Below are 57671 nucleotides of genomic sequence, written 5' to 3'. Positions count from 1 at the left end.
TATCCCGATGTAACTCTCAGCAAACGAGTCAGCGAGCTAGACATTGAGCGCCGTGCCCTGTGGGCCGGCCTGTTCTGTTCCCTATTCGGGTTGGTTGTGGGGCTCATTATCTTCGCCGGCGAGCGTCCGCCGCTCTTTGGCGATCTGTCCGTGGGCATCGTCTCCGCCGTTTGCGGTGCTGTCTCGGCCGGAACCAGCAGCGCCTATGCTTTCCGTTCGATGCTGAGAGCACGGGAACCGTGGCTGAAGAAGATTCCCAAATGGCGCCAGATCGTCACGGCCCTGGGTCTCGTATTGGTGCACGTAGCCAGTTCGGTCATGATCCTGCTGGTGGTCTTCCATTTGTTCCAGCAGGCCTTCTACGGGCTGCATCTGGATGTGCTTGCAGGCGCGCTGGCAGTCAGCGTCGCCACGGGCATCTCCGCCTACCTGTCCCTGGAAGCAACCGCGCGCATCAACGCGGAATCACTTTCCGTGGTGCTGGGCATCTTCATGAGCGCCGGGGTGCTGATCAGCATGCTGCTGGCCGAAGACCAGGGCTGGTGGCAGAGCATGTTCTCTTCGCTGGGAACCACGCAGGCCGGCATGGGCTCGTTCTGGACCTTCAACCTCACGCTGGTGATTTCCGGCTTGGTGCTGGCGGCCTTCACCGAATTCCTGACCCGCGACCTGGTCCGCCTGGCCCAGTCCTACCGTTGCCGCCCGGCGCTGGAAAGGTACAGGATTGCACGAATGGTGCGTCCCCGGCCGCGGCTCGTGCGCTGGTGCCTGCTGATTGTCTCGGTCGGCATTATCGGCATTGGCCTGGTCCCCTTCGATCTGTCGATGGAAGTGCATTCGGCATTCGTGCAACTGGTCTCGGCGGCCATGATCTTCTTGCTGCTGGGCACCATCGTGCTGCTGCCTGGCTACCCTGCGGTATTCCATATGCTCTCCTACGCAGCCATTGGCGCGATCTGGGCGGCCTTCCAGCTGTGGACCGAATGGTCGTACTACAACCTGACCGGTTTCGAGCTTTCGGTCGTGGCCATCATGTTCAGCTGGATCTCGGTATTCATCCGCACGACGTCGGCGATGACCCAGGACCGTTCCGAACCCCGCACCACCCATTCGCCTTCCGAAGTAGCCAAGGCGAAGAAGTCCGCGGCCTAGGGCGGCCGAGCCTGAATATCCGTCGGAAGGCTGAAGAATTTCGCCTCTGCGGGCCGGTAGCCTGAAAATATGTTGATTGCAGAAAAGCTCTACTTGCTAATGGCCGATGACTCCGAAAAGCCGGAGACAGTTGTATCAGCTACGGGATACGGCATGAATGCTGCCATCATCACCGACTTGATGATCGCTGGGCGTGTGGCGCTGAGCGAGGATCAGCAGCGGCAGATCCAACTCATCGGTGCCGGCCCTTGCCCGGATCCAGTTCTCGCCGCGCCATTGGAAAAGCTGGAAAAGAGAGGCAATCTGAGCCTCGACGAAGCGGTGAAGATCAATTCCTTGTGCGATGCCCGCTCGCTGACCGATTCCTTGGCCAAGGGCGGGATCATCGAATACGGTGAACGCACACTGCTGGGCTTGGGCAAACAGCGGGTCCGCATCATCAACCAACAGATCCAGCGCCAGATCCGGACCGATTTGCAGGGCGCCCTGCACGGGCAGAAGATCCCGGGAACCAGCGACACCACCGTGCTCGCGATCTTGCAGGCGATAGGCCTGGTGAACGATGTGCTGGAAGAAGAGCTCGCACCCATGACGGGAAGCCAAGCGCAGTCCCGGATTGCGGAACTCGCACAGGATTCACCAGCAGCCGACTCCGCGCAACGGGCAGTAGCAGCGATGAACGCCGCCATCGTTACCCAGCGCGTCATTCCGCCCGCGCCTGGCAAAAAATAGCTGGACGGCGCTCGAAAGGAAAGACTACTGCGCGATGATTCAGCGCAGGGTGCTCAATCCCGCATCCATGACCACCTGGATAGTGGAACGGTAATGGCTATTGAGCAGTTCACCGAGCAGGGCTGCATTACGATCCAAGGCGGCATCCAGGATTTCCTGGTGCTCCTTTTCAACGTTGCGCTTGCCTGCGGCCTTCGACGGGGCAGCCCAGCGGCGGTACAGCTCGGTGAAGTTCGAAAGGTCGGCAGAGAGCTTGAGCATCGGCTGGCAATCGCACGGTACCAGCAATGCATGGTGGAATTCGCGGTGCGCCTCGGACCATGCGGGGTTGACGGTGCCAGGTTCCTCCGGCAAACGCCGCGGAGTGCGCGAAAGCTTGTGGTGGGCTGCGATCAAGTTCGATTCCCACGCGACATCTCCGCGCTCCACCGCCAAGCGGGCGGCCAGTGCCTCGGTGGAACACCGCAGTTCGGTGATATCCGCCAGTTCGCGCAGGTTCAGATCCGGCACGAAGAAACCGCGGTTTGGGCGGATGACCACCAGGTTTTCCCCCGCTAGCCGTGTCAGCGATTCGCGGATCACGGTGGTGCTGGTCTCGAACTGTTCTGCCAAAGTGGTCGGCTGAAGGCGGTCACCGGGGGACCAGAAGCCATCAAGGATGGTTCGGCGGATACCCTCCAGGGAATGAACTGATGCCTTTGCCAAGCTGACCTCTTCATGCGTGATCGATTGAATCTGATGTTAATAACAATAATCATATTCTTCGCAGGGGATAGATAATCCACGCGCACGGCGGAACAGAATACCCGGGCTATTGCTGGTAATTCGCCAAAGCTGTTTACCTTCCCCCGCATCGGTCCTAGGCTCGGGTCATGTCAGTGAAGATCCGCACGATTCAAACCGCAGTTCCCGCGACGACCCTGGCCCAGGAAGAGATCCGCGATGTCTTTGCCAGCCAGCCGAACCTGAGCCGGCTGGGTGAACGGCTCATCGCCACCTCGTTCAACTCCGCCGCGATCAGCACCAGGTACAGCTGTGTCGATGAATTCGACCTCTCCCTGCCCGAACCCGAAACTCCGCTGTTCTACGACCGGGTTGAAGGCCGGCTGCTCTCCCCGAGCACCGCCGAACGCAACGGCATCTATGCGAAACAGGCCAGCGCGCTGTTCACGAACGCCGCGAAAAAGGCTCTCGACGCCTGCCCGGACCTTGCCCCGGAAGATATCACCCACGTCATTACCGTCTCCTGCACCGGGTTCTACAACCCGGGTCCGGACTACCAGATCGTACGGGCACTGGGGCTGGCGCCGAGCACGGTGCGCCACCACCTTGGTTTCATGGGATGCTACGCGGCGTTCCCAGCCCTGCGCGCGGCCCGCGACTTCTGCCTGGCCGATCCGCAAGCCACCGTGCTGGTGGTCTGCGCCGAGCTGTGCACCTTGCATGTGCACAGCTCCAATGACCCGGACACCATCATGGGCTCGGCCATCTTCGCCGACGGGGCCGCTGCGGTGATCGTCTCGGCGCAGGGCAGCGGGCTGCTGGAAATGGACGGCTTCGAAACCGTGCTCACCCCGGTGGGCGAGGAGGCCATGGCCTGGAATATCGGCGACCACGGATTCGAGATGGTGCTGGGCACCTACGTTCCGCACATCATCGACGAGCACATCGCCGGGGCGCTGCAGCCGCTCTTGGCCAAGGATGCCGACCCGGAACTCTCCGTGGACCGGATTAGGCACTGGGGTCTGCATCCCGGGGGCCGGGCCATCCTGGACCGGGTGCAAAACCGGCTGGGCCTGGATGACCAGCAGCTGGTGCCAGCCCGCGCGATCCTGGATCGCTACGGGAACATGTCCAGCGCCACGGTGCTATTCGTGCTCAAGGAAATCCTGGAAGCGGCCGCTACGGACGAGGGCGAAAGGGTCTGCTCCATGGCATTCGGTCCGGGGCTGACGGTGGAATCCGGGCTGTTCACCATATGCCGGCAAGGATAATGCTCCGGCTGGCCCGGGCAGCGGAAGCCATCGAGGAAATGGACCGCCCGGATTGCGACCCGGCGCTGCTGCGCCGCACCTACGCCCAGTTCCCTCTGGTCAACCGGGTAGTAGCCGGCTGGCGGGGCAATTACGTGCAGTACATCCGCCCGTTGCTGGCGCGCCGGGTCCGGGCCAGGATTCTGGACGTAGGTAGCGGGGGAGGAGACATTGCGGCGAATCTGGCGCGCTGGGCGCTCGCCGACGGGTTCGAGGTGGCAGTGTGCGGTATCGACCCGGATCCCCGGGCCATCTCCTACGCCCGGCAAGCGCTGCAACGCTGCACGTTGCCGCGCGGGGTACTCGAATTCCGGGAAACAACCAGCACCCGGCTAGCGGCCGACGGCGAGCAGTTCGACTTGGTGCTCTCCAATCACCTGCTGCACCACCTGGGTACGGACCAGCTGCGCCAGTTGCAGGACGAGACCGAGCAATTGTGCACCGGGATCGGGTTGCACAGCGATATCCGGCGTTCCCCGGTGGCGCTGGGCCTGTTCGGGCTGGCGACCCTGCCGCTGGCAGGCAGTTCGCTGATCCGGCGCGATGGCCTGACCTCCATTCGGCGCAGCTTCGTGCCGGGGGAACTGGGGCCATTGCTCCGCTCTGGTTGGGAGGTGCGCACGCAGCGGCCCTACCGCAACCTGCTGCTCTGGGAAGCTGGCGGCCATGGATGACGCCGCGATCATCGGCGCCGGGCCGGTGGGCCTGGCCCTGGCCATAGAGCTCGCCCAAAGTGGGCATGCCGTTCGGGTTTTCGAGCAGCGCAGCGAACCGGTAGCCCACTCGCGCGCTATCGGCCTGCATCCTCCAGCGCAAGAGGTTCTGGCGCGGCTCGGCGTGGGACCGGCGGTGCAGCGCAGCGGTGTGCAAATCCGCGGCGGACTGGGGATCTCGCGCGGGCGGAGCATCGCTTCGATGGATTTCTCCACTATTGGCGGCCGATACCCCTATGTGCTGTCCTTGCCGCAGCAGGACACCGAGCAATTGCTGCGCGAGCGCTTGGAACAGCTGGCACCGGGGTCATTGATGATGGACTGCGCTTTCGAGCAGGTACTCGGGCAATCGGAGCAAGCCGTGGAATTTGCCGCTGGCGGCGTGGTGCACCGGGCCCGGTGGCTGGCCGGAGCTGACGGGGTCCGCTCCGCGGTCCGCACGGATCTCGGGGTGGGCTTTGCCGGAAGAGAACATCGCGACCGCTACCTGATGGGGGACTTCCCGGAGACCACTGGGCTGGCGCACACTGCCGCGCTTTTCCTGCATCAGCAGGGGATTGTCGAGTCCTTCCCGCTGCCCGGTGCGCGGCGGCGCTGGGTGGTGCGCATCGAGCAAATGCAGGTCGATGATTCGCCGGGCATGCTGGCCCAGACCATCTTGGATCGCACCGGATACCTTCTTGACGCCGAGGCCTGCACGATGACCAGCAACTTCGGCACTGCCACCCGGATGGTGCCCTCGATGGTCCATGGGCGCGTGGTGCTGCTGGGCGATGCGGCCCACCAGATCAGCCCGATCGGCGGGCAGGGGCTGAGCTTGGGGCTGGCTGATGCGCAGGCGGTGGCGCACCTCATCGCTGCCAGGGCGCCCATGGGAGCACTGGATAATCGCCGGCTCGGGGCAGCGCGCAGTGCGGCCCGTCGTGCGCAGGTGAACATTCTGTTGGGTCGTGCCCTGCCGCGCTGGGCTGTCCCGCTGCGGGATTCGGCGATGTCCCGGCTGGCCTCCAGTGCCTGGTTGCAGGGGAAGGTGGCGCGAGACTTCACGATGACCGGTCGCGGGCAGCGTTCGGTTCCCGTTGCGTGACGAAAGGGCAACGTTTCGATGACTGGTTGCGAACGGAGCATCTATCCGGATGGCGCCCAGATGCGGTGAGAGTGCATATGAGGGCCGGAGCGCAACAGCACGGCCAGACCCGCTGCCGGCCAGCGTGCATTGCGTCCGGATAACTCTTATGTCTATCTATTGAATTAACCGGAGTGGTGGTCGCACACTGGACGGCATCACTTGCGCGTGCATCGAGGCATGCGAAGCGGAAAGGACCCATCATCATGAAGAAAAAGACTGGTGCAGTGCTGTGCGCCGCAGGCACCGCGATTTTGGCGCTGAACGCGCTTGTCCCCGCTTCGGCGGCACCCCCGGAAAAGACCGACACCACCTGGCTCATGGGCGAGGTAGCCCATGTCGGAACCCTCGACGGTTTTGCCGGCAACTCGCACCTGATCAGCTTCTTCGCACGCACAACCGGCTCAGGGGATGCGACAGTGGTGAACTTCGACTGCCCAGCAGGAGAAATGCCGTCATGGGATCCGGACAGCGGTTGCGAGACGCTGGGCGCTGTGGGAATGTACGGCGATGCGCTGGAAGTGCACATCGAGAAGCAGCTCGCCAACGGCTCGGTCAGCGGAGAAGTCAGGGTTTACCTGGGTGAAACCGACCATGGCGAGCCCCTCTGGGGCGAAACCTTCCAGCTGGAGGCGGTCATGGCCGGCACCGGTGATGCGGTGGTCACCCGCGAGCACCAGGATGGATTCCGGCACTGGAGCAAAGACCGACCGGCCTCTGCCACCAGCGGGCATCTGGGGGACATGGACCTTGCCGGTGCCGTGGGCAACCTCGGCCACCTGAAGGAATCCTTCAAGTACTGAACACCCGAATGCAGCTGTGCCGCGCCGCCGGTAGATTGGCGGTGCGGCACTGTTTTTGCGTGCCCAAACTCACCGCCAAATACTCGCGGATACATGAAACAATAGGTAGCAATGACTTCCATCGATTCCACCCCACTTTCCGCCGAAGAACGCAAGGCACTGCGCAATGAGCAGGCCGCGGCCCAGCGCGCCCAGCAGATGCGCATCTCCAAGTCCCGAGCCGAAGCCGAAGGCCGCGCCCAGGTCGTTCCAACCGCCGAAGGCTGGAAGCAGGAGATGGGTGCCGATGGTCGTCCAGAGCTGCAGTTCGCCACCAAGCGCCGTGTCTCCCAGCCGCCAACGCACCTGGCTGACCTGTCCCTGGCCGAGCGCCAGGCCAAGCTGAAGGAACTGGGACTGCCGGCCTTCCGCGCCAAGCAGCTCTCCGTGCACTACTTCCAGCACTACACCACCGACCCGGAGAAGATGAGCGATCTTCCCAAGGAGCGCCGTGCGGAACTGGCCGAGGCCATGTTCCCGAAGCTGCTCACCGAGGTCAAGCGCCTGGAAACCGATGATGGCAAGACCATCAAGTTCCTCTGGCGCCTGTTCGACGGCTCGCTGGTCGAGTCCGTGCTGATGCGCTATCCGGGCCGCATCACCCTGTGCATTTCCTCGCAGTGCGGCTGTGGCATGAACTGCCCGTTCTGCGCCACCGGCCAGGCGGGCTTGACCCGCAACATGTCCACCGCTGAAATCCTGGACCAGATCGTCCAGGCCAACCGCGTGATCGCCGAAGGCGGACTGGGCGGACGCCAGCACCCCGAGGAGCGCGTGGGCAACATCGTGTTCATGGGCATGGGCGAGCCGCTGGCCAACTACAAGCGCGTGATGAACGCCGTGCACCGCATGGTCGCCGATGCCCCCGAGGGCTTGGGCATGGCCGCCCGCGGCATCACCGTCTCCACCGTTGGCCTGGTTCCGGCGATCCGCAAGCTGACCGAGGAGAATGTCCAGGTCACCTTCGCGCTGTCGCTGCATGCGCCGGATGACGAGCTGCGCGACGAGCTGATCCCGGTCAACTCGCGCTGGAAGGTCGACGAGGCACTGGATGCCGCGTACGACTACTACGTGAAGACCGGTCGCCGTGTCTCCATCGAGTACGCGCTGATCAAGGACATGAACGACCACGAATGGCGTGCAGAAATGCTGGCCAAGAAGCTGAACGCGCGCGGCCGCGGCTGGGTGCACGTGAACCCGATTCCGCTGAACCCGGTGCCGGGCTCCATTTGGACCCGCAGCGAACCGGATATCACATCCAAGTTCGTTCGCCGCCTCGATGAGCTCGGCGTGCCAACCACGCTGCGTGATACCCGAGGCAAGGAAATCGACGGCGCCTGCGGCCAGCTCGCAGCCGACGGCGACAAGTAGCATTTACCGTGGAGACCAGCTTTCGCTGGTCTCCACGATGCGTTAACGAGCCCTCTTCGTGCAGGAGAGCTACGACTGCATGTATGGTTCTGATATGGCCGTTTCAGACCCGCTTTTCCTTGATAAGACCAATCCAGAGCTATGGAACTCGATTGGCAGATTTTCCAAAGATGTCGCCAAGTCCTACCGCGCAGCCGGAATCAGCGACCGCACCGCCGAGCTGGTCAACCTGCGCGTCTCGCAGATCAATGGATGTGCCTACTGCCTGGACCTGCATGCCCGCAATGCACTGGACGCAGGGGAGAGCCTCCAACGCATCAACCTGCTGAGCACATGGGATGAATGCGGCGGCCTGTTTAGCGAAGAAGAATGCGCAGCACTAGCCATCGCTGAAGCCGCTACCGACCTGCCCAAGCCAGAAGAGCGTATCGCCGCGGTGGCATCGGCCCGTCTGGTGCTCAGCGATGAGCAAGTGGCAGCCATCCAATGGATCGCTGTGGCCATGAACGCCTTCAACCGGATTTCGATCCTTTCCCGTCACCCGGTCAAGGAACGCGAACTGGAAAAGACGGGCAAATAGCCAACGGCCGCCGCTTCATACTTTGAATTCGTTTCGCTGGTGCCCGCCACGTGATGACCAACGAATTCCTCCACAGAGTGCCCGGCATAAAGTTTCTATCTTTGACTAGTGCTTTGGCACGATCTCCTGCGCCGACGTATCCTTTATCCGCTCAAGTAGGCAGACCCCATGCCGGGCTGTGCCACACAATGCAGGCAACCTCTGTTCTCAGGCAGTAGTGAGTTAGTGGGTTGCCCTGAACCCTACCGGTGAAACATGAGCCGGGTAGTCCTGAGGGGCATGGGACAGCTGAAAATTGAAGCGTGTTTATCGGTCATGCGGATAAATGCGGGTTAAAAATACATTGCAAGCGTGCAGGTCACAAAATACCCGACCCTCATCTCCTGAGGGGACTTTTGGACAGGAGATTCAGGCCTATCAGGTACTGCAGTCGTCCTGAACTGATGTCCTAGACGGAAAGTTTGATGCGTTACATTTGCAATACTGGATCTGAAGAAATTTCTTGAAAACTATAGTAAACCCATGGTGAGTACAGTGTTTTTGGAAAGATTGTGAAGTTAACGGTAATCTTTTCCAGCAAGTCATTGTTCGGCTGTTGGTTTTACTTTCGTGGGACGCTTCTCGACGAGGCTTGCGGTTAGTCATTCACTACATCTTCAGATTAGGAATCTTCTGCGTGAAAGTTCGCTTTAGAAAGTTGATCGTCAAATTTTCGTTGATCGCCCTTGTTGCGGCAATGTTCACTCCGGCCGCTGCCGCGTCTGCTGTTGCCTCGACAGAGTGGTATTACGGAACCACGTCAAAATCTTGGACTCAAACATACGTGTGGTCGAGATGGGATTATCCATTCAAAAAACATGGAGTATCTGCTGAGGGCGATGTAGGCGGGCTCAAACGCTCTGCTTGCAAAGCGCCTGGGGTTCGCGCTTATGCAGAATCGGTCTATTCGACTTGGGGTGGCTCTCACCGCGCCTACCATAGATACTGCTAGGGAGTTTGATTGGTCGGGAAGGGTATTCTTGCTCTTCCCGATTTCAACGTGATACCAATATGAAGCATTCTGGTTTCCGCTTTGCTGTAGTTGTAATTTCCCTTTATGCAGCATTCGCAAGTTTTATGTTTAGCATTCTTGCTGACGAATCGGCATACCCAGGTTCTGTTGCCGTGCAGGTTTCTGGCGAAAAAGCCTCTGTTGGCAGTGATTCTCTTTCGGAATTGCTCAATGGTGCAGCGCAGGAGGCCGACGCCGTAATCCTAAGAGAAGTTAGAGATCTTCATGATCCAAAGGTTCGTCATGCCTATCTCAGTGAGGCTGGTTCGTCACGTCCTGAGCAATCGTGGTTGAACGAGGGGTATCCAACCTTTAGTAATTCGGTTTCGACCATTGTTCATTCGGCTTCAGAACTTACGGGGGTTGATCCACGCGGAAGGTATTTCGTATTTGGTGACGATGGGGCCCCCGGGGAGCTAATCGCTCAATTCGAAAGAATCGGGCTTGATGTCAAAGTCAGCGAGATCGGTTTTCACCTTGGGGAGGCGTTCACGTGGTTCCTAACAGGAATGATCGGTTCAGCTTCCTACGTGGTAATTCTTCTCGTGATCCTTTTGGTGACCGTTACGACGATTAATAATATTAAGATGTATTCCATTAGGCAGCTTAATGGCATGTCTAAGAACCAAGCCATTATGGATGATCTGCGTAGATTGATTCCGTTTGCCGTTTGGGTAATGGTTGCGAGCATCGTTTCTGGAACACTTGGCCTATTTCTATATAATGGCTTGAATCAATTTAGCTCCGTACTTAAAGTCTGGTTCTGCATAGAGCTGATTGGGGTACTTCTTGCAATCATCGTTCATATGCTAGCTGTGCACGTTGTTTGGTCAGTCGACGTACTTGCTGGTATCAAGGGCAAATTGGGATTCTCGGCCGCATCCGCACTTGCATACCTGATCCGTATTCCTGGCCTAATCGTGGCAATTTCATTAGTGACTTCGTCGTTTGCCTCGGCGCAAGTTGCCTTGGAATCCCATGAGGCGAGGCAGCAACTTTCGAAGGCAGGAAATGCGGCAACCATTTTGTTCGGAGGTAGCGCTGCTTTGGAAGAAGAAGATGAACTCGCATATTCGTCCGGAAAATGGCTCAAGGAACAAGACTCCTTAGGGAATCTTCTGGTAGCAGTTCCTCTAGAAGTTGAAGGTGCTACAGGTCAATTGTCCACGGCGTTACTGGTCAATAATTCATACATAAAAGAGAGTGGACTTGTTTCGAGCGATGGCAAGCAGATCTCCTACGTGCCACCTGAAAGCGTAAAAGTTTTACTCCCAGATGGTCTTCAGCTGTCACAGCAGGAGATTGCTGACCTTCTTGAAATCGGAGGGTCATTTGACCCTGATTATGCGGATAATCTAATAGTCGAAACGATTCCGGACGAGCAGGATTTTTCCCTGTATGAACCAGAACCTGACGGTGAAAGTAGGCCGCAGTCATTGTCTGATGTTCCGCTGATCTTGTACGGAGCTCAGTCTGATCTTGTTAGAGATGATGACTTCATGGCTTTTGCAAGCCAAGGGCGAGTTCTGTTCAAGGACTTCCAAACGGCAGTTGCTGTGACTCCCTCGCAGTATTTAAGGTCATGGATTGCCGCATACATTCCCATTGCACAAAAAGCTGCAGATGAATATTCAACCAGAGTCATGGAGCTGCGGATTCGCTCTGTCACAGCGTTGCTCTCTTTGGTCGTGCTTTTGGCGACAGCAGTCGGAATGGCTCAAATTCATGTTCGAGGAAACGCGCGTCTCATTCTTGTGAAGTACCTTCATGGGTGGGATTTCTTCAATACTCACAAGAAACTTTTCTCGTTCGAGGTGGTACTTGCTGGACTAGTTGTATTCGGAATTATTTTAAATGAGACGATCCACTACATAGGATTGGCCCCAGCGGATCAGAGCGGTCGAGTTCATGGACAAGCTACTGCAATTGATATTTGGCAACCATGGGCAGTGTTGCTGGTATGTCTGATAAATATTGTGGTTCTAGTAATCTCCTTGCGCAGTAGAACGAACATATTGATCCGTAACCGATCGGAGGAGACTGCGTGACCGGCGTAGTAGTTTCAAAGGCAAGCAAATTATTCGGAAATCGTTGGCTTTTTAGTGATCTAGACATAAATGTATCTGCGGGACAGCTGACTGCAATCACCGGTCCATCGGGAAGTGGGAAATCGACCCTGCTAAATTGCATCGGTCTGCTGGATAAGTTGGACCGTGGCCAGATTCTTGTCGGAGGCAGGGATATCTCAAGATTGTCCGCAGAGCGTCAACGCAAGTTCCGACGCGACATTGTTGGATACATGTTTCAAGACTATGCATTAGTGGAAAATGCGACTGTCCAAGAAAACCTTGAGATTGCCCTCGTGGCAAAAGGTCGTTCGATGGTTAGATCCGCTGATTTCGATGGTGCGTTGGAGCGAGTTGGGTTACCTCGGCGTCAGCGTGAACCGGTTTATCAGTTATCAGGAGGAGAACAACAACGAGTTGCATTGGCTCGTTTGATCCTTAAGGCTCCCTCCGTTGTTATCGCTGATGAACCAACAGGCGCCCTTGACTCAGAAAATGAGCAGATGGTGCTCAACGAGTTGGAACGTATCGCTTCTGAAGGAGCTTCGGTGCTGATTGCTACCCATTCAAGTACGGTGGCGAATGCATGCTCAGAGATTATTTCACTGGAGTAAAACACGGTATGCCCTGTTCAAGCGACAACTGCATGGACTGGTCATCGGGACGTAGAAAACTGTTTATTGAACTTATTCAGCAGACTGAGTTTGGAATTACTCTCAGGGGCCTCGACCGCTGAATAGACAGTATCGCGCATAGTGCTTCAGTACAGAAGCCTGTCTCCGGCGCATAAGTAGCACGCACCTTCGAAAAGAAGAACAATTAACAATCGGCCTCCGCTTCCTAGAAGGAAACGGAGGCCGATTGATTTCTTAGGCGTTAGCCTGGCGTACAGCTTCGGTGTAGCGGCGTTCAAATTCAGGTGCGGAAACCAGTTCGCGCTCAACCCGGAATGAGGTCTCATCCACGCCGAGCACTGCAGCGATCAGGGTCCGGGTGTAAGGCGCGATCTTGCGGGACTTGCGAGTAGAAGTGACGCGATCCAACTCAGGAACCCAAACGTTCCACCAGCCAGCTTCCTTGCCCACTACTGCCTTGAAAACGCGCTGTTCGCTCATCTGATGCCCTATCTTTCTACGCCGTGATAACTGGCGGCTTGCCGTCTGCTTCCATGATCCACTAGCTACCTGAACACGACAAGTCACCAGCAATGCTCTTGAGCACTGGCCACCACCAGAACCGGTCACGAACGGCCGATGATGTGGCCTTCGGGAGCTGAGCCGATAGCCTTGAAAAAGATAGCTTCAGCGCACCAGTGAAAAGAAGGACGACAGTGCAAGCCTCGAAACGTTCCCAGGTAGCCCCATTTGAAGTGATGCAGATTGTTGATCAGGTAGCCACCATGCGCGCTGCCGGAGACGACGTCATCTCACTGTGCGTGGGGGAGCCCGGTGGAGGAGCACCGGCTGCCGTGAATGACCTGGCCGCGAAGCTGCATGCCGAGCATGCCGACTTCGGGTACACCTCAACCGCGGGCCTGCTCGAAACCCGACAGGCCTTATCGAAGCACTACCAAGACACCTACGGGGTGCAGATCCCCGCAAAGAACTTCGTGATGACCACCGGTTCCTCCGGTGCATTCCAGCTTTCGTTCTTGGCAGCCTTCGATGCCGGAGACGTGGTGGCGCTGGCCCGTCCCGGCTACCCGGCCTACGCCAATATTCTGGGTGCCCTGGGGTTGGAAGTTATTGACTTGCCCACCGGTGCAGCGCAGCGTTACCAGCCCACCGTGCAGCTGCTTGAGGCGGCCAAGAAGGAGCATGGACGCCTCGATGGGCTGGTTGTTGCGTCGCCGAATAATCCCACCGGAACCATGTTCAGCGCCGGCGAGCTCTCAGACTTGGCCATCTGGTGCGAAGCCAATGATGTTCGGCTGATTAGCGATGAAATCTATCACGGCATTGAATTCGTCCCAGACCGCAAGGGACACACCTCGTGGGAGTTCTCCCGCTCGTCCATCGTTGTCTCATCCTTCTCCAAATACTGGGGGATGACCGGCTGGCGCCTGGGCTGGATGATCGTGCCCGATGAGCTAGTGCCAACGGTGGACGCACTGGCTTCGAACCTCGCCTTATGCGCTCCAGCGCCAGCACAGCGCGCGGTGGTAGCTGCCTTTGAACAGCAGAGCCTCGATGAAGCCAATGAGCGCGTGGCCGAGTTCGCCCGCACCCGAGCCCACGTGTTGGAGCACTTCAGCAGCCTGGGCATCAGCGAGGCAGCTCCCGCCGATGGGGCTTTCTACCTCTACGGCCGGTTGGCCCCCGAAGTCTTGGAGCATTTCGGTTCTGCGGGCAAATACTGCCAAGCGGTTTTGGAGCATGCGCATGTGGCACTAACCCCTGGAGGCGACTTTGATCCGTTCGAAGGCCACCTGTATATCCGCTTGTCCTTCGCAGCCGGATATGAGCGTGTGGCAGAAGCCCTGGAACGCGTTGCGGCTTTCCTCCGGCAGAGCTTGGCATGAAGCTAGTTTTCCACATTAGGTGAGCAATGCGCTGCGCGTGGCGCTTCAAAATGGACAGTGGATGGCAGTAACGCTTCGTTACTGCCATCCACTGTTTCAAGGAGCCACCAATGCCTGCAGTACTCGAACCTGTCGAACATGAATGCCTTGCGTGCTATTTGTATCGTGCGGTCTGCGCGCAAGGATGCGACGGGACCCATCTCTCCCTCCTGTCTTATCGCGATGCGAGCGCTCCGCGAGCTACCGCGATTGACCGGAAAATGCAGCTGCTGGGCGGATTCTGCGACTGCGAAGTGCTGGCCAATGCCATCCGCCCGATCACGCGTGAAGCGATTCAAGCCGTGGACAATGACGAAAATCTTGTCTGCAAAGGAGTACGCCGCGGCACAATCCAACCATGTGAACATTGGTTGATGCGCCGCGGCGTACAGTGGGGCGGCGGTCAGTTCCGCCGCCGAAGTGCTTGAAGATCAGTTTTCGGGGGTCTTGCTCTTCGGCTTGCGGGCCTTGAGCAGCTCAACACCAATAGGGATCACCGAGATGAGGACGATCAGGATGAAGATCAGGTCGATGTTCTCTTCGATCCAGGTGAATTGGCCCAGCCAATAACCCAGCAATGTGACGCCGATTCCCCACAGGGCGGCACCGATCAGGTTGTAGAGGATGAAGGTCTTGTGGTTCATCTTCGCTACGCCAGCGATTACCGGGACGAAGGTGCGGACCACTGGAACGAAGCGTGCCAGGATCACCGCGCGGCCGCCGAACTTCTCGAAGAACTCGTGGGCCCGCTCAACGTTCTTCTGCGAGAAGAAGCGGGAATCCGGTTTCTTGAAGATGGCAGGTCCGGATTTCTTGCCAATGATGTAGCCGGTCTGGTCACCTGCGAAGGCGCAGACAAAGATCGCGGCGGCGAAGAGCCACAACGGAATCTGGATGGTGCCGGTGGCAATGAGCATGCCAACGGTGAAGAGCATCGAGTCGCCTGGCAGGAAGAAGCCCACCAGCAAGCCGGTCTCGGCGAAGACAATGGCGCAAACCAGCAGCAAGACCCATGGGCCAAGCGCGGGGTTGTTCAGGAAGACGACTGGGTTCAACCAGTCGGGCAGGAAAGCCGCGCCCATGGTTGGAGCCGCATAATCGGTCACAAGGGAAAGAAACGAAGAATGATCTAGCACAGCAAAAATCCTACGTGAGTACGCTGTGAGTTTCCCAGAGTGCCATCCGTAATCTCTGATGGGGGACAACCCGGCCACAAGGGCGAAAATCTCCAAGTTGTTCGTTGACCCGTAGTGATCATGGCTTTTCACGGGGCCAGCAACGAGAGCCGGGGGAACAATGGGAAGCGGCAAGTTGCCAAGCTCACAGCGGGATTCGACGTAAAAGTCGGCGAGGTTGCATCGAGCCACTTGGAATCGGTCCATGACAACGGTCATGGGCAACGCATGACTTTCTGCTCTTCTGCACACCCGGCAAAGGGTGAAGACTATGAAGCATGGAAACGCTGATTAGAACGAATGCAGTTTCGCTCAGCGGCTTGAAGAAGACCTTCTCAACGCCGCGCAGCAAAGTTGAAGCAGTCAAGGGCATTGACCTGCAGATCCAGACCGGACAGATCGTGGCCTTCCTGGGTCCCAATGGAGCTGGCAAGACGACAACCGTGGACATGATCCTGGGCCTGACCCAACCCACCGGAGGGTCGGTGGAGATCCTCGGCTTGGATCCGCGCCAAGCCATCTCCGCTGGGCGGGTCTCTGCCGTCTTGCAAACCGGCGGGTTGCTGCGCGATATGACCGTCAAGGAGACAGTGTCAGTCATCGCCCACATGCATGAGCAAGCAGATCGCGTTGGGCCGGTCATGGAACGCACGGGGCTGGATAAGATCGCCAAGCGGCGCGTGGGCAAATGCTCTGGCGGCGAGCAGCAGCGCATCAAGTTCGCTCTGGCTCTGCTGCCCGACCCGGATGTACTGATCCTCGATGAGCCAACTGCCGGAATGGACGTGATGGCCCGCCGGGATTTCTGGGCCACGATGCGAGAAGAAGCCACCGAAGGGCGCACCGTCATTTTCGCCACGCACTATCTGGAAGAAGCCCAGAACTTCGCAGAACGCACTGTGCTGATGAGCCAAGGCCGCATTGTCGCCGATGGAGCCACCGAAGAGCTGCGCAAGCTCATCTCCGGACGCACCGTCAGCGCTTCCTTCCCCTCGGCGGAGCATGCCGAACGAGCCGGAGCTTTTGATAATTCGGTGCAGGTAGCCGAACGCAACGGATTGCGCTTCGCTTTCCACAGCGCCGATTCGGATCGCTTCGCGGCCGCCCTGCTCGCCGACTACCAGGGCTACGACCTGGAAATTTCCTCGCCGAGCCTGGAAGAGGCCTTCATCCAGCTGACCAAGGACGCATCATGATGAGCACCTACATCCGCGTGGAATTCGCACGGCACTTCCGCGATGGGTACAACCTGATCTTCGCCCTGCTGCTGCCCGCAGCCATGTACATCCTGTTCGGCAACATCCCCAGTTACACCGAGTTCGAGCTGGGCGCAGGCAACGTGAAGTTCTATCTGATGATTTCCATGGCAGCCTACGGGGCGGCGGTCAGCACTGTGGCAATCGCCGGGACCGTGGCCACCGAAACCATGCAGGGATGGGGCAGGCAAATTGCCTTGACCAAAATGCCGCCGGCCATGTTCGTCAGCAGCAAGATGATCGTCGCGGCCACGGTAGCCGGTGCCTCGGCAGCAGTAGTCTTCGCCCTGGGCGCCGCGACTGGAGCCGAAGTGCAAGAAGGGTGGATCTGGGGAGCGAGCTACCTGATCATCCTGCTCGGCGCCATGGTCTTCGCCTGCTACGGCATCGGGGTGGGCATGGTGTTCAAATCCGAATCGGCCCTGGGCCTGGCCTCAGGCTTGATGGTGTTCTTCGCCTTCTTCGGCAATGTCTTCATGCCCCTGGAAGGAGGCATGCTCGACGCGGCCCGCTTCACCCCGATGTACGGCTACGTAGCACTGGCCCGCTACCCATTGCTCAAGGACATGCCCGCCGGAGTCGAAATGGCCCCGGACGCATTGTGGATCCCAACCGCTAACCTAGTGGCATGGGCACTCATCTTCGTTCTCTTCGCGGTACTCGCCACCAGGAAGGCCAAGGCACGCCAGTGAGCCGCAACCTGCCCGGCGCCGCGCCAGCGGACGATCCGCTCTGCGAGATCGACGAGGACCAGAAATTCTGGGATCGCCGAGGCTGGCTGATCGCCGGCGTCTGGGTGATCTTCCTGGTCTTCCCGGTGCTGGACCTTCTCGTGGAAGACTACACGCTGCCCACCCGGATCATCGGCCTGGCGCTGATCGCCCTCTTCGCCGCCGTCTACCTGCAGTCGTACGCCAAATTCTCCCAGAACATCGGGCAAGGCGGAACCAGCGCTCGCAGGGCGCATGCGAACTTCCTGGTCCTCTGCGCGATTATCGCCCTGGGCATCCCGGTCATCGGGCTGACCACCATGGGGCTCTTCCCCTTCATCACCTCCTTCGCGATCTTCTTGCTCAGCAGGAAGTGGGCCATCGCGGCCTACGCCGCGGTGCTGGTGCTCAGTTTCGCGCTGCCGATCGTCTACGGGCAGTTCATGGACGCGATCTTCCTGATCGGCCTGAACCTCGTGCTGATGGTGGTGTACGCGATTACCGTGGCCGCCATTCGGCGCTCGGCCGCAGCAGAAAAGATCCGCAGCGACTACCTGCTGGTCGCCGAGCAGGAACGCGTGGCCAGGGACGTGCATGACGGCATCGGGCATTCGCTGACCGCATTGAATTTGAAGGCGCAGCTGGCCCTGCGCCTGATGGACCAGGAACAGTACGCCCAGGCCCGCGGGGAACTGGAACAACTCAGCGCCCTGGCCGTGGACGCGCTGGACTCCGTGCGCACGACGGTGCAGGGGCTCAGCCGCCAGGACCTGGCCGGGGAACTGGCCGAGCTGCAGCAGGCGTGCGACGACAACAACCTCGAGTTCACCGTGGCAGGAACCGCCGAGCAAGTCCCGATGCAGCTGCGTTCGCATGTGGCATGGATCCTGCGCGAAGCGGTCACCAATGTGCTGCGCCACGCGCACGCCAGCACCATCGTGCTGCATCTGGAACCCGGAAAAGTCAGCGTCGATGACGACGGGGATGGCCTGCAAGCCAGCACGCCAGGCCACGGCATCCGGGGAATGCAGGAACGCGCCAAGCAATTCGGTGCCAGTTGTACAGTAGGGGCATCGCGGCTGGGCGGAACCAGCGTGCAAGTGGCCTTCGAGGCAGAGGGGAGTGCAGCGTGATCCGGATTCTCATCGCCGATGACCAGCACCTGGTCCGGGGCGCGCTGGCAGCCTTGCTGAACCTCGAAGAAGACATCCACGTCGTTGCGCAATGCGCCGACGGTGACGAGGTCGCCGCCGCACTGGATGCGCACCCCGCCGACATCGCGTTGCTGGATGTGCAGATGCCGCGGCACGACGGGCTGCGCACCGCAGCAGAACTCAAGGCCAGCCACGCCGGGGTGAAGGTGCTGATCCTGACCACCTTTGACCGTCCCGGATATTTCCGCCAGGCCTTCGAAGCCGGAGCGCACGGCTTCCTGGTCAAGGATTCTCCGCCGGCCGAGCTGATTGCCGCCATCCGCAGGGTCTATTGCGGGGACAAGGTAGTGGATCCGCAGCGTGCCATGCTTAGCGTGGAGAGCCGCAGCAACCCGCTAACCGGGCGTGAGCGCGAGATCCTTTCACTGGCCGCCTCCGGCTCGCCGGTATCGCAGATTGCCTCGGCGGTGCACCTGTCGGTGGGAACTGTGCGCAACCACCTGTCCAATGCGATCGGCAAAACCAGCACTGCCAATCGCATCGAGGCCGCGCGCTACGCCCGCGAGATGGGCTGGATCTAGCGCGTTACGAAGTGGGTAATCAGGCCGATGACCCAAATGGAGGAGGCCAGCAGCACGCAGCCGAATTCCACGACGATGCCCAGGCCCATGGCCTTCAACGCAGCCCAGGAGGAGCCGAGTGCGCCGGAGACTTCGCGCCGGCGCACGCTTTCACCGGCGAATAGGCCCACTGCGAAACCGACGAACATGCCGATCACGGGAATGAGGAAAGCACCGGCGATGGCACCCACGACCGCAAAGAGAATGGAACCCTTGGGGATTTGATGTTCCTTGAGTTTCTTGCCGGTCAGGATCGCAGAGGCGGACCAGCCCAGCAGGGCGATCGCCATGCCCAGGCCGGCCGCCCACCAGGAAGCGCCGGAACCCAGCAGCCAGCCCCAGCCCAAGAGCGTGCCGATCGTCAGCAACGAGCCGGGCAGCACCGGGAAGATGGTGCCTAATGCCGATACGACTAGCAGCAGCCCGGCGATGATCGTGTAAATAATTTGTGCATCCACATGCCCAGTTTCGCACACTGCATCCTTACATGAGGCGAACTGCCAAGCAGGACGAGAATTCAGGGGTATTTGTTCCGAATTGCCGAGCTGACGAACAAATAATTGATTAATTACGGATAATTCCCCTTCTCTCATTGATTCCTTTTTGCCTAGTCGGATATCGATTTAGATTGAAAACCGTCGCCCGTTGGCAATGGAAAAAGAAATCAAAAGCCGGAAGGCTCTTCACACCCTAAATTGTTAGCGCTAACATTGTGACCATCGACACATTGTTCTGGTGCCGGAGACCATTCACTCCACCATTTTCCGGCGGGGACCTACGAGGAGGAACTCACGATGAAACGACAGACCTTTTTGCGCACTGGCTTGGCCACGCTCAGCATCGCAGCTATGGCAGCCATGAGCGCATGCGCCGGCTCGGATTCCAGTGGCAGCGAAGGCGGAGGTTCCGGTTCTGAGACCATTACCATCGGTTTCTCGCAGGTTGGCGCCGAGTCCGGGTGGCGCGCGGCGAATACCAAGGACATCCAAGACACCCTGACCGAAGAAAACGGCTTCAAGCTCAGCTTCTCTGATGCCCAGCAGAAGCAGGAGAACCAGATCCAGGCTCTGCGCTCGTACATCGCGCAGGGCGTTGACGTCCTGGCGTTTTCCCCAGTGGTAGAAACGGGCTGGGATGCTGTGCTGCAAGAAGCCAAGAGCGCCAACATCCCGGTGATCCTCACGGACCGCGCCGTTGACACCACCGATGACACGCTCTTTGCCTCGTTCATCGGCTCCGACTTCATTGAAGAAGGACAGCGGGCCGGGGACTGGGTTGTAGAGAATCTGGACAAGGACCTGAAGGTTGTCGAACTGCAGGGAACTACCGGCTCGGCACCGGCCATCGACCGCAAGGAAGGCTTCGGAAAGGCCATTGAGGGAACGGACATCGAGATTATCGACTCGCAGACCGGTGACTTCACCCGCGCAGGCGGCAAGCAGGTCATGGAAGGTTTCCTGAACTCCCATGACGATATCGATCTGGTCTTCGCCCATAACGATGACATGGGCTTGGGCGCCATTGAAGCCATCGAGGCAGCAGGCAAGAAGCCAGGCGAGGACATCAAGATTGTCACCATTGACGCGGTCAAGGACGGCATGCAGGCATTGGTTGACGGCAAGATCAACTACATCGTCGAATGCAACCCGCTGCTGGGCGAGGATTTGGCAGAAATCGCCAAGAAGGTTGTAGCCGGCGAATCTGTGGAGAAGCGCATCGTCGTTGAAGACGCCGCCTTCAGCCAGGATGAAGCGGCCGAGGTCCTGGCCGATCGCACCTACTAGAAACGCAGGCAAGAGCACGAACCGGCGGGCCACAAGCTGGCCCGCCGGTTCACCACCAGGTGGCAGGACAAGCAACTCGCAGAGGCAAGTTAATGATTGATTCAACACCCATGTCACGGACTGAGGAAATCACCGTGCAGCATTCCCCTACAACGAAGCCCATCGTTCAAATGGCTGGAATTTCCGTGGAGTTCCCCGGGGTCAAAGCACTGGACAACGTTGGCTTCCGGCTTTTTCCCGGTGAAGTCCACGCCTTGATGGGGGAGAACGGCGCTGGAAAGTCGACCCTGATCAAAGCCCTGACTGGCGTGAATCCGATCGCTTCCGGAACCATCACGGTTAACGGCAACGACACCCGCTTCACCGGCCCCGCCGATGCCCGCGAACGCGGCATCTCCACGGTGTACCAAGAGGTGAATCTCTGCACCAATCTCACCGTGGCCGAAAACATCATGCTCGGCAGCGAGCCTCGCCGTTTCGGTGGTCTTGACTGGCGAACCATGCGGCGCCAGGCCAAAACCTATCTGGAGCGGATGGGGCTGAAGATAGACCCGGCCAGCTCGCTGGGGTCCCATTCACTGGCAGTCCAGCAGCTGGTGGCCATCAGCCGCGCCATGGTGGTCGACGCCAAGGTACTGATTCTCGATGAACCGACCTCGAGCCTGGATACCGACGAGGTGGCCCAGCTCTTCGAGGTCATGCGGAAGTTGCGTGATGACGGTGTGGCGATCCTCTTCGTGTCGCACTTCCTGGACCAGATCTACGCCATTGCCGACCGCATCACCGTGCTGCGCAACGGGCAATTGGTAGAAGAACGAAAGAAGGACCAGCTGCCGCAACGCGAACTGGTCTCGCTGATGATCGCTGGCACCTCCGATGCCCACGTGGGCGGCGCCAACGAACGCACCGCCGCAACCGAACGCGCGGCCGACGCTGAACCGTTGCTGCAGGCAGTGGGACTCGGGCGCAAGGGAGCGGTGCAGCCTTTCGATCTGGACCTCTATCCCGGGGAAGTCATCGGCTTGGCCGGCCTGCTGGGCTCAGGCCGTACCGAACTCGCGCGCCTGCTTTACGGAGCGGACAAGGCAGATGAAGGGGTGATCAAGCTGGGCGGGAAACCGGTGAAGCTGCGAACTCCCCGGCAGGCCCTGGGCCGAAAAATCGCCTACACATCCGAAGATCGCAAGGGCGAAGGGGTTGTGGGCGAGCTGACCGTGGCCGAGAACATCATCCTCGGCCTGCAGGCAGCGCGCGGATGGATCCGCCCGCTGCCCAAGACCAAAGCCACGCAAATCGTGGACGCCTATATCAAGGCACTGGGCGTCCGTCCGGCCAATCCGAACGCCCTGCTCAAGAACCTCTCGGGCGGGAATCAGCAGAAAGTTCTGCTGGCCCGCTGGCTCGCCACCGCTCCGAAGCTGTTGCTCCTCGATGAGCCCACCCGCGGAATCGACATCGGCGCGAAGACCGAAATCATGAACCTGGTCTCCGAACTAGCTGAACAGGGCATGTCGGTGGTCTTCATCTCCGCTGAGCTAGAAGAAGTCCTGCGCCTCTCGGATCGCATCGTTGTGATGCGCGATCACGCCAAGGTTGCCGAAATTCCAAGCACTCCAGATGTGGATGTGCCACGCCTGATCGAAATCATCGCCACCGGGGAAGAAAACAAATGACCCGTATTTACAAGCATCGCCTGTTTTGGCCAGCGATTGCGCTGCTCGCGCTGCTGCTAGCCTGCACCATCAAGCGCCCGGACATCCTGGGCATCAGCGTGCTGGACGGGCACCTGTTCGGCGCCCCCATAGACATCCTGCGCAATAGCTCGCCGCTGCTGCTGGTCGCCCTGGGCATGACTCTGGTGATCGCCACCCGCGGCATCGACCTGTCAGTGGGTGCCACCGTCGCGATCTCCGGAGCCGTGGCGCTGACGTTCATCGCCAGCTCGGCAAATCCGGGATCCGCAGGTACAGCCGTCGGCGCCGTCATCGTGGCATTGGGGTTGTGCCTGATCCTCGGCGCATTCAACGGCGTGCTGGTGGCGAACTTCGGCATCCAGCCGATCGTCGCCACGCTGATCCTGATGACCGCCGGCCGCGGTGTGGCCATGCTGATCACCAACGGCCAGATCACCACGGTCAATAGCGCACCTTTCAGCAAACTGGCCTCGGGCTATGTGCTGGGCCTGCCGGTGGCCGCGCTCATCGCTTACGGCGTGTTTGCGGTGGTGGCCCTCGTGGTACGGCGTACTGCACTGGGCATGCTGCTCGAAGCGGTAGGCATCAACCCGGAAGCCAGCCGGCTCTCAGGGGTGAAATCAAAAACTCTGGTATTCACCGTCTATGTGTTGTGCGGCCTGCTATCGGGCCTGGCTGGACTGATCTTCGCCGGCAACACCATGGCCGCTGATGCCAACAATGCAGGACTGTTCATAGAGCTGGATGCCATTCTCGCCGTGGTTATTGGCGGCACGTCCCTGGCCGGCGGCAAGTTCAACCTCGCGGGCACCATGATTGGCGTGCTGATCATTACCACCCTGAGCCTGGCCGTGACCGTCCTGGGCGTTTCACCGCTGGTCACTTCGCTATTCAAAGCCATCGTGGTCATTGCCGTGACCTTGATGATGTCAACCCGGCTGCGCGCCATGCTCGGTTCCTTGCGCGAACGCCGCCGCTACCAGGAGGTGGGAGCATGAGCATCCTCAGTGTTCCGCGCAAGTCCATATCCAAATTGAATGTGGACCGGCGCTACCTGCCGGTTCTGGGCACTGTGGTCGTCTTCGGGCTGATGCTCGTCATCGGCGGAGTGCGCTACGAGAATTTCCTTTCGCCCGCTGTACTGTCCAACCTGTTCATCAACAATGCCCACCTGATCGTGCTGGCAGCAGGAATGACGTTCGTGATTCTCACCGGCGGCATCGACCTGTCCGTCGGTGCGGTGCTGGCGCTGTCCTCGGTCATCACCGCAACCATGCTCAATGCAGGGATCCCGTTGTCCCTGGTGCTGCCTATCGCGATTCTCAGCGGATCGATCATCGGCCTGGGCATGGGAGTGATGATCCAGTACTTCGAGGTGCAGCCCTTCGTGGCTACCCTGGCCGGCATGTTCTTGGCCCGCGGCCTGTGCTTCATCTTCGCCCCGGAATCCGTGCCGATCCGCAATGAGGGTTTCGTGGCGCTGTCGAGCTGGGGCGTTTCTGCGGGGCGCTGGCGGTTGACCGCCGCCGTGGTCATCGCCGTGCTGGTGATTGCCGGGTCCTGGTGGGTGCTGCACCGCACCCGTTTCGGCCGCACCGTTTACGCGGTGGGCGGCGGAGAGCAATCAGCCACCTTGATGGGATTGCGTGTGGCACGCACCAAGGTGGTTGTCTACGTCATCTCCGGCACCTGTGCGGCGCTGGGCGGAATCCTCTTCGCCATGTTCTCGCGCTCGGGCTATGCGCTGACCGGTGTGGGCATGGAACTCGACGCGATCGCCGCAGTGGTTATCGGTGGAACACTGCTTGTCGGCGGCATGGGCTTCATTCTCGGCTCGGTGGTTGGCGTGATGGTGCTGGGACTGATCCAAACCATCATCACTTTCGAGGGAACCTTGAGTTCCTGGTGGACCAAGATCGTGATCGGCGGTTTGCTGCTGATCTTCGTGGTCTTGCAACGAATTCTTACCTTGCGGCGAAATTAAGCCCGGAAGGGAAGGGCCCAGGTCCCGGTATTAGCGTACCGGGCCCTGGGCCGTATCCAGCCACCCAAAGGTGGTTTTTGTTCAACGCAGACATTGTCTTTTGCAGGATCCTGTCTACGTCATCACGACGGTAGCACGTCGACTTACCTCACGGAGGTTCAAGCAAGTGATGCATGCCCAAAAACGATGGGCCGTGCCTTTGGCGCTGCTCGTTTCCATGTCCATACCAAGCTCGGCATTGGCTGCCGGGCCCGCAATGAGCTGGCAGCAACCAGCGGCCACCACAGAATTTGGCGAGGCCGCCAGCGAAGACTATGCGGCCTATGTTTTCCCCTATTTCACCGGCGAGAGCACCGATGACGGAGAGAAAATCCATCTCGCCGTCTCCCGGGAATCTGATCCCGGCAGCTGGTATACGCTCAATGGCGGCGAACCGGTCCTGGAGTCCGAGCTTGGTACCAAGGGGCTTCGGGATCCCTTCCTCATCCGGTCCCATGACGGCTCCAAGTACTATCTCCTGGCTACCGATCTGAAGATGCACGGGGGCGGAAGCTTCGGCGACGCCCAAGAAACGGGCAGCCACTCGCTGATGATTTGGGAATCGGCGGACTTGGTCAACTGGTCTGAGCAGCGCGAGGTCGAATTGGCACCGGAGAACTCCGGTAACTTGTGGGCACCCGAAGCCCACTGGGATGAAGCCACCGGGCAGTATGTTGTGTACTGGGCATCGGCGCTGTATCCGGAGGATGTGCCTGAAGCCGAACGCAACATCCAGGACTCGTATCAGCGGATGATGTATTCGACGACGACGAATTTTGCCGATTTTTCCGAGCCTGAAGTATGGATTGATGAACGGCAAGGTCCTGGGCTGGGCATGATCGACTCCACGGTCGCTGAAGTTGACGGCTCCTTCTATCGCCTGACCAAAGATGAAGGCGATATGAGCGTGCGCATGGAATCCTCGCCGGAGCTCCTGCGCACCCAAGGTGTCACTGAAGGTGATGGCTGGGACATGATTGCCGAGAAGATCGGTATTGGACAACCCAACCCATGGGGAGGAACTTTCAACTCTGGCGAAGGGCCAACCATGTTCCCCTCGCTCACCGACGATAATTGGTACCTGATGATCGACCAGCCGTCCTATCACGGTGGCCAAGGCTATATGCTCTTCGAGAGCGAGAACCTTGCTGGCGGCGACTGGACCAGCGTTCCCGAAGCCAAACTGCCAAGCAGTCCGCGTCACGGAACAGTTTTGCCGATTACAGCTGAAGAGCAGCAAGCGCTCATCGCGGCGTATCCTCCAAGCGAAGGGTCCGAAGTCCCTGAACCGGTTGTTCCTGGTCCCGATCCCCAGCTGCCCGAAGGGACCTTCGAGGAGGGATTTGAAGGGTCCGAGCTGGATGGCCGTTTCAGGATACTCAACGAACAAGCGGATGCTTGGAAATTGGAAGATTCCGCGCTGCGCCTGGAGTCCCAGCGAGGCGACACCTGGCAAGACTCCAATGATGCCAAGAACTTGTTCTTAGTCGATGTGCCCGCCGGAGACTTCTCAGTTGCTACCCACCTGACTGCACCGGTTTCCCAAGACTTCCAAGGAGCGGGACTACTAGCGTGGAGTGATTTCGATAATTATGTGAGGGCAGGGCTTGCCCACGTATCGAGCGCACCGGGTGGGCCGGTAGTCATCGAAAGCGCAGTGGAATCCGAGGGAACCTATAGCGCGAGCTATACACCGCGCCCCGAATCGAAAACCGAATGGTTGCGATTGGACCGCAAAGGCAAAGAGCTGACTGTTTATTACGGGGACTCGGAAGGGCAATGGGCAGAAGCTGCGAGTTTCACTGTGCAGTGGAACGCGACCCAGGTCGGTCTTTATGCCTTGGCGGCCCAGAACGGCACTAGCCATACTGCGGTGTTCGATAGTTTCTGGCTCAACGAATCCGGGCCAACAGATCTGGTTCCTGAAGGGAAATTCACGCTGACCGGGCAGGGGGACCATGGGTATCTCGTCGCTGACAAAAAGCAGCGGCTATCCCTGGAGGAAACCCGGCCGGCATCTGCGCTGCGATTCTCCGCCGCTGCTGCATCTGGCGGTGATGCTGCTGGGCAGCACTCGCTCATCCTGTCATCGGAGGCCGGAAACCTCGGCATCAAGGGCCAGAAGCTTCAGCTGATTCCAGGGGAGCAGACGGCTTGGCGAATGGTCGGTGCCGGCGGTGGCAAGCTGAAGATCCGACTGGCGCAGAGCGTTGACGAGAATTCGGCATGGGTCGTGCGCCATAAGAATGGATCGTTGCGGCTGGGCAGCGAAACCGATGCGGTGAACTTCAAGCTGGGCTCGGGAGAACTGGGAAACCAGGTCCTGAACATCGATGGAGACGGCACCTTGCATGAGATTAGCGAAACCATGTACGGGGCATTCTACGAGGACATTAACTATGCAGCCGATGGAGGCCTCTATGCCGAGCTGATCCGGAACCGTTCTTTTGAATTCAATGATTCGGACAATAAGGACTTCACCCCGCTAACCGGTTGGAAGGCATTAGGCGGAGCAAGCCTCAACGTGAAATCCGAGCGTGGCCAGTGGCTCAATGAGGCGAACCGCTCCTACCTGGAACTGGACGCTGCAGCCAAGGGCGATGGAGTGGAAAACGCCTCGTACAACAACGGAGTCGCCGTGAAGCGGGGGAGCAGCTACGACTTCAGCGTCTTCGCCCGGGCAGAAAAGGGCCAGGATCTGGAAGTGAAGCTCACCAGCGCTGACGGATCCAAGGTCATCGGCAACGCCACCGTGCACGTGGATGGCGGCAACGAATGGAAGAAGTACGAAGCGTCGCTCAAGGCCAATGCAACTTCCGATGCGGCTCGGCTATCCCTGGCCGCCACCGCGGCCGGCTCGATCAAGCTGGATATGGTTTCCTTGTTTCCCCAAGACACATGGGTGGGACCGGTGAATGGCAAATCTGTATTGCGCAAGGATCTGGCCGAAAAAGTTGCTGAATTGAACCCGAGCTTCCTGCGTTTCCCTGGCGGCTGCGTCACCAATGTTGGAACCTTCGACACCTACGTACAGTCCGATGGGCAGGACCGGCAGCGGACTTTCCAGTGGAAGGAAACGATCGGTCCCGTTGAATCGCGTCCGGCAAACTGGAACTTCTGGGGCTACAACCAGTCCTACGGAATCGGGTATTTGGAGTACCTGAAATGGGCCGAAGATCTGGGCGCCACCGCGCTGCCGGTGGTTTCGGTCGGAGCCAATGGCTGCGGGTCCAAGATCCCGGAGATGACCGATGCGCAGCGTATCCAGCGTTGGGTGCAGGACACCGTGGACCTGATCGAGTTCGCCAATGGCAGCACCGAGACAACCTGGGGCGCCAAACGAGCTGAATTGGGCCACCCAGAGCCGTTCGGGATCAAGTACATCGGCCTGGGCAATGAGGAAGTTACCAAGACTTTCGAAGCGAATTTCCCAAAGTTCCGCGTTGCGCTCGCAGAGCAGCATCCGGAGATCACCATCATTTCCAATAGCGGTCCCGACGACTCCGGAACCCGCTTCGAGGAATTGTGGAAATTCAACAAGGAACAAAACGTGGACATGGTCGACGAGCACTACTATAACGATCCGTCCTGGTTCCTGGGGAACGACGAACGCTACGATTCCTACGATCGCACGGGTCCTGAAGTGTTTCTCGGCGAGTACGCATCGAGGGGCAACAGCTTCGCCAACGCGCTATCAGAAGCTGCCTACATGACCGGTCTGGAACGCAATGCCGACGTCGTCAAAATGGCATCCTATGCTCCCATGTTCGCCAATGAAGACTATGTCCAGTGGGCGCCGGACATGATGTGGTTCGACAATGACGAATCCTGGGGATCGGTGAACTACTACAACCAGAAACTATGGATGAACAACGTCGGACAGCAGGTAGTGCCTTCCACCCTGAGCGGCCAGGGAGCTGCCTCGGCAGATCTTTCAGGTGGGGTGTTCCTGAGCAGCTGGCTCACCGAGACGGCCTATGACGACCTTCGAGTCACTTCCAATGGCACCGGCGAAACCCTATTCTCCGATGACTTCGCGGATGCGTCTTCGTGGGAAGCCCAAGGAGGCTCATGGGCAGTTGAAGACGGCAAATACGTGCAATCAGACGAGAGCACCGAGGATGGCAGGAGCCTTATTAAAGGGGCCTACGGCAAAGACTGGAACAACTACACAGTTGAACTGACCGCGCGCAAGGAAGCTGGCCAGGAAGGCTTCCTGATCGGGTTTGCCGCTGGAGCCGCTGATGAATTCTATTGGTGGAACCTTGGAGGCTGGGGCAATACCCGTTCGGTCCTGGAACGCGCTGATGGCGCTCGGCAAGGCGAAGTCGCAGCCGGTCCCAATGTGAGTCTCGAAACCGGAAGAGACTATCAAGTCAAGATCGTTCTCGACGGGGACACCATCAAGCTGTACCTGGATGGGCAATTCCAATTCGAGTACACCGAACCGGCGGCCAAGGCCCTGTACCAGGTGGTCACCCGCGATACGGAGAGCAACGAGCTGATCGTCAAGCTGGTCAATCCCACCGGCCACGCATCGGCGGCACGGATCGAGGTTGATGATCTTGAGGTGGGTTCGAAGGTCGAAGGCACCGAATTGGTGGCTGAGCCGGAAGCGCAGAACACCAAAGAAGACCCGGCAAATGTAGTACCGAGGGACTTTGAACTGCAGTCTGGCGAGCATGGCCTGACCTATGAGGTCCCGGCCTATTCGGTAACCTTCCTCAGGATGGCCGGGAAGTAATAATTTCCAGCCTGGACAACAGCTTGCCCCCATTTCGCGATAGATTGCGAAGTGGGGGCATTGCTATTGCCTCTAAAACTTCTGCGGCTTGCACGCGACTGGGAGGAACCTGATGGGCAAGGACAATGAAGCACGGGTCAGCGTAGAAATAGCCGGGTCCACTGCCGTGGTGCTGCTGGATAACCCGGGCCAACTCAACGCGCTCACCAAGGACATGTGCCTGCAGCTGGTGGGCGCCTTTGCCGGCCTTTCGACCGACGACGAGGTCAGTTCCATTGTGGTTCGCGGCGCGGCGGGGAACTTCTGCGCTGGAATTGCCATCGAGGAGATGGACCAGGTGCTCTTCGACCGGGACGCCGACGGGGAGCTGATCAACCATTTCGACCTGATCGACAAGATCATCGTGGGCTGCCCGAAAACCACCATCGCGGTGGTGGAAGGCAATTGCTTTGGCGGGGCCTGGCAGCTGGCCTCGGCCTGCGATATCCAGTTGGCCTCGGATAACGTGCGCCTGGCGATCACCCCAGCAAGAATCGGATTGGTTTTCCCGCGCCCGGGCATCGAACGGCTGGTGCGTACCGTGGGGGAGCACCGGGCCAAGTACCTGCTGTTTTCCGGCGCGGAGATTTCCATTGCCGAGGCGGAGCGCTGGGGCATGTTCACCCGGGTGATTGCCCAGGGGCAGCTCGAAGAAGAGCTGGCCGCATTGCTGGGCAAGCTGGCGGCGAACTCGCCGTATTCCATTGCGCGCACCAATGAGGCAATCAACTTGGTGCGCCAGGGGGAAGCCACCGAGGGCTGGTGGGAAGCGATGTGGGAAGAAAACGGGGCGAACGCGGACCTGGCCGAAGGCAGATCCGCGTTCTTGTCACGCCGCACACCGGACTACGGTGGACTGCCTGAATAGTTTTCGCTAGTCCTGCTCGGCAGTGAACTGCGCAACCAGTTCGCGCTTGAGGATTTTCCCGCTGGGACCCAGCGGGAATTCCTGCACGATCTCGATCAGCCGCGGATACTTGTACGCGGCCATCTGCCCGCTGGCCCACGCCACCAAATCCTGCGCGCCCAGCGTGGAACCGGCCTCCAAGGTCACCGAGGCGACGATCTCCTGTCCGTGGGTTTCGTGCGGCACCCCGTATACGGCGGCATTGGAAATCTCCGGATGGGAAACCAGCACCTCTTCGATTTCGCGCGGGTACACGTTGTAGCCGTTGCGCAGGATCATGTCCTTGGTCCGGTCCAGGATGCGCAGGTAGCCGTCCTCGTCCTTGGTGCCCAGGTCCCCGGTGCGGAACCAGCCATCGACCACCGCTTCGGCCGTGGCCTCGGGCCGGTTCAGGTAGCCGGAGAACAAGTTGTGCCCTCGCACCACCAGCTCGCCCAGCTCACCGCGCGGCAGCAGCCGGATCTCATCCGCATAGGCAGGATCGGCAATTTCCACATCCACGCCCCAGACCGGGGTGCCCACGGTCCCGGGCCGCGGGTCGACGCCCACATGGTTGAAGCAAGCCACCGGCGAGGTCTCGGTCAGCCCGTAGCCCTCGTGGATGCGCGCGCCGAAGCGCTGCTCGAAGGCGGTGAGGATGGATACCGGAAGCGAGGCCCCTCCGGAAATGGCGTAGCGCAGTTTTTCCGGCATCCCTTCGCGCTGCTTGCCTGCTTCGAGCAGGGCCACATACATCGTGGGCACCCCGAAGAAGACGTCGATGCCAGCCTCCAGCAACAGTTCCAGGGCCCCTTCGGCGGTGAATTTGGGCAGCAGCATGACCTCGGCCCCCACCCGCAGCCCGGTATTGAGCACGCAGGTCTGGCCGAAGGTGTGGAACAGCGGCAACCCGCCGAAGAGCTTGTCGCCGCGGCGCAATTCCATGGTGTTCAGCAATGTGGTGTGGGTCTGCTCGATTAACGCCAGGTGCGTGCCCAGCGCACCCTTGGGCTTGCCGGTGGTGCCCGAGGTGTACAGGATCGTGGCCAGGTCTTCGGTGCGGCGCGGCAGGTAGGTGCCAATCGGCGCGGCGTTCCGGGCCAGGTCTTCCAACCGGATTGCGCCCGATTCCGCCGGAGCCAGCACGCTGAGCACCGGCACCCCGGAAGCGGCGGCCCCCGCTGCTCCTTCTGCGAGCAGCGGTGCGGCGCAGATCATCAGCTTGGCTTCGGAATCCTCCAGGATGTAGGAGATCTCGCGCGCCTTGAGCAGCGCGTGGACCGGTACCGCTACGGCGCCCAGGGCCAGAACCGCGTAGTAGGCGCGGGCGAAGTCCGTGACGTTGGGAATGAGCAAGGCCACCCGGTCGCCCGCCTCGATGCCTTGGGCTTGCAGGGCTCCGGCGTATTGCCGGGCCTGCTCCCACAGCTGCTCATAGGTGGTGCTGCGGCCATCGACGGTGATGGCGTTCAGCTCGCCGTAGCGGGCAGCCCCTTCTGCGAGGATGGCCGCCACTGAAACAGTGAGATTGGATGTGGAAACGCTCATGGTGAACTCCTCGGGTCGCCCAGCAGTGCATTGTGTGTTGTGTGTTGTGTGTTGTGTCACATTAAACCATATTGGAACTGCGGTTCAGTACGAGGTATTGAGTTTCGAAATATCTTGAACAATGGAAAATTTCCGTTGCTGATCTGGGTAAAAAGGACATAGACTCAGCCCAAACGAGCTGGATGAATTGTGGAATGGGGAAGCGATGCCGGCACCAAAGGATCCTCGAGCCGAGCCGTGCTGGGTCGATTTGCTCACCAGCGACATGGAGGGCTCCACGCAGTTCTACGGGCAGCTTTTCGGTTGGGAAGTCCGCCATGACGAGGAAACCCGCGACGAGGGATATGCCGAGGTCTACCTCAACGGCGAAATGGCCACCGGCTTCATTGCCAATGACCCGGATTCCGAGGTGCAAGATGCCTGGACCACCTACCTGAATGTGACCGATGTGCACGCCGCCGCCTATGCCACCAAAATGCACGGCGGCAAGGTCTATCTCAAGCCCATCGACATTCCCGGCCAGGGAACCATGGCCATCATCGGGGACCCAGCGGGAACCGGCGTTGGACTCTTCCAGGCATTCCAATCAGCAGACACAACCGCCAGCCGCGCACCGGGCACCCGCATCTGGAACGAGCTGCACACCAGGCACTTCGAGGCGGTGGCCCGCTTCTACCGTGTAGCACTGGGCTGGTGCCTGTCCCCGGTCTCGGACACGGACGAATTCCGCTACCACACCTACGGCCAAGGTTCCGAGGCGGTGGCCGGAATCTTCGACATCTCCAGCTATCCGGATTCCAAGGCCGGTTGGCGCGCCTACTTCGCGGTGGCGGATGCCGAACAGACCGTGGCGCTCGCCGAGAAGCTCGGCGGCACGATCATCCATGAGCCCCATGATTCCTACTTTGGCCGCATGGCCGTGCTCAGCGACGTCACCGGCGCAGAGTTCGCGATCATCGCTCCGTCGCGCAAACAGGAATCTGAAGCCTGACGGCAAAGGCCGCCGGCACCGAAAAATCGGATGCACGGCGGCCTCGGTTCGGGCTGGTCCTTCGCAGCCTACTTCACGAAATTCGGCACAACTTCGTCAATGAACAACTTCAGCGAGCGTTTCTTTTCCTCGTGGCTCAGGGCGTTGTCGCTCCAGAAGCTGTATTCGCTGACGCCCAGGTCTTCGTAGCGGCGCAGGCGCTCAACAACCACGTCCGGCGTGCCGATCATTGCGGTGCGGTGCAGGGACTCAGGCGTGAACTCCTCGCGTTCAGAGAACTTCTCCTCCGGGCTGGGATCGATGAATCCGTTGACCGGCTCCACCTTGTTGCCGAAGACCGCATCGAAGGTGCGGTAGAACTTGTTGATGCCTTCGGCAGCAGGGCGCCAGGCCTCTGGCTCGTTGGCGGAGTGCAGATAAGTGTGGCGAAGCACCATGATGTCAGGGCGCTGTTTCACCTCCGGGTGGGCAGCGATGGCGGCTTCGTACTTCTGGACTAATGATTCGACTTCTTCGTCGCCCTTCATCAGCGGAGTCACCATGACATGGCACCCGTTGGCCACAGCATACTCGTGCGACTCGGGGCTGCGGGCGGCAACCCAGACAGGGATCTGCTTTTGTGTTGGCTTGGGCACCGAGGTGGACGTCGGGAACTGCCAGACTTCACCGTCGTGGGCGTAATCTCCCTCCCACAGCTTCTTGACTGCGGGGATGAGCTCCTGCATGGAGGCACCGCCGTCGGTGGCCTTCATGCCATCGGTCATGCGATCGAATTCGAATTGGTAGGCACCGCGTGCCACGCCTAATTCGGCACGGCCATTGCTGATGACATCGAGCAGCGCGAGTTCGCCGGCTGCTCGGATCGGGTTCCAGAATGGTGCGATGATGGTGCCGGCTCCGAGCCGGATCGTGGAGGTCCGAGCCGCGAGGTAAGCAAGCTGCGGGATCGGGTTCGGGGAGACGGTGTATTCCATCGAGTGGTGTTCGCCGATCCAGACTGTGGAGAAGCCACCGGCTTCGGCCATTTGAGTCAGTTCGACGAGGTTCTCGAAATGCTGTGCGTGGCTGATCGAGTCGTCATAGCGTTCCATGTGGATGAACAGTGAAAAGCGCATATCTGTCCTTCTTTCGTTGCTCTGCTGCCCTTAGGCAGTTGCCTGGGTGCTGTTGCGTTCGGCGATGGTTTGATTGGTCCGGGACCAATGCTCATGATCGACTTCGCGCACGATGACCGTGATGTTTTCGGGGGCCGCATCAACGGTTTCTTCGGCGGCCCGGTGCAAGGCGTCGATCAGGGCGCGCAGCTGCTGGGAACTGCGGCCCTTGGCAATGGATACATCGATCAGTGGCATGGGGCTCCCTTTCCTTAGCCGCGCATCACAAACGGATCTGCGACGGGGGACTCGTCCGTGTTGATCCATACGCTCTTGAGGCGGGTGTATTCGTTCATGGATTCGAGGCCGTGCTCGATGCCGACGCCCGAGTTCTTGAAGCCTTGGCGAGGGGACATCGGGGACATCGCGCGGTAGGTGTTCACCCAGATCGTGCCGGCCTCCAGCCTCCGGGCCATGCGATGGGCGCGGGCAAGGTTCTGCGTCCACACGCCGGCGGCCAGCCCGTACTCGGTGTCATTGGCCATGGACAGCAGCTCGTCTTCGTGCTCGAAGGGCATGATCGCAGCCACCGGGCCGAAGATCTCCTCGCGGACCACGCGCATGTCGTTATTGACGTCGGTGAGCACAGTGGGGGAGAAATAGTAGCCCGGCAGGTCCAGGCCTTCGGGGCGGGTGCCGCCGGCCAGTACTTTGGCGCCCTCGTCTGCGCCGATCTTCACATAGGAAGCGACCTTTTCCAATTGGTCGGCGAACGCCAGCGGGCCTAGCTCGGTGGCATCCAAGAGCGGGTCTCCGATGACAATGGACTTGGCACGTTCGGTAACCCGTTCCAGCAGCTCGTCGTAGACAGACTTGTGGGCGAAGACCCGGCTGCCGGCAATGCAGGTCTGGCCGGCCGCGGCGTAGATGCCGGCCACCACGCCCATAGCCGCGTTGGCGACGTTGGCGTCGTCGAAGACGATGTTCGGGCTCTTGCCACCCAGCTCCAAGGTGCAGCCGATGAAGCGGCCGGCCGCCTCGGCGGCGATCTTCGAGCCGGTGGCCGTAGAACCAGTGAAGGAGATCTTGGCCAGCAGTGGGTGGCTGACTAGCGCCGCGCCGGCCTCGGCCCCGAACCCGGTGACCACGTTGATGACGCCCGGAGGGAATCCGGCCTGCTCAGCCAGCTCAGCCAGCAGCAGCACCGTGCGCGAGGTGTATTCGCTGGGCTTGATCACCACAGTGTTCCCGGCAGCCAGCGCAGGGGCGATCTTCGAAGTGGTCAAAGTCAGAGGCGAGTTCCACGGGGTGATAGCCCCGACCACGCCGAGCGCTTCGCGCTGGGTGTAGTTTAGAATCACCGGATTCATGCTTGGGATCTGGGAACCCTGCACTTTGTCGGCCAGCCCGGCATAGTAGTAGAGGTACTCCGGCAGGGTGGCCAGCTGGCCCCGCATTTCGCGCAGCAGCTTGCCGTTGTCCAAGGATTCGTAGCGGGCCAACTTCTCGGCATTCTCACCGATTAGATCGCCTAGGCGGCGCAGCAGATGTCCACGGGCGGTGGCGCTCAGGGCGCTCCACGAGGGCGCGGAGAATGCCTTATGGGCGGCTTTGACAGCACGGTCCACATCTTCAGCATTGCCGCGCGCGGCCTCGTAAAGATCTTCGAGGGTTGCCGGGTTGGAGCTGGTGAAGAAACGGTCTTCGCTGGGAGCGATGTGCTCTCCGTTGATGAAATGCATGTAACGCTCGCTCATGCCTGTTTCCCTTCGTTATCGCTGAAAAAACTGTTCAATTCCGCGGCCAAGGCCAGCGGATTCTCGACCGGAAGCATATGCCGTGCTCCGGGGATGATGCGCAGCCGCCCCTGCGGCACAGCGGCAACCAGCCGGCGGGACATTTCCGGGGTCGATCCGGGATCCAGCTCGCCGGTGATGGCCAGTGTCGGCTGCTTGATCGCATCGAGTTCGCCGGCAATCTCCTGGTCACCGCGGGCGAAAACCGCGTAGGCGTGCAGATAGGATTCGAGATCGTTGCCCGCCATAGTTTGGCGCGTAGCCTCGATGAGCTGCGCGTCCACCGTGGTGGCCGCGGCCGGGAACCAGCGTTCGATGGCGCGGTCCACTCCCTGGGAGAAGTTCGTGCCGGCGGTAGCCAGGCGCTCTTCCACCGCGGTCGACTCTTCGGCGGTGCGCCGGCATACGGAGTTCACCGCAGACAAGGTCAGCACGCGCCCGGGAGCGAAGCGCGCAAGGTACTGGGCAACCAAGGCACCGAGCGAGAATCCCACAAGATGCACAGGCTCGCGAGTTTCAAGGCGTTCGAGCACATCGGCGGCCAAGCTCGCCAGATTCTGCTCGCTGCGCAGGGGCGGGCGTAACCCGTGCCCAGGCAGGTCCAGGGCCACTGATTGGTGCGCCAGCTGCTCGCGCAGCGGCTTCCACATGGTCCGGTCCAATCCGACTCCATGCAGGAGGACAACCAATGGCTGCTTCGTGCTTGTCATGCGTGCTTCGCTCCGTTCCGGCTGATGCGCTCTGCTACTGTTCGGTGGACAGCGGGGCCAGGCGTTCCTGCGGCCGGCCACGGGTTGCGCCGGCCAGGGCGATCAGGATTTCGCCAGGATGCGGAGCATCGGCGATCCTGGCCTCGACGCTCTGGTGGTGCGAGCGGATCGTGGCATCGGTGAAATGCTTGAGCGGGATGTCGAACTGCACTCCGGCCTGTCCGCGCTTTTCCACGGCCGGCAGCAAGGTGGTGGCCTTGGCTGCGTCGCGGAAGTGGTTGCCGAATTTCAGGGTGTGGATCAGGGCCGAGCCGTGCTCGACTTCACCGTCAAGGCCGACGATTGCAGCCTTGCCATAGGCCTGGAGCGGGGCGCCCAGCGCTTCGATGACCCGCGGTGCCAGCAGCGCTCCGAGGTCCGAGGCGACCGAGTCGATTCCCGGGTTCAAGTCCTCGACGAATCCTTGCCCTGCCCACGGGTTGTCGAATACGGCGGCGACAATGACCACGCGGGCTACCGGATCCACCGGGCGTCCGCCCTCTGTGGCAATTTCCTCGACGATGGTTACCAGTTTGCGGTAGTTCATAGTTGTATTCCCTTCAGTATTTCGGAAGTGACCGTTCGGTCGGTGGTTCGATCGCCGATGCGTGCATGTGGCCGGGGGCCGCTTGATGCCGCGGCAATGACCGCGATCTCGCCAGCATGCGGGGCATCGGGCAAGGACAGCTCCAGGGTCTGGTAGTGGGTTCGGGTGGCAGCTGCGGTCTTATGCCACATCGGTACTCGCAGGGATTCACCAGGAACGCCGCGGCCGTCGACAAAGCAGATGATCGAGGTGCCGCCGAGGGCTTCGCGCAGCAGGTTGCCGAAGAACGGGGTGTGGATCAGCGCTCCGGCATGCTCCAATTCCCCATCGCTGCCAACCAATGCGGCCTTGCCGAAAGCTTCAACTTGTTCGGCTCCGCCCAGGGCATTGAGCAGGCGATCCGACAGCAGCTTGGCGAGCAATGGGGCGATGGCCTCGGTCCGCTCGGATAAATCTTGCGACGTTCCAGTGCCGAGCCAAGGATTGGGGATGACTGCGGTGGCGGTCGCGCGGGTGATGCTGCCTAATTCGTGGTGGGGAACTTCTTCCACCGTGCACGAGATTTTGCGCAAACCAATGGCCTGGGCCAAATCCTGGTAGTCTTCGAGCGTTGATCGGGTGCTCAAATCAATGAGCTGAGGCGGCTGGGCCAGTGGAGAATTCATCTGGTATTCCTTTGCATGGCTTTTTTGGGGCTAACCCGGTTGTTCTTCGTCTTCTTCTTTCATTGCGGCCAGGGCCGCCGACTGGCTTGATGCGGCAACATGCCTGCGCATCACAAGTTCTGCGGCCAACGGATCTTTGGAGCTGATGGCGTCGATGATTGCCTGGTGCTCGTCCTTCGAATTCTGCAAGCGCCCGGGCAAGCTCAGGGTCTGCGAAACGATGCGATGGTAGGCCAGCTGGTTCATCAACAGGTCATAGTGCTCGGTGAGCTTCCTGTTGTCAGCCCCGGCAACCAACGTGCTGTGGAATTCATGGACCAGTTGCGAATAGAGTTCCGCGTCGCCGCGCTCGACGGCCCGTTGGCTGCGTGCAACGTTTTCCTTGAGCTGCTCCAATTCAGGTACGGCTCCACGTCTGGCCAGCAGGCCAGCGGCTAGTCCCTCGAAGGCCTCCTTCAGGGAAAACATCTCGTGAATTTCGCGCTGGGTGGGCTTCCTGACGAATGTTCCAACCCGCGAACGCACCTCAACTAGGCCCTCGCGCTCCAGCTGCTTCAATGCTTCTCGAATTGGAGTACGGCTGACCTCGAAGTCTTGCGCCAGGGCTGTCTCTGCCAATAGGTCTCCGGGTTGAACAACTCCAGTGACGATCATTTGACGGAGCCGGCCCAGCAACGGCGTCTCCGGGGTGCTCCTGGTTTTTGATTCCACGCTTGAACTCTCTTGCATACAAGAACTCTATCCATAGATTCTCTTGTATGCAACAGAAATTCAAGGAATCGCCTTGAATCCGCTAAATTTAAGAGAATTTCCTGAAACATGTTGACTCCGTCACAACCTTTGCTAGCATTTCTTGCATGCAACAAATTGTAAATTCACTCCAGCCTGTCAAAGAATCACTCGTCAACGCCTGGGAAGCGGCATGGGATCGGGGCCAGGTCGATGCACTGGACGAGATCTTCCACGCGGACTTCCGGCGAATCAGCAAGAAATCCAAAAACGTCACCACCATCCGAGAGCTGAAGCAAGAGATTTTGTCCGTGCGGGAGGCCTTCCCTGATCTGGTGACAAAAATCGACCATCTGCTCGTGGATGAGCAGGAGCAGTCCATCGCGATTTTCTGGCACACCACCGGAACGTTCACCAACGATCTGCAGGGTGTGCCGGCCACGGGCAACACCGTGGAAACCCGCGGTTCCAACCTGATGGAAGTCCAGGACGGGAAAATCATCTCGGAGCAGGTGACTTGGGACCAGAGCGAGCTGCTCGAAGACGTGGGGGTCCCATCGCTCAAGTCCGCCTTCGAGTCCACGGATGATGGCGTGGTAGTGGACGATTTGAGCGGCGTGCCGAATCTCGATGCGCTCAAGGGGTTCAACCGCCAATTCATTACCGGCGTGACTGTCGTGACCACCATGGATGAACATGGCAAGCCTCGCGGGCTAGCCGCAAATTCATATGTGTCAGTTTCGCTCGAGCCGCCTCTGGTGCTGGTGTGCGTGCAGAAGACCACCAGCACCTATGCATCGCTGTTCAAGTCCACCCATCTGGGCATCAACATCATGAGCAACGGGCAGCGCGACACCGTGGGCACCTTCGCTTCCAAGGGTGATGACAAGTTCGCCGAGCTCGAATGGCATCAGGGGCCGAACGGCAGCCCGCTGATCGATGGCTCGGCCGCTTCCATCGAAGCAGAAATCAAGGAGCGCTTCCAAGCCAAGACCCATACCGTGTTCATCGCCAAGGTAAAGCATTCCGAAGTCGCCCAGCTTGAGCCGATGGTCTACAAGGCCGGCCGGTTCTACGACGGCGCCGAACTGACCGCGCTATAGCCCGGCGTCGGCAGATTCCTCCAATACAACGAAGTGTGAGAGCCATGAAAACCGAAACCAACGAAAAGCAGGGCAAGGGGCCACGCGGAGGGCCCACGCTCACCGGCGGCAAATTGCGCCGGGCCGCGGACAAGAACGAATCGAAACAGGTCTACAAGCAACTCCAGCGTCCGGGCAGTGTCCTTTTCGTTTCGCTGGCGCTGGTCGTGGTGTTCGTGCTCTGGGCGGCTATTGCACCGGGCCGGCTCAATGAACTGATGTCCGGGGCATCCACCTGGTCAGCGCAGTACATTGGCTGGAGCTACCTGTTGGTGACTCTCGGCTGCATCGTGCTGATGCTGTTCCTGGCCTTTTCGCGCTACGGAGGCATCAGGCTGGGCAAGGACGCGGACCGGCCCGAGTTCTCCACATGGGCCTGGATCGCGATGATTCTCGGTGCCGTGATGGGCATCGGGTTGATCAGCTATGGCGCGGCCGAACCCATGAGCCACTTCATGGTCCCTCCGCACGGACGGGCGGAGCCGGAAAGCATGGATGCGGCAGTGCTGGCCTTGCAGTTCTCGTACTTCGACTGGGGTCCGAACGCCTGGGCCTTGTTCGGCGTGTTCGGCCTGGCCATTGCCTACTCGACGCACCGCCGGGGCAACTCGGGACTCGTCTCGGTGATGCTCAGGCCAGTTCTTGGAAAATCCATGGACGGATGGCTCGGGAAGACCATTGACGTGTTCACCGTGCTGGCCACCCTCTTCGGCACGACCACTTCCCTGGGCTTGGGCGCTTCGCAAATCGCCGAGGGGCTGAACAGCCTGTTCGGGATTCCCACGGATCTGTTCGTCAAGATCGTGATCATTGCAGGCGTTACCATCGTATTCACTCTCTCGGCGCTTTCCGGCGTTGGCAAGGGCATCAAATGGCTCAGCCAGGGCACCATGATCGGTGCCGCCGCCATCGGGGTTTTCGTCCTGGTTTCCGGTCCCACCGGATTTATTTCCAACATCTATTTCCGTTCCATGGGGCAGTTCCTGGGCGAGTTCCCGGCCGTGGCGCTGCTGACTCCCTCTGGAGCCGAAGACTTGCAGTGGATGCAATGGTGGACGTACTTCATGATGGCCTGGTGGTTGAGCTGGGGCGCCTTCGTCGGCATCTTCCTGGCGCGGATTTCCAAGGGCCGGACCATTCGCGAATTCGTTATTGCGGTGATGGGTGTCCCGTCTCTGGTCTTCAGCATCTGGTTCAGCATTTTCGGTGGCACCTCGATCCACCAGGAGATGACCGGCAGCTCTGGGATCGGCCAGGCAACGTTGGAAGACACCAACAGCACCTTCTTCGCGATGCTGGCCGAACTGCCGATACCGGAAGTGACCTCGGCATTCACAGTAATTCTCGTGGTGCTGTTCTTCATTACCGGCGCGGATTCCAATACCTATGTTCTGGGCACGCTGACCTCCGGCGGAAATATGTACCCCAAGAGGCCGGTCCTAGTGGTCTGGGGACTTCTCACCGGCGTCTGCGCGATCGTGTTGCTGCTGGTGGGCGGGCTCGAGGCCCTGCAACAGGCAGCCATCCTCTCGGCGGTGCCGTTCACGGTGATTGTGACGCTGCTGGGGATGTCGCTTATGAGGGAGCTGCGCTGCGACACGCGCCTGCAGGCACCTTTGCTGGAAGCTGCAGCGCCGAGTGGAGACGGCAACGAAGCAGGCTAGGCAGCACCGCGAAATAGTTGGGCCCAGCGAATTGCGGCCCCGGTGGAGCCTTGGATTTGCCTCAATCCAGCATGGGGGTTGGCCGAGCCGGGGTCTGTAAACGTAGAGTGTCCTCTAGCAGTATGCGGCAAGCGGCGGAAGCCGCAAGATGTAGCACAAGGAGCGTTTAAATGGGTCGCAAGATCGTGCGCCGCCGCGTGGTCAGGGCAACGCTGGAGGGCTCCCGCGTCCGCGAGGAGAAGCTGGCTGGCGAGGAGCCGCTGGAGATCCGCTTCGGCCATACCTCCTACACCACCTCCATGCGCACCCCGGGCGACGACTTCGACATGGTCACCGGATTCCTGGTGGGCGAGGGAATCATTTCCGCGCCCGAGCATCTGGCCTCCCTGCGCTACTGCGCCGGCACCGATGAAGCAGGCAACCAGACCTATAACGTCATCGAGGTGCAGCTGGGCGCGGGGGCGAAGCATCCTGATCTCCTGGCTGCCCGCAATGTGGTCACCAGTTCAGCCTGCGGGATCTGCGGCACCAACTCCATTGACGAAGTGCGCAAGAAAGCCGCCTTCGCACCCTCCCCTGAATCGGGGCGGGTTGGGCTGGAAACGCTGCTGGGCCTGCCTGACACCTTGCGCGAATCGCAGCAGCTGTTCTCCGCCACCGGGGGAGTGCACGCGGCCGGATTGTTCTCCACCGCCGGGGAATTGCTGATCCTGCGCGAAGACGTCGGGCGTCATAATGCGGTGGACAAGGTCATCGGAGCGGCCCTGCGCGACGGGTTGCTGCCACTGGGCGACACCGTCCTGCAGGTCTCCGGACGCGCCTCCTTCGAACTGGTGCAGAAGGCCGCGATGGCCGGAATTCCGGTGCTCGCAGCGGTCAGCGCGCCCTCGTCGCTGGCCGCTGACCTGGCCGAGGAATCGGGTCTGACGCTGGCCGCTTTTTCCCGCAGGCACAGCGTGAACATTTATACACATGCGGATCGGGTGATCAGGGCGTAGCCTTGTAATATGTGAGCTGGATATCAGTACCGGCCGCGCTACCAATAGGAGGGTCTCATGCATCGTTCGGCACCCAAAAAGGACATCAACGAAGATGAACTGAAGGTCAGCGAACCCAAGCACGCCGCCGCCGGCTTGAAGGCCGTGATGGTATCCATGGAGCGCGGCTTCGCCGAAGCCGGCCCGTCGCGTACCCTGCGTTCGATGCTGCGCGTCAACCAGCACGACGGCTTCGACTGCCCGGGCTGCGCGTGGCCTGAATCCATCACCGGCAAGCGCAAGCCCGCCGAGTTCTGCGAGAACGGCGCCAAGGCCATCGCCGAGGAAGCCAGCGCCCGCACCGTCACCCCGGAGTGGTTTGCGCAGCACTCCATCGAGGACCTGCGCGACAAGACCGAATACTGGCTGGGCTCGCAGGGCCGGATCACCGCTCCGATGATCATTCGCGAGGGGGAGACCCACTACTCCCCGATCAGTTGGGCGCAGGCCTTCTCGACCATCGCCGAGCACGTGAACGCGACCACCCCGGACAAGTGCGTGTTCTACACCTCCGGGCGCACCGCGAACGAGACCGCGTTCATGTACCAGCTGCTCGCCCGCTCGCTGGGCACCAACAACCTGCCCGACTGCTCGAACATGTGCCACGAATCCTCGGGCAGCGCACTGAACCCGACCATCGGCATCGGCAAGGGCACCGTGTCATTGGAAGACTTCGATCATGCGGACCTGATCTTCGTGGTGGGCCAGAACCCCGGCACCAACCATCCACGCATGCTCTCCGCGCTGGCCGATGCGCGCAAGCGCGGCGCCCGCATCGTTGCCGTGAACCCGCTGCCGGAGGCAGGCTTCTTCGGGTTCAAGGACCCGCAGACCGTGGGCGGCATGCTGGGCAAGGCCGACCCGATTTCCAGCGACTTCCTGCAGATCAAGGTCGGTGGCGACCTGGCCCTGTTCCAGGCCTTCGGCCACCTGCTGCTCGAAGAAGAGAAGAAGCATCCGGGCACCGTGGTGGACCACGAGTTCATCGCCGCGGTCACCGACGGGTTCGAGGCCTACCAGGCCGCGCGCGCCACCTTGGACTGGGAAGCTACCGAGGAGGCCACCGGACTGACCCGCACCCAGATCACCGAGATCGCGATGCTGCTGGCCAAGTCCAAGGCCACCATCATCTGCTGGGCGCTGGGCCTGACCCAGCAGCCGCACTCGGTGCCGACGCTGAAGGAAATCATCAACCTGCTGCTTTTGCAGGGCAACTTCGGCAAGCCAGGTGCTGGCGCCTGCCCGGTGCGCGGGCACTCCAATGTGCAGGGCGATCGCACCATGGGCATCTGGGAGAAGCCCGGCGAGCAGCTGCTCGAAGCGCTGGACGCCGAATTCGGCATCGAATCCCCGCGCGCCCACGGCTACGATTCCACCGAGGCCCTGCATGCCTTCGAGAAGGACGAAGTGGACGTATTCGTCTCCATGGGCGGCAACTTCGCCCTGGCCAACTCGGACACCGAAGCGCTGGAGGCGGGCATGCAGCGTGCCAAGCTGACCGTGCACATCTCCACCAAGCCCAACCGCTCGCATGTGGTGCACGGCAAGACCTCGCTGATCCTGCCGACCCTGGGCCGCACCGACAAGGACGACAAGCACCCCACCGGTGCGCAGTTCCTTTCTGTGGAGGACTCCATGTCGGTGATCAAGTCCACCCGCGGCCGGCTCACCCCGGTCTCCGAGCACCTGCTGGCCGAACCGGTCATCGTTGCCCGCATGGCCCAGGCCATCCTGGGCGATGGGCACCCGGTCAACTGGCGTGCCATGGCCGAGGACTACGACGTGATCCGCGACCACATCGAGAAGGTGCTGCCCGGCTTCGAGGACTTCAACACCCGGGTGCGGGAAAAGAACGGCTTCGTGCTGCCCAATCCGCCGCGCGATACCCGCTCCTTTGCCACGGACATCGGCAAGGGCCGCTTCACCGTCTCCGAGTTCGAGGCCTTGGAAGCCCCCGAAGGCCACCTGATCCTGCAGACCATGCGCAGCCACGACCAGTACAACACCACCTTCTACGGGCTCGATGACCGCTACCGCGGGATCAAGGATGGCCGCCGGGTCATCCTGATTAACCCGGAGGACCTGGCCGAGACCGGGTACAGCGACCGCGACCTGGTGGACGTGATCTCCACCTTCGCCGGCTCCGAGCGCCGCGCCAACCGTTTCCGCCTGGTGTCCTACCCGACGGCCAAGGGCTGCGTGGCGGCCTACTACCCGGAGGCCAACGCGCTGGTGCACCGCGATCTGGTGGCCCGCGAGTCCAATACCCCGGGTTTCAAGGCGATGATGGTGCGTTTCGTCGAGCACACCCAGCAGCCCGGACGCACGCTGGATAGCTGAACTGGAGCAGTGCTAAGCGCTTGACGTAATGCACCTCGCAGCCATTTGGGGTTCACCAGCTGTCAACCTGGCGGGCTTGTGCGGGAGAATTGACGGCGGGGCGCATCCCGAACGCATGGGGTGCGCCAATCCGCAGTCCACCGAAGAGGAAACTCCCCATGAGTGCTGCCCGCAGCCAATCCGCTGAGAGCATCAGACCCGAAGACGAACGCCTGCCCGCGCCGAAAACCGTGGCCTACGGTTTCCAGCATGTGCTGACCATGTACGGCGGCATCATTGCCCCGCCGCTGGTGATGGGCGGGGCTGCGGGAATGGACACGGCCGAAATGGGCGTGCTCGTCGCCAGCTGCCTGTTCATCGGCGGCCTGGCCACCATCCTGCAAACCCTGGGCGTGCCATTCTTCGGCGCCCAGCTGCCGCTGGTCCAGGGCACTTCCTTCTCCGGCGTGGCCACCATGATCGCCATCCTCAACGGCGGGGGAGGCATGCCGGCAGTCTTCGGCGCGGTGCTCGCCTCGGGGGCCATAGGCATTGTCATCGCCCCGTTCTTCGCCAAGCTGCTGCGCTTCTTCCCGCCGGTGGTCACCGGCGTGGTGATCACGATTATCGGCGTCTCGCTCTTCCCGGTCACCGCCGACTGGGCCATGGGCGGGGCGGGCGCAGGGGATTCCTATGGCTCGATCAAGAACATCGCGCTGGCCGCCATTACCCTGCTGATCCTGCTGGCGCTGTCCAAGTCCGGCATCCCTGCGCTCTCGCGCCTGTCGATCCTGCTGTCCATTGCCCTGGGCACCCTGGTGGCCGTGTTCATGGGCATGGCTGATTTCTCGCAGGTGCTCACCGGCGACATTTTCGCGGTTCCCACGCCGTTCGCCTTCGGCGCCCCGGTCTTCGAGATCGGTGCCATCATCTCGATGATGATCGTCATCCTGGTGACCTATACCGAAACCACCGCAGACATGCTCGCCGTGGCCGAAGTGACCGGATCCAAGGTGGATTCGCGGCGCATCGCCAACGGCCTGCGCGCCGACATGCTCTCCTCCACCGTCGCCCCGATCTTCAACACCTTCACCCAGTCCGCCTTCGCGCAGAACGTCGGGCTGGTGGCCATTACCGGTGTGAAGAGCCGCTTCGTGGTGGCCGCCGGCGGCGGCATCCTGGTGGTCCTCGGCCTGCTGCCAGTGCTTGGCCGCGTGGTCGCCTCCATCCCCTCCCCGGTGCTGGGCGGCGCCGGCGTGGTGCTGTTCGGCTCGGTAGCGGCCGCAGGCATCCGCACCTTGGCCAAGGCCAAGGATGACAACATGAACATGCTGATCATCGCGACCTCGCTGGCCTTCGGCTGCATTCCCATGGTGAAGCCCGACTTCTACGCCGAATTCCCTGCCTGGGTTGGCACCATCTTCCAGTCGAGCATCTCCTCGGCCACCATCATGGCGGTGCTGCTGAACATCATCTTCAACGAGCTGAACTGGGGCAAGAAGGAAACGTCGCTGCGCACCGTTTACAAGTACCAGCTGGCCGGCCTTGAAGACGGCGACCGCCTGATCGATGGCAAGCTGTACGACTCGAAGGGCCTGGAAATCCAGGTCATCTCGGAGCAGCCAGGCCACGCCGGTGACCGTCCGATGCCGCAGGGCTAGCGGCAACTCCGAATCCGAAGAGCAAAACGCCCCAGTTCACAAGCGTGAACTGGGGCGTTTGGCGTGAAGGCTGCTACTGGTTGGAGTCCTTCTGCTTATCACCGGTCATGGTGATGGGCTGGACCCCTGAATTCGGGAAGCAGCCGATAGGGCTCTGGCCGGATTCGGCGACGATATCCAGGCACTTGGACGTCAGGGTTTCCGGAGTCAGCGAGCGTTCCAGGATCTTGTTGGCTTCGGCTTCAGCGGTGCTGGTCTGCTTGCGCTGCTGGGCCACGCGGGTCTTGGCGGTTTCCGCCTGCAGTTCATTGATGCGGTTCTGCGTCGGCTCGTCGAAATTGATGATCGGCAAGGTAACCGAGCGGATCTCGATCTGGGTCTTGACCTTGGCCTGCATCTTTTCCTGGACGGACTTCGCCAGGCCCTCCAAGTCCTGGCCGCCGCTGGCCGGTTCGCCGTATTCCAGCGGATCATAGGTGGCCATGACCTCGTTCAATGCGGCGCGGAAGTTGCGGTCGACGAGGTTGGACTGGATGCCCTCGAAGGTGCGGTAATCCAGGAACACGTCCATCGCATCGTCGGTCTTCAGCTGCCACTGGATCGAGGCGTCAACGTCGGCTCGGCCGTTGTTGCCCAGGCGAACCGGGATGGCGCTGCTGGCGGAGTAGACGTCGTTCTGCACCGAGCCATCCAGCTTCTCGACCTTTTCCCATGGCCACTTCAGGTGGAAGCCGTTGCTCACCACGGAGGTCGGCTTGCCCAGCGCGACCTTCACGCCTACAGTGCGTGGCTGCACGATGGTGGTTGACATGATGGCCAGCACGATCAGCGAGACGATGAAGATGCTGATTCCGGTGAAGCGCGTGGAAGAGCGGTTCTTGTTTTCTGGCTTCATGGATTTGCTGGCAAGCATGACGAGCAATCCTACGACGGCGCAAATGACCGCAAGAATAGTGGGGAACATGATCTCCTCGATGGTGTGACGGTAATTTATATTCTATCGTTTAGATAATTGAGAACAAATTCAGACACCGCAACACAGCAGAATGATCTGCCATCGACCGGAAATATGCACTGCGGGCACTAGACTCGGAGGCATGCAAAAACGAGAACTTGGACGTACCCACCGCAACGTGTCGGCCATTGGCCTGGGCACCTGGCAACTAGGCGCTGACTGGGGCTCGGTAGACGAGACCGACGCGCTAGCCGTACTCGATGCCGCCTACGAAGCCGGGGTGAACTTCTTCGACACCGCCGATGTCTACGGCGATGGCCGCAGCGAGCAGCTGATCGGCACTTGGCTGAAGGCCAACCCGGATGCCGGGGTCACCGTGGCCACCAAAATGGGCCGCCGTGTCGAGCAGCTGCCGGAGAACTACAACCTGGATGCCTTCCGCGCGTGGAATGACCGCTCCCGCAAGAACCTGGGCGTGGACACCCTGGACCTGGTCCAGCTGCACTGCCCGCCAACCCCGGTGTACTCCACCGATGCGATCTACGATGCGCTGGACACCATGGTGGATGAAGGCCGGATGGCCAACTACGGCGTTTCGGTGGAAACCGTGGATGAGGCGCTGGCGGCAATTGCCCGCCCGAACATTGCCACCGTGCAGATCATCATCAACGCCTTCCGCCACAAGCCGCTGGAAACCGTGCTTCCAGCAGCCCGCGAGGCAGGGGTGGGGATCATCGCCCGGGTGCCGCTGGCCAGCGGATTGCTGACTAACCGCTACACCCTGCAGACCGAGTTCGCCAAGGACGACCACCGCAACTTCAACCGCGACGGCTCCTCCTTCGACGTCGGGGAGACCTTCTCCGGCGTGGACTACGCCACCGGTCTTCAAGCCGCTGGCGAGTTCGCCAAGCTGGCTGCCGCCGAGGCGCCCGAAGCCACCAGTGCCCAGGTGGCTTTGGCTTGGCTGGCCGCCCAGGACGGGGTGAGCACCATCATCCCCGGAGCCCGCAACGCACAGCAGGCCCGCGCGAACGCGGCTGCCGGCTCGCTGCGGATCTCCGAGGGATTCAACGCCTCGGTCCGCGACCTCTACGACGCCAAGCTGCGCGAACAGATCCACCCGCGCTGGTAGGCAGCACGGGTGGGATGCCGTTCCTAGCCTTGCGGCGCCCCGACCGGGATGCTGGCACCTAGTGCCACCGGCTCGGCGGGGCGCTGCTGTCCGCGCTCGGAAACATATTCCAGCTCGGTATCCGGTGCGGCGGTGTTCACGAAGGAACGGAAGCGCTTGAGCTTCACCGGGTCGGCCAAGGTGGCGGCCCACTCGTCCTCGTAGTTGGCCACGTGGGTTTCCATGGCCGCTTCCAACTCGTCGGCCAGGCCCAGCGAATCCTCGATCACCACCTGCTTGGCCCGTTCCAATCCGCCATCCAGGTCCTGCAGCCAATGCGCGGTGCGCTGCAGCTTGTCCGCGGTGCGGATGTAGTACATCAGGTAGCGGTCGATGTACTTGAACAGCGTTTGATCATCCAGCCCGCCGGCCAGCAGTTGGGCATGGGCCGGGTTGGCGCCGCCGTTGCCGCCCACATACAGGTTCCAGCCATCGGTGGTGGCGATCACGCCGATGTCCTTGGCGCGGGCCTCGGCGCACTCGCGGGCACAGCCCGAAACGCCCATCTTCAGCTTGTGCGGTGCCCGCAGGCCCCGGTAGCGCAGCTCCATTTCGATGCCCAGCGCGGTGGAATCGAGCATGCCGTATCGGCACCAGGATGAACCGACGCAGGTCTTCACATTGCGCAGCGACTTGCCGTAGGCCTGGCCCGATTCGAAGCCGGCGTCCACCAGCTCGCGCCAGATCTCGGGCAGCTGCTCCAAGCGGGCGCCGAACATGTCGATGCGCAGGCCGCCGGTGAGCTTGGTGTACAGGCCGTATTTCTGCGCCACCGCTGCAATCACGCCGAGCTTCTCGGGGGTGATCTCCCCGCCCGGGATGCGCGGCACCACCGAGTAGGTGCCGTCCTTCTGCATATTGGCCAGCACGCGGTCGTTGGTGTCCTGGGCGCCGGCAAGACCTGCATCCATCGGGTGGGCGCTGGTCTGCGAGGAGAGGATATTGGCGATCACCGGCTTGCAGATATCGCAGCCCTGGCCGGTGCCGAAGCGTTCCATCACCTCGCCGAAGGCCTGCAACCCGGCCACGCGGATGGCTTCGTAGAGCTCCGGACGGGAGAAGGAAATATGCTCGCACAGGGCGGTGGAAACTTCCGCGCCGTCCTTGAGCATCTGCGCTTCCATGAGCTTCTTGAGCATCGGCACGCAGGACCCGCACTGGGTGCCGGCACGGGTGCACCCCTTCAACCCGGAAACGGTGGTCACCGGAGCTTCGCCCTCGAAACAACCACAACCGGAAACGGCATCGCGGATGGTGCCGGCGGTGACCGAATTGCAGGAGCACAGCACCGCATCATCGGGCAGTTCGCCCTCCGGCGCTTCGCCGCCCAAGGCGCTGAGGTACGCGCCTGGTTCGCCGGGCAGCTCCCGTCCGAGTAAAGGACGCAGCGACTGGTACGGGGTGGCATCGCCAACGAAAATGCCGCCGAGCAGTGTCTTGGCATCGGAGGAAACCACGAGCTTCTGGTACAGGCCACGCGGGGCATCGGCATAGACCACTTCCAGCGCCCCCTCGGCGCGGGCGAAGCCATCGCCGAAGCTGGCCACGTCCACACCGGAGAGCTTGAGCTTGGTGGCGGTGTCGAAGCCAGCGAATTCGGCTTCGCCCCCGGCCAGCTGTTCGGCCACTATTTCCGCCATGGCGTTGGCCGGAGCGACCAGGCCGATGCAGAAACCCTCGTAGTTCGCGACCTCGCCGATAGCCCAGATGTGCTCGATATCGGTGGCGCAATGCGCGTCGATGACCACGCCGCCGCGGGGGCCCATGCCGAAACGGGGTGCCGGGCTGCCTGCTTCGTCAAGGGCCGCGTTGTAATTGCGGATCAGCTCATCGCGGGGACGAACACCGATCGAAACGACCACTATATCCGCATCGATGGTGCGTTCATCAGCCATCAGCACGCCGGTGACAGCCGTGCTGCCAGACTCCTGGCTGGTCAGGATTTCTTGCGGGAAAACGCCGTTGTGGACGGTGAATCCGGTTTGCTCGATGAGCCGGCCCATGGCCTGGCCAGCGCCTTCATCCAGCTGGGTGCCCATCAGCCATTTGCCGCCATCAATGACTACTGCCTCCGCACCCAGTGCTTGGGCACCCGCGGCAGCTTCCAAACCGAGCAGCCCGCCACCGATGGTAGCTACCACCGGGGTGCGGCCCAGGGAAGCTGAAAGTTCCTTGACCTTCTGCGCGATGGACCAGACATCTTCCAGCGTGCGGTACACAAAGGTGTGCTCGTTGCCGGCGATTGGCAACGTGGCCGCGTTGGAACCGGTGGCCAGCACCAATTCGTCGTAGCTGAAGATGCGTCCGTCTTCCGTGGTGACCGTCCGCTTGGTGCTGTCGATAGCGATGGCCTTGGCGTTGGTTTCCAAGGCGACATGCTCGGCTTCCCAGAGCTTCGGATCGCCGAGGGTGAGATCGACTCCGGGGTTGGTTAACGCCTGGGAGAGCGCCACGCGATCATAGGGAAGGTGGGTTTCTTCGGTCAATACCGTGATGCTCAGATCCTGCGGTGCGCGGCTGGCCAGGGCTTCGGTGAAGCGGTGGGCTGCGGGACCGCCGCCGATAACCAGGATGTTGCGTGCATTGTGTGGAGTACCCATGATCAATTTCGACTTTCGCTGGGAAACGGTGAGTTTCAGGCTGATGAGTCCACTGTAGAAAGCATGCTTTGCGCCGCAATTACCCTTGTGTTTCGGCCGGAGCAATTCTCTCCACCATCAGACGAAAGCCAGGTGAAGCGGCTGAAACATATTCGAATCATTCGCAATGGGCAATCGTTGCGCAAAGGCAATTGGACAGGATAAACCAGCGGATTTCCGGGAGAATCCAGGATTCACGGTGCCCATTTTTGCTGTTAGGCATGCTTTACGGACTGGCAACGGCTGGAAGCATCGGGCGAAACATGCGGCTTCTAAGCTCGGTATGTCAGCAGATGCCAACCACGAAGGGCTTACGTTCATGAGCACGCAAATTGCAGAAGACACCCGTGAAGCTACTTTGAGCTTGGCTCCGCTTTGCCGCAGTGCAGAGCTGGAGCGTGGATGGGGAGAAGCGCTGTGGCTCGAGGCCACACAGCTAGCCCTGTTCCGTACCGAAGAAGATGCCTTCTACGCAACCTCGCATCACTGCCCGAACAGCGGCGCGAAGGTCATGGCCCGCGGCATTCTGGGCGACACCATGGTCGAAGGAACCAGCGTGGCCACCGTTGCCTGCCCGCTGCACAAGGAAGTGTACCGACTGGATACCGGCGAATGCCTGAACGCCGATTCGCTGCCGCTGCCAGTGCAGCGGCTCATGGAAATCGAGGGACAGCTATGGATGGAGCAGAGCAAATGAGTATCAAATCAGATCGCAGCCTGAACGTCGAGCATTCGGCCTGGCAAGGCTGGTACGAACTGAACGACGAGACGGATTCGCTTGCAACCAACTAGCTCCGGCTATCGCATTTTCCAGCGGTGGCGTGCAAGAATAAGGCAACTCGCATCATCATCCAAACGCAGGGACGAAAGCTCACGGCTTTCGTCCCTGCGATTTTGCGTTCCGGCCGGGCATAGGCAAGGGCGGCCAGCTAGCTGGGAGCCGACCGCCCATTGGAGCCATTACGCCAGGGCAGGCGCCTTGGCCAGCAACTCTTCGATCTTCGCTTTGCACCCGCCGCATCCGGTGCCCGCACGGCAGTTCTCGCCGACCTCGGCGACGGTGGTGCAACCAGCGCCTACAGCATGGGTTACCTGGCCGTAGGTAGCGCCCGAACAGCGGCACAGCTGATCATCATCGCTGGGGATAGCAGCGATTTGATCCGTTGCCGGATCATCCAGCCGCAAGAGGGCCGAACGGTCTTCAGGCAACGCGGTGGCCCGTTCATAGGCCAGCACGAGTTCGGCACTGGTTTGCGGCAATCCCATGGCCAGGAATCCGGTGACCGTATCCTGCCGGGTGACGATCTTCAGGTACCGTCCGCGCGCAGGATCTGCATAGACGGTTGCCTGCAGATCGGTATCGTCCCAATAACCGGCGCTGATATCGCCGGCTGCAGTCAGCTCGATGCCTTGTCCCTTGAGCATCAATACATCAGAAGCAGAGAAGTCCGGGGCAGCAAGCGGCTCGGAGCCAGAGGAACCAGCCAGCCGCAACAACTGCTGGGACAACCATGCGGCTTGTGCCCAGCCCGGGGCCAGCAGTCCGACCGGTGGCTGTCCGGCAACTTCGGCACAGTCGCCGAGGGCGAAAATTCGCTGCTCGGTATCGGCGCAAAGGAATTCATCAGTCTTAATACCGCGGCCCACCGGTAATCCGCAGCCCGAGGCCAGCTCTGTTCTGGCTCTCACACCCGTGGAAATGAGCAGGGCATCAGCCTGGATCAGTCCGTGGGTGGAAGTCATCAGGCCGGTGAAACCCTGTGCATCCTTCTGAATGCCACTGGCCTTCGCACCAGGGATCACCTCGACACCTGCTTCACGCAGATTACGCGTCAGCAGCGCCCCTCCATCTGCATCCACGACGCGTCCCAAGGGAGCCGGACCATGATGCACCAGCACCGGTTGGGCGCCGGTGCGCGCAATGGCCAAGGCCGCCTCGATACCCAGAACTCCGCCGCCGAGAATTAAAATGCGTTGGCCCAGACCGATCGATTCCCGCAGCTGGTGGGCGTCATCCACCGTGCGCAGCGCGAAAACTCCGGCTGGCAGTGAAGCATCAGCGTGCGGATCGAAATTCAGGCCGTTGAGCGTGGGGATTACCGCTCGGGCGCCGGTGGCGAAAACAAGCCGGTCGTAGGACACATAGTCGTTGCCGCCCAGATGGATCCGGCGCCGTGAGCGATCGATGCCGGTAGCCTGCACGCCCAAGCGCACGTCGACTCCGGCATCGGCCAAGCGCTGCGGATCCACCATGCCCAAATGCCCGAACTCGGCGGCTCCCACTGCCAGTTCAGCGAGCAGCACACGGTTGTAGGCCAGGTGGTCTTCGGCGCTGATGATGGTGATGGCGCAGTGGCCGGCCGCCGCTGCCGGGAGCAGCCCTTCGACAAGGGACGCGGCGACGGGGCCGAAGCCAATGATGATAATGCGTTGCGGGCGTTGCTCGTTCATTGTTCCTCTTTCACAGCGCTCAGCGAAACATGGGCGTGCTTGAATTCCGGCATCTTGCTGCGCGGGTCGACCTTCGCCTCGGTCAGCAGGTTTGCGGTACCGGAATCCGGGTAGTGGAAGGGCAAGAAGACCGTGTCCAGCCGGGCATCAACGGTCAGCCGTGCGCGGGCGGTGACTTCACCGCGTTCATTGCTGATCACGACCTTTTGTCCTTGGACAATCCGGTGGGCCAGCGCGGTTGCTGGATGGATTTCCAGCAGCGGTTCCGGTGCGGCCTGGACCAGCTCGGGGACCCGGCGCGTCTGGGCGCCAGACTGGTAGTGCTCCAGCAGCCGGCCGGTCACCAGGGACACGGCCGACTTACTCATCCGGGGCTCCGATTGGAAAGCAACTGGCACCAGCACTGCACGCCGATCCGCATGGGCAAAACCGTTAAGGAATAGCCGAGGGGTTCCATTGCGGATGCCGCGCTCGGCCTTCACCTCGGTGCCTGCAGGGCACGGCCAGTAGATGGCCGCCCCGGCATCGAGGTCATCCCAACGCACTCCCGAGTAGTCCGCTAGTCCACCGGCTGAAGCCAATTTGAGTTCTTCGAAGACTTCTCGGGCATCGGGGGAGAAGTGGCCGGGAGCATCCAGGCGTTGGGCGAGCTGGGCGAGGATCCACAGTTCGCCGCGCGCATGTTCCGGTGCCGCCAAGGCAGCGCGGCGGCGCAGGATCCGCCCCTCCAAGTTGGTCATGCTGCCTTCTTCTTCAGCCCATTGCAGCACCGGCAAGACCAGGTCCGCTTGGGCTGCGGTCTCCGAGAGGAAAAAGTCGCAGACCACCAGGAAATCCAGCCTGGACAGTGCGTGGATCACGCGCGACGCATCGGGTGCGGAGATCACCGGGTTGGCCCCGTGGACCATCAGCATGCGCGGACCGGTGGGGGTACCTAGCGCGTCGAGGAGTTCAACGGCGGGAAGCCCGGGACCGGGAATGGTTTCGGGGTCAACACCCCAGACGCGGGCTACATGCGCACGGTGTTCCGGGTCGGTGATCTTGCGGTAGCCGGGAAGCTGGTCGCACTTTTGCCCGTGTTCCCGACCGCCCTGCCCGTTGCCCTGGCCGGTGATGGTGCCGTAGCCGCCGGCCAGGGTTCCGGGCAAGCCGAGCAGCAGCGCGAGGTTGATCGCGGCGGTGACCGTATCGGTGCCGTTGGAATGCTGCTCGATGCCGCGGCCGGTGAGGATGTAGACCGGCTTGCCGCCGGCCTTCGCTTCGCTGGCTGCCTGCGCCAAGGCCCGGGCGGTGTGCCGGATCTGCTCGGCAGGAACACCGGTGACCTGGGCGGTGCGTTCTGGCCACCAGCTGGCTAAGGAGGCTTTCAAAGAATCGAAACCGTTGGTGCGGGCGGCCAAGTAGCTGGTATCGGCCAGGGACTCGGCCATCAGCACGTGGGCCAAGCCCAGCAGCAGCGGTAGGTCGGTGGCCGGGGTTGGCTGCAGGTGCCAGCCAGCATTATCGGCGCAGAGCTTGGCTGTTGCAGAACGCCGCGGATCAACCACTATCAGCCCGCCGTTCTCACGGGCTCCGGCCAGATGCCGGACAAAGGGCGGCATCGTATCGGCGACATTGGAACCGAGCATCAGGATCATCCCGGCCGAATCCAGATCAGCCAGCGGGAAAGGCAATCCCCGGTCCAAGCCGAAGGCGCGGTTGGTGCCGGCGGCTGCCGAGGACATGCAGAACCGTCCGTTGTAGTCGATCCGCGAGGTACCTAGGGCCAGCCGCGCGAACTTGCCCAGCTGGTAGGCCTTTTCATTGGTCAGCGAACCGGAACCGAAGACCGCGAGTGCGTCGGCTCCGGATTCGGCCCGGATGCCCAGCGCCTTTTCGGCAACCAGATCCAGCGCATGCTCCCAGCTAACCGGGGCAAAGCTTCCATCGGGCTGGCGGAGCAGGGGTGATTGCAGGCGTTCTGGGTGATCGAGCAGCGTGGCGGCGCTATAGCCTTTGCGGCACAGCGCCCCGCCATTGGTCTCGAAGTCCCGTCCCCTCAGGCTCACCGGTTCGGTGCCGTGATCCTGCTGGTTGGATTCCAAGGTGATGCCGCACTGCAGGGCGCAATAGGGGCAATGAGTGTCGGTCATCCTAGACTCCGTGCTGGGCGAAACGGGTGCCTGAGCGTGCATAGGCGAACCATGCGGTGGCCATGAGCAGCAGGTAGACCGCGATGAAGATGATGAACGCCGTGGTGTAGGCGCCGGTGCTGGATAAGGACAGTCCCAAGGCCTGGGGAATCAGGAAGCCGCCGTAGGCGCCAATGGCCGAGATCAAACCGAGAGCGGCGGCCGCCTTGCGCGAAGAATCCACCTGGCTTGCCTGTTTTCCCTCGTCGCTCAGGGCAAAGACTGCCGGGATCATGCGGTAGGTCGAGCCATTGCCGATGCCGCTTGCGGTGAAGAGCAGCAAGAACAGGAATAGAAACATCCAGAAGTTGGCCCGTGGCAGGCTGAGCACTAGCGCAGCGGTAATCAAGGCCATGGCTCCGAAAGTCGCCACGGTGATGCGTGCGCCGCCGAGCTTGTCAGCGATCTTGCCTCCGTATGGACGGGCCAGGGACGCGACCAGCGGGCCAAGGAAGGCCAAGGTGATGGTTGCGGTGCCCAACGGCAAGGCCGCGTATTCGGGGAAAGTGTCAACGATCAGCTTGGGGAATACTGCCGAGAATCCGATGAAGGAGCCGAAGGTTCCCACATACAGTGCGGAGATGATCCACAGGTGCTTTACCTTCAGGCAGGCAATGGCGCCGCGGATATCTGAGCGGGCCGACGACAGGTTGTGCATGTATTTCCAGGCACCCCATGCGGAGAGCAGAATCAACGGGATCCAGAGCATCCCTGCCAGCGGAAGCTGCAACGCCCCGGCGGCGAAGACCGTGACAATGACCGGTACAAGCAGCTGGGCGACCGCCGCGCCGAGGTTGCCGCCGGCGGCGTTGAGGCCCAACGCCCATCCCTTGCGGGAAGCGGGGTAGAAATAGGTGATATTAGCCATCGAGGAAGCGAAATTTCCGCCGCCGAAGCCGGTCAGCGCCGCAAGGCTGAGCATGACCCAGAATGGCGTGGACGGATCAGCCAGGGCCAGCGAAATGCCGCCGGCCGGAATCAGCAGGAGCAGCGCGGAAATGACCGTCCAGTTGCGCCCGCCGAAACGGGCCACCATGAACGTGTAGGGGATGCGCAAGGTGGCACCGACGAGGCTCGGGATGGAGATCAGCCAGAACAGCTGCGTGGTGCTGTAGCTGAATCCCGCTACTGGAAGATAGACCACGACAATGGCGAAAAGCTGCCAAACGCTGAATCCGAGGAACTCGGCGAAGATGGACCACTTGAGGTTTTGGCTGGCTACCGCAGATCCGGTGCGCTTCCAGAATTCTGGATCCTCCGGGGTCCAGTTGCTGACCCAGCGTCCCGGTTGCACTTGCAGTGCCTGCGATGTGTCAGATGCTTCTAGCTGTGCGCTCACGTTATCCGATCCCTTCTCTAGCACTTGATGCATCTGAGCTTCTCAAAGAGGTATTTCGCCTAGGTGCTCAGGTTGTTGCGCCGAAGGGAACTTAAATTCACCCGCCGGATCGGTGCGCCGATAGGCGGCTGTAATGTGTTGGAAACCCGAGCGCCGGGGCAAGGATCCAGCTTCGGGAGTCGCGGCGCTGGAGGGAGGGGCCAGTCCCGTCGGATCGCTGCTAGTGGGAGAGGGGATGAGCGGCAAGACGGCAAGTTTTTGTTCATGATGCGAAAAAGAGATTTCAAAAGAATTGTTGCGTGCGTCACAATCCGCTGATAATCTCGTAGCTGTCTATGGCGGGCACCCACCTGATGGGTCGCTATCTACCGGGCATGCAACTGATCGATTTCAGGTGACAAGCGCAACCGGTAGCTAGCGCCAAGCAGCGCGCTGCGGTTCTCTTGTCCAAAGCATGAGGAGCCACGCGATGAGCGTTACTACCACTGGCCAAGACTATCTTTCGATGGCCATCGATATTGCCACCACAAATGTCCACAACGCCGGCGGGCCTTTCGGCGCCGTCGTGGTCGCCCCCGACGGCCAGGTCTTCGAAGGGGTCAACCGCGTCACGGCCAACAATGATCCATCGGCGCACGCCGAAGTGGTGGCCATCCGTACCGCGGCCGCCGCCTTGGGGACCTTCGACTTGA

The 57671-nt window shown here is 60.8% G+C and carries 48 protein-coding genes (2 of these 48 only partly in view); 31 read left to right on the top strand and 17 right to left on the bottom strand.

The features are described 5' to 3' along the window. Positions 1-1152, top strand: partial view of a hypothetical protein gene (locus M2368_RS10525; protein WP_332489078.1) — the 3' portion only. The gene continues 12 nt to the left of window position 1, outside the view; the window shows 1152 of its 1164 coding nt (coding positions 13-1164); the start codon falls outside the window, past its left edge; its stop codon occupies positions 1150-1152. Positions 1153-1221: 69 nt separating this feature from the next. Further along, positions 1222-1884: a GOLPH3/VPS74 family protein gene (locus tag M2368_RS10520; RefSeq protein ID WP_133834139.1), complete on the top strand. Its 663-nt coding sequence runs from the start codon at positions 1222-1224 to the stop codon at positions 1882-1884. 39 nt (positions 1885-1923) lie between these two features. Here M2368_RS10520 and M2368_RS10515 read toward each other — a convergent pair whose 3' ends face one another. Next, on the bottom strand, positions 1924-2589 hold the full coding sequence (locus M2368_RS10515) for a GntR family transcriptional regulator (protein ID WP_105656154.1): 666 nt from the start codon (positions 2587-2589) through the stop codon (positions 1924-1926). A 167-nt stretch (positions 2590-2756) separates the two neighbouring features. Between M2368_RS10515 and M2368_RS10510 the strand changes: the two genes are divergently transcribed. From M2368_RS10510 to M2368_RS10475, 8 genes are all read left to right on the top strand, one after another. Beyond that, positions 2757-3878 (top strand): type III polyketide synthase, encoded by a 1122-nt coding sequence (locus M2368_RS10510; RefSeq protein ID WP_332499257.1) that lies wholly within the window; start codon positions 2757-2759, stop codon positions 3876-3878. Continuing rightward, on the top strand, positions 3878-4591 hold the full coding sequence (locus tag M2368_RS10505) for a methyltransferase domain-containing protein (RefSeq protein ID WP_133834137.1): 714 nt from the start codon (positions 3878-3880) through the stop codon (positions 4589-4591). The genes M2368_RS10510 and M2368_RS10505 overlap by 1 nt, the downstream gene beginning before the upstream one ends. Continuing rightward, on the top strand, positions 4584-5717 hold the full coding sequence (locus tag M2368_RS10500; protein ID WP_498724423.1) for an FAD-dependent oxidoreductase: 1134 nt from the start codon (positions 4584-4586) through the stop codon (positions 5715-5717). The genes M2368_RS10505 and M2368_RS10500 overlap by 8 nt, the downstream gene beginning before the upstream one ends. 245 nt (positions 5718-5962) lie before the next feature. After that, positions 5963-6559, top strand: coding sequence for a hypothetical protein (locus M2368_RS10495; RefSeq protein WP_426733431.1), 597 nt, complete (start codon positions 5963-5965; stop codon positions 6557-6559). A 198-nt stretch (positions 6560-6757) separates the two neighbouring features. Continuing rightward, on the top strand, positions 6758-7969 hold the full coding sequence (gene rlmN / locus M2368_RS10490) for a dual-specificity RNA methyltransferase RlmN (protein WP_166650787.1): 1212 nt from the start codon (positions 6758-6760) through the stop codon (positions 7967-7969). A 94-nt stretch (positions 7970-8063) separates the two neighbouring features. Then, entirely contained in the window at positions 8064-8549 is a 486-nt protein-coding gene (locus tag M2368_RS10485; protein ID WP_286172208.1) for a carboxymuconolactone decarboxylase family protein, read from the top strand. Between the two features lie 1050 nt (positions 8550-9599). Next, positions 9600-11648 (top strand): bacteriocin-associated integral membrane family protein, encoded by a 2049-nt coding sequence (locus M2368_RS10480; protein ID WP_133834133.1) that lies wholly within the window; start codon positions 9600-9602, stop codon positions 11646-11648. Continuing rightward, positions 11645-12280: an ATP-binding cassette domain-containing protein gene (locus M2368_RS10475; RefSeq protein WP_133834132.1), complete on the top strand. Its 636-nt coding sequence runs from the start codon at positions 11645-11647 to the stop codon at positions 12278-12280. Before M2368_RS10480 ends, M2368_RS10475 begins: the two co-directional genes overlap by 4 nt. A gap of 255 nt (positions 12281-12535) precedes the next feature. Here M2368_RS10475 and M2368_RS10470 read toward each other — a convergent pair whose 3' ends face one another. Further along, positions 12536-12781, bottom strand: a complete 246-nt coding sequence (locus M2368_RS10470; protein WP_133834131.1) for a hypothetical protein — start codon at positions 12779-12781, stop codon at positions 12536-12538. Positions 12782-12996: 215 nt separating this feature from the next. On the opposite strand from M2368_RS10470, the gene M2368_RS10465 reads away from it, so the two are divergent. Together M2368_RS10465 and M2368_RS10460 are read left to right on the top strand one after the other, a co-directional pair. After that, complete coding sequence (locus tag M2368_RS10465) at positions 12997-14187, top strand: pyridoxal phosphate-dependent aminotransferase (protein ID WP_133834130.1); 1191 nt, start codon at positions 12997-12999, stop codon at positions 14185-14187. A gap of 110 nt (positions 14188-14297) precedes the next feature. Further along, entirely contained in the window at positions 14298-14654 is a 357-nt protein-coding gene (locus tag M2368_RS10460) for a DUF2695 domain-containing protein (RefSeq protein ID WP_332499293.1), read from the top strand. A gap of 3 nt (positions 14655-14657) precedes the next feature. On the opposite strand, the gene M2368_RS10455 is transcribed toward M2368_RS10460, so the two are convergent. Continuing rightward, positions 14658-15332: a DedA family protein gene (locus M2368_RS10455; RefSeq protein WP_365942750.1), complete on the bottom strand. Its 675-nt coding sequence runs from the start codon at positions 15330-15332 to the stop codon at positions 14658-14660. A gap of 347 nt (positions 15333-15679) precedes the next feature. Between M2368_RS10455 and M2368_RS10450 the strand changes: the two genes are divergently transcribed. The 4 genes from M2368_RS10450 to M2368_RS10435 are packed head-to-tail and all read left to right on the top strand — an operon-like array spanning position 15680 to position 19102. Beyond that, the gene (locus M2368_RS10450; protein ID WP_133834128.1) at positions 15680-16597 is read left to right on the top strand and encodes an ABC transporter ATP-binding protein; all 918 of its coding nucleotides are present in this window, start codon (positions 15680-15682) and stop codon (positions 16595-16597) included. Beyond that, a complete protein-coding gene (locus M2368_RS10445; protein ID WP_105656167.1) occupies positions 16594-17349 on the top strand; it encodes an ABC transporter permease in 756 nt (251 codons plus the stop codon). Before M2368_RS10450 ends, M2368_RS10445 begins: the two co-directional genes overlap by 4 nt. After that, positions 17286-18500: a sensor histidine kinase gene (locus tag M2368_RS10440; RefSeq protein WP_105656168.1), complete on the top strand. Its 1215-nt coding sequence runs from the start codon at positions 17286-17288 to the stop codon at positions 18498-18500. Before M2368_RS10445 ends, M2368_RS10440 begins: the two co-directional genes overlap by 64 nt. Next, positions 18497-19102, top strand: a complete 606-nt coding sequence (locus M2368_RS10435; protein ID WP_133834127.1) for a response regulator transcription factor — start codon at positions 18497-18499, stop codon at positions 19100-19102. Before M2368_RS10440 ends, M2368_RS10435 begins: the two co-directional genes overlap by 4 nt. Here the strand turns inward: M2368_RS10435 and M2368_RS10430 are convergent. Continuing rightward, positions 19099-19599: a DUF456 domain-containing protein gene (locus tag M2368_RS10430; RefSeq protein ID WP_208294262.1), complete on the bottom strand. Its 501-nt coding sequence runs from the start codon at positions 19597-19599 to the stop codon at positions 19099-19101. The two genes, M2368_RS10435 and M2368_RS10430, sit on opposite strands and share 4 nt — an antisense overlap. Before the next feature lie 336 nt (positions 19600-19935). Here M2368_RS10430 and M2368_RS10425 point away from each other — a divergent pair, with 336 nt between their 5' ends. From M2368_RS10425 to M2368_RS10400, 6 genes are all read left to right on the top strand, one after another. Then, positions 19936-20925 carry an ABC transporter substrate-binding protein gene (locus M2368_RS10425; protein ID WP_332499294.1) on the top strand — a complete coding sequence of 330 codons (990 nt, stop codon included), beginning with the start codon at positions 19936-19938 and terminating at the stop codon, positions 20923-20925. A gap of 110 nt (positions 20926-21035) precedes the next feature. After that, positions 21036-22598, top strand: a complete 1563-nt coding sequence (locus M2368_RS10420) for a sugar ABC transporter ATP-binding protein (protein WP_332489086.1) — start codon at positions 21036-21038, stop codon at positions 22596-22598. Next, on the top strand, positions 22595-23617 hold the full coding sequence (locus M2368_RS10415; RefSeq protein ID WP_332499296.1) for an ABC transporter permease subunit: 1023 nt from the start codon (positions 22595-22597) through the stop codon (positions 23615-23617). Before M2368_RS10420 ends, M2368_RS10415 begins: the two co-directional genes overlap by 4 nt. Then, positions 23614-24603, top strand: coding sequence for a galactofuranose ABC transporter, permease protein YjfF (gene yjfF / locus M2368_RS10410; protein ID WP_332489088.1), 990 nt, complete (start codon positions 23614-23616; stop codon positions 24601-24603). Before M2368_RS10415 ends, yjfF begins: the two co-directional genes overlap by 4 nt. Before the next feature lie 217 nt (positions 24604-24820). Continuing rightward, positions 24821-29386 carry an alpha-L-arabinofuranosidase family protein gene (locus tag M2368_RS10405; RefSeq protein WP_498724422.1) on the top strand — a complete coding sequence of 1522 codons (4566 nt, stop codon included), beginning with the start codon at positions 24821-24823 and terminating at the stop codon, positions 29384-29386. A gap of 112 nt (positions 29387-29498) precedes the next feature. After that, entirely contained in the window at positions 29499-30293 is a 795-nt protein-coding gene (locus M2368_RS10400) for an enoyl-CoA hydratase/isomerase family protein (RefSeq protein WP_498724421.1), read from the top strand. A 6-nt stretch (positions 30294-30299) separates the two neighbouring features. Here M2368_RS10400 and M2368_RS10395 read toward each other — a convergent pair whose 3' ends face one another. Continuing rightward, a complete protein-coding gene (locus M2368_RS10395) occupies positions 30300-31859 on the bottom strand; it encodes a long-chain-fatty-acid--CoA ligase (RefSeq protein ID WP_498724419.1) in 1560 nt (519 codons plus the stop codon). Between the two features lie 205 nt (positions 31860-32064). On the opposite strand from M2368_RS10395, the gene M2368_RS10390 reads away from it, so the two are divergent. After that, positions 32065-32850 carry a VOC family protein gene (locus M2368_RS10390; protein WP_105656177.1) on the top strand — a complete coding sequence of 262 codons (786 nt, stop codon included), beginning with the start codon at positions 32065-32067 and terminating at the stop codon, positions 32848-32850. Between the two features lie 68 nt (positions 32851-32918). Here M2368_RS10390 and M2368_RS10385 read toward each other — a convergent pair whose 3' ends face one another. Genes M2368_RS10385 through M2368_RS10355 form a run of 7 tightly spaced genes read right to left on the bottom strand, consistent with a single transcriptional unit; the run spans position 32919 to position 38430 of the window. Further along, positions 32919-33965 carry an LLM class flavin-dependent oxidoreductase gene (locus M2368_RS10385; protein WP_133834120.1) on the bottom strand — a complete coding sequence of 349 codons (1047 nt, stop codon included), beginning with the start codon at positions 33963-33965 and terminating at the stop codon, positions 32919-32921. A 30-nt stretch (positions 33966-33995) separates the two neighbouring features. Further along, positions 33996-34202, bottom strand: a complete 207-nt coding sequence (locus tag M2368_RS10380; RefSeq protein WP_286172207.1) for a tautomerase family protein — start codon at positions 34200-34202, stop codon at positions 33996-33998. 14 nt (positions 34203-34216) lie between these two features. After that, entirely contained in the window at positions 34217-35701 is a 1485-nt protein-coding gene (locus M2368_RS10375) for an aldehyde dehydrogenase (protein ID WP_332498711.1), read from the bottom strand. Further along, positions 35698-36450, bottom strand: coding sequence for an alpha/beta fold hydrolase (locus tag M2368_RS10370; RefSeq protein ID WP_133834117.1), 753 nt, complete (start codon positions 36448-36450; stop codon positions 35698-35700). The genes M2368_RS10375 and M2368_RS10370 overlap by 4 nt, the downstream gene beginning before the upstream one ends. 34 nt (positions 36451-36484) lie before the next feature. Next, positions 36485-37036, bottom strand: a complete 552-nt coding sequence (locus tag M2368_RS10365) for an amino acid synthesis family protein (protein WP_133834116.1) — start codon at positions 37034-37036, stop codon at positions 36485-36487. Then, a complete protein-coding gene (locus tag M2368_RS10360) occupies positions 37033-37701 on the bottom strand; it encodes an amino acid synthesis family protein (RefSeq protein ID WP_105656183.1) in 669 nt (222 codons plus the stop codon). The genes M2368_RS10365 and M2368_RS10360 overlap by 4 nt, the downstream gene beginning before the upstream one ends. 30 nt (positions 37702-37731) lie before the next feature. Beyond that, positions 37732-38430, bottom strand: coding sequence for a GntR family transcriptional regulator (locus M2368_RS10355; protein WP_105656184.1), 699 nt, complete (start codon positions 38428-38430; stop codon positions 37732-37734). Between the two features lie 128 nt (positions 38431-38558). Here M2368_RS10355 and M2368_RS10350 point away from each other — a divergent pair, with 128 nt between their 5' ends. The 5 genes from M2368_RS10350 to M2368_RS10330 all read left to right on the top strand — a co-directional run bounded on the left by M2368_RS10350 (position 38559) and on the right by M2368_RS10330 (position 46253). Beyond that, positions 38559-39533, top strand: coding sequence for a flavin reductase (locus M2368_RS10350; protein ID WP_105656185.1), 975 nt, complete (start codon positions 38559-38561; stop codon positions 39531-39533). A 44-nt stretch (positions 39534-39577) separates the two neighbouring features. Further along, complete coding sequence (locus M2368_RS10345) at positions 39578-41236, top strand: BCCT family transporter (RefSeq protein WP_105656186.1); 1659 nt, start codon at positions 39578-39580, stop codon at positions 41234-41236. A 170-nt stretch (positions 41237-41406) separates the two neighbouring features. Next, positions 41407-42234, top strand: coding sequence for a formate dehydrogenase accessory sulfurtransferase FdhD (fdhD, locus tag M2368_RS10340; RefSeq protein ID WP_105656187.1), 828 nt, complete (start codon positions 41407-41409; stop codon positions 42232-42234). Between the two features lie 57 nt (positions 42235-42291). Then, positions 42292-44613, top strand: a complete 2322-nt coding sequence (locus M2368_RS10335) for an FdhF/YdeP family oxidoreductase (RefSeq protein ID WP_105656188.1) — start codon at positions 42292-42294, stop codon at positions 44611-44613. Between the two features lie 158 nt (positions 44614-44771). Next, the gene (locus M2368_RS10330; RefSeq protein ID WP_105656189.1) at positions 44772-46253 is read left to right on the top strand and encodes a nucleobase:cation symporter-2 family protein; all 1482 of its coding nucleotides are present in this window, start codon (positions 44772-44774) and stop codon (positions 46251-46253) included. Positions 46254-46326: 73 nt separating this feature from the next. On the opposite strand, the gene M2368_RS10325 is transcribed toward M2368_RS10330, so the two are convergent. Further along, a complete protein-coding gene (locus tag M2368_RS10325; protein WP_105656190.1) occupies positions 46327-47217 on the bottom strand; it encodes an SPFH domain-containing protein in 891 nt (296 codons plus the stop codon). A gap of 133 nt (positions 47218-47350) precedes the next feature. Between M2368_RS10325 and M2368_RS10320 the strand changes: the two genes are divergently transcribed. After that, the gene (locus M2368_RS10320) at positions 47351-48340 is read left to right on the top strand and encodes an aldo/keto reductase (protein WP_105656191.1); all 990 of its coding nucleotides are present in this window, start codon (positions 47351-47353) and stop codon (positions 48338-48340) included. A gap of 23 nt (positions 48341-48363) precedes the next feature. On the opposite strand, the gene nirB is transcribed toward M2368_RS10320, so the two are convergent. After that, entirely contained in the window at positions 48364-50979 is a 2616-nt protein-coding gene (nirB, locus tag M2368_RS10315) for a nitrite reductase large subunit NirB (RefSeq protein ID WP_105656192.1), read from the bottom strand. 358 nt (positions 50980-51337) lie between these two features. Between nirB and nirD the strand changes: the two genes are divergently transcribed. Then, positions 51338-51715, top strand: coding sequence for a nitrite reductase small subunit NirD (gene nirD, locus M2368_RS10310; protein ID WP_105662151.1), 378 nt, complete (start codon positions 51338-51340; stop codon positions 51713-51715). Positions 51716-51978: 263 nt separating this feature from the next. Here the strand turns inward: nirD and M2368_RS10305 are convergent, their stop codons facing one another. The 3 genes from M2368_RS10305 to M2368_RS10295 are packed head-to-tail and all read right to left on the bottom strand — an operon-like array spanning position 51979 to position 57012. Further along, the gene (locus M2368_RS10305; RefSeq protein WP_105656193.1) at positions 51979-53469 is read right to left on the bottom strand and encodes an FAD-dependent oxidoreductase; all 1491 of its coding nucleotides are present in this window, start codon (positions 53467-53469) and stop codon (positions 51979-51981) included. Next, complete coding sequence (locus tag M2368_RS10300) at positions 53466-55601, bottom strand: molybdopterin oxidoreductase family protein (RefSeq protein ID WP_426733451.1); 2136 nt, start codon at positions 55599-55601, stop codon at positions 53466-53468. The genes M2368_RS10305 and M2368_RS10300 overlap by 4 nt, the downstream gene beginning before the upstream one ends. 1 nt (position 55602) lies before the next feature. Continuing rightward, entirely contained in the window at positions 55603-57012 is a 1410-nt protein-coding gene (locus M2368_RS10295) for an MFS transporter (protein ID WP_105656195.1), read from the bottom strand. A gap of 436 nt (positions 57013-57448) precedes the next feature. On the opposite strand from M2368_RS10295, the gene M2368_RS10290 reads away from it, so the two are divergent. Continuing rightward, positions 57449-57671: the 5' end (the start) of a nucleoside deaminase gene (locus tag M2368_RS10290; RefSeq protein ID WP_105656196.1), read on the top strand. It continues 263 nt past the right edge of the window; only the first 223 of its 486 coding nucleotides appear in the window; it begins with the start codon at positions 57449-57451; its stop codon lies beyond the right edge, outside the window.

Origin of the sequence: Arthrobacter sp. JUb119 (genome assembly GCF_024807995.1) — a bacterium.
Classification (GTDB): Bacteria; Actinomycetota; Actinomycetes; order Actinomycetales; family Micrococcaceae; genus Glutamicibacter.
This window is presented reverse-complemented; position numbering and strand designations above follow the sequence as displayed.

Bases quoted from the DNA above. Each gene is read 5' to 3' on its own strand.
- nirB (WP_105656192.1), bottom strand. From the start codon at position 50,979: ATGGGTACTCCACACAATGCACGCAACATCCTGGTTATCGGCGGCGGT.
- M2368_RS10470 (WP_133834131.1), bottom strand. From the start codon at position 12,781: ATGAGCGAACAGCGCGTTTTCAAGGCAGTAGTGGGCAAGGAAGCTGGC.
- M2368_RS10385 (WP_133834120.1), bottom strand. From the start codon at position 33,965: ATGCGCTTTTCACTGTTCATCCACATGGAACGCTATGACGACTCGATC.
- M2368_RS10295 (WP_105656195.1), bottom strand. From the start codon at position 57,012: ATGCATCAAGTGCTAGAGAAGGGATCGGATAACGTGAGCGCACAGCTA.
- M2368_RS10480 (WP_133834133.1), top strand. From the start codon at position 9,600: ATGAAGCATTCTGGTTTCCGCTTTGCTGTAGTTGTAATTTCCCTTTAT.
- M2368_RS10380 (WP_286172207.1), bottom strand. From the start codon at position 34,202: ATGCCACTGATCGATGTATCCATTGCCAAGGGCCGCAGTTCCCAGCAG.
- M2368_RS10325 (WP_105656190.1), bottom strand. From the start codon at position 47,217: ATGTTCCCCACTATTCTTGCGGTCATTTGCGCCGTCGTAGGATTGCTC.
- M2368_RS10355 (WP_105656184.1), bottom strand. From the start codon at position 38,430: ATGCAAGAGAGTTCAAGCGTGGAATCAAAAACCAGGAGCACCCCGGAG.
- M2368_RS10305 (WP_105656193.1), bottom strand. From the start codon at position 53,469: ATGAACGAGCAACGCCCGCAACGCATTATCATCATTGGCTTCGGCCCC.
- yjfF (WP_332489088.1), top strand. From the start codon at position 23,614: ATGAGCATCCTCAGTGTTCCGCGCAAGTCCATATCCAAATTGAATGTG.
- M2368_RS10420 (WP_332489086.1), top strand. From the start codon at position 21,036: ATGTCACGGACTGAGGAAATCACCGTGCAGCATTCCCCTACAACGAAG.
- rlmN (WP_166650787.1), top strand. From the start codon at position 6,758: ATGCGCATCTCCAAGTCCCGAGCCGAAGCCGAAGGCCGCGCCCAGGTC.
- M2368_RS10450 (WP_133834128.1), top strand. From the start codon at position 15,680: ATGGAAACGCTGATTAGAACGAATGCAGTTTCGCTCAGCGGCTTGAAG.
- M2368_RS10300 (WP_426733451.1), bottom strand. From the start codon at position 55,601: ATGACCGACACTCATTGCCCCTATTGCGCCCTGCAGTGCGGCATCACC.
- M2368_RS10505 (WP_133834137.1), top strand. From the start codon at position 3,878: ATGCTCCGGCTGGCCCGGGCAGCGGAAGCCATCGAGGAAATGGACCGC.
- M2368_RS10495 (WP_426733431.1), top strand. From the start codon at position 5,963: ATGAAGAAAAAGACTGGTGCAGTGCTGTGCGCCGCAGGCACCGCGATT.
- M2368_RS10370 (WP_133834117.1), bottom strand. From the start codon at position 36,450: ATGACAAGCACGAAGCAGCCATTGGTTGTCCTCCTGCATGGAGTCGGA.
- M2368_RS10345 (WP_105656186.1), top strand. From the start codon at position 39,578: ATGAAAACCGAAACCAACGAAAAGCAGGGCAAGGGGCCACGCGGAGGG.
- M2368_RS10485 (WP_286172208.1), top strand. From the start codon at position 8,064: ATGGCCGTTTCAGACCCGCTTTTCCTTGATAAGACCAATCCAGAGCTA.
- M2368_RS10400 (WP_498724421.1), top strand. From the start codon at position 29,499: ATGGGCAAGGACAATGAAGCACGGGTCAGCGTAGAAATAGCCGGGTCC.
- M2368_RS10500 (WP_498724423.1), top strand. From the start codon at position 4,584: ATGGATGACGCCGCGATCATCGGCGCCGGGCCGGTGGGCCTGGCCCTG.
- M2368_RS10365 (WP_133834116.1), bottom strand. From the start codon at position 37,036: ATGAACTACCGCAAACTGGTAACCATCGTCGAGGAAATTGCCACAGAG.
- fdhD (WP_105656187.1), top strand. From the start codon at position 41,407: ATGGGTCGCAAGATCGTGCGCCGCCGCGTGGTCAGGGCAACGCTGGAG.
- M2368_RS10425 (WP_332499294.1), top strand. From the start codon at position 19,936: ATGAAACGACAGACCTTTTTGCGCACTGGCTTGGCCACGCTCAGCATC.
- M2368_RS10415 (WP_332499296.1), top strand. From the start codon at position 22,595: ATGACCCGTATTTACAAGCATCGCCTGTTTTGGCCAGCGATTGCGCTG.
- M2368_RS10510 (WP_332499257.1), top strand. From the start codon at position 2,757: ATGTCAGTGAAGATCCGCACGATTCAAACCGCAGTTCCCGCGACGACC.
- M2368_RS10460 (WP_332499293.1), top strand. From the start codon at position 14,298: ATGCCTGCAGTACTCGAACCTGTCGAACATGAATGCCTTGCGTGCTAT.
- M2368_RS10390 (WP_105656177.1), top strand. From the start codon at position 32,065: ATGCCGGCACCAAAGGATCCTCGAGCCGAGCCGTGCTGGGTCGATTTG.
- M2368_RS10320 (WP_105656191.1), top strand. From the start codon at position 47,351: ATGCAAAAACGAGAACTTGGACGTACCCACCGCAACGTGTCGGCCATT.
- M2368_RS10375 (WP_332498711.1), bottom strand. From the start codon at position 35,701: ATGAGCGAGCGTTACATGCATTTCATCAACGGAGAGCACATCGCTCCC.
- M2368_RS10405 (WP_498724422.1), top strand. From the start codon at position 24,821: ATGTCCATACCAAGCTCGGCATTGGCTGCCGGGCCCGCAATGAGCTGG.
- M2368_RS10445 (WP_105656167.1), top strand. From the start codon at position 16,594: ATGATGAGCACCTACATCCGCGTGGAATTCGCACGGCACTTCCGCGAT.
- M2368_RS10330 (WP_105656189.1), top strand. From the start codon at position 44,772: ATGAGTGCTGCCCGCAGCCAATCCGCTGAGAGCATCAGACCCGAAGAC.
- M2368_RS10350 (WP_105656185.1), top strand. From the start codon at position 38,559: ATGCAACAAATTGTAAATTCACTCCAGCCTGTCAAAGAATCACTCGTC.
- M2368_RS10335 (WP_105656188.1), top strand. From the start codon at position 42,292: ATGCATCGTTCGGCACCCAAAAAGGACATCAACGAAGATGAACTGAAG.
- M2368_RS10360 (WP_105656183.1), bottom strand. From the start codon at position 37,701: ATGAATTCTCCACTGGCCCAGCCGCCTCAGCTCATTGATTTGAGCACC.
- M2368_RS10395 (WP_498724419.1), bottom strand. From the start codon at position 31,859: ATGAGCGTTTCCACATCCAATCTCACTGTTTCAGTGGCGGCCATCCTC.
- M2368_RS10440 (WP_105656168.1), top strand. From the start codon at position 17,286: ATGGGCACTCATCTTCGTTCTCTTCGCGGTACTCGCCACCAGGAAGGC.
- M2368_RS10520 (WP_133834139.1), top strand. From the start codon at position 1,222: ATGTTGATTGCAGAAAAGCTCTACTTGCTAATGGCCGATGACTCCGAA.
- nirD (WP_105662151.1), top strand. From the start codon at position 51,338: ATGAGCACGCAAATTGCAGAAGACACCCGTGAAGCTACTTTGAGCTTG.